This window comes from Sphingomonas sp. (assembly GCF_030145815.1).
Taxonomy (GTDB): domain Bacteria; phylum Pseudomonadota; class Alphaproteobacteria; order Sphingomonadales; family Sphingomonadaceae; genus Sphingomonas.
In genome coordinates this window covers 1-57,671 of sequence record NZ_JAIXHL010000023.1, presented here as the reverse complement: position 1 = coordinate 57,671, position 57,671 = coordinate 1, and the positions used below count along the sequence as shown (strand labels likewise).

Genomic DNA, 57,671 nt, shown 5'->3' with positions numbered 1-57,671 from the left:
GAAAGCGAAATGCGCGAGCGGCACATCAAGTGGCTGACCAACACCCGCGTGACCAGCGTCGAGGATGGCGTGCTGCACGCCGAAGAGGTCAATGAGGACGGGTCGCTCAAAAAGGCGCACGACCTCGATTTCGGCTGGGCGATGCTGTTGCCGGCGTTCCGTGGCGTTCCGGCGGTGCAGGGGATCGAGGGGCTGAGCAATCCGCGCGGCTTCATCCTGACCGACAAGCACCAGCGCAACCCGACCTATCGCAACATCTTTGCGCTGGGCGTGTGCATCGCGATCCCGCCGACCGGGCCGACGCCACTCCCCGTCGGCGTGCCCAAGACCGGCTTCATGATCGAGAGCATGGTCACTGCGATCGCGCAGAATCTGAAACAGATCCACGCTGGCGAGGAGCCGACGCATGAGGCGACGTGGAACGCCATCTGCCTTGCCGATTTCGGGGATGGCGGCGTTGCGTTCGTTGCCAAGCCGCAAATCCCGCCGCGCAACACCAACTGGTCGGCGGCGGGCAAATGGGTGCATCTCGCAAAGATTGGCTTCGAGAAATATTTCCTGCGCAAGGTCCGCAAGGGCGAGAGCGAGCCCTTCTACGAGAAGCTCGCGCTGCACGTGCTCGGCATCAAGAAACTCCGCTTCGACTAAGGAAAGGTCTGTCCCATGAACCTCGATCGCGCCGTGCTCGCCTTTGCCGGAACTGTGGTGTTGGTGAGCGCCATCCTGTCGCTGACCGTTCACCCCTGGTGGATCGGCCTGACGCTGTTCGCCGGGGGCAACATGCTCCAGGCGGCGTTCACGGGCTTCTGCCCGGCCGCGATGCTGTTCAAGCGTTTGGGCGTACAGCCGGGCAGGGTGTTCCGGTGAGGCGCCATGCTCTGAGCGCGCTGCTGGCGGCGTCGGCGGCGCTGGCATTCGGCGTGCCGGCACAGGCGCAGTCGCTCGATACCGTGGTCGAAGCGACGCTGGCGCGCTCGCCCGACCTTGCCGCAGCGCGCGCACGGACCGATGGCGCCTCGGCAAGAGTCGATCAGGCGCGTGCCGAGCGGATGCCGAGCGCCAGCGTGCAAGGGCAGATCGGTGTCGGACGGATCGATCCGCAGGGATTTTTCGGGCTCAGCGCCGATTCCGTCACGCCGCGTACGCTTCAGTTCGGTACTGAGCTGCCGCTCTACACTGGTGGCCGGGTCGGCGCGGCGATCAGTCAGGCACGCGCGGGCGAAACCGCCGCTCAAGCGACGACGACGATGGCGGCGCTATCGCTGCGGATCGACGTGGTGCGCACCTATGCCGAAGCCGTCGCCGCGCGAGACACCGCCGCCGCCTATGCCCGGATGGAAACCACGCTGACTGAAGCATTACGCCAGGCGCGGCTGAAATATGAGACCGGGGCCGGGACCAGCACCGATATGGCGCTGGCCGAGGCCCGCCTCGCCGAAGCGCAGGCCGCCCGCGCCATGGCAGAGGGTGAGCAGGCGGCGGCGCGCGCGGCGCTGCGGTCCCTGTCGGGAATGGACGTCGTGCTCGATGAACGCCTGCCGGTTCCGCCGCTGCCCGACCTGTCGATGCAGGCGGCAATCGATCGCGCGCGCGCGAACAATCCCGGCATCGCAGCGGCGCGGGCGATGGTGGGTGTGGCGCGCGGCGGCGTGTCCGGGGCGCGGGCCGAGCGGCTGCCTACGCTGGGTGCCTATGCCGAGGCGGCGAGCGTACGCGATCAGTTCTTCCCCGGCTATCGCGCCGATAGCGCGAGTGTCGGCGTGCGCGCGCGCTGGACCCTGTTCGATGGCGGGCGCACCGGGGCGAAGGTCCGTGCGGCCGAGGCTGACCTCGCCGAGCGCAGCGCACAACTCGCCGCTGCCGAGCAAGAGGTCGAGCGGCGGACGGCGGGCGCCTATGCCGCATTGATCGGCGCGGACCGTTCGCTGATCGCGGCACGTGCGCGGCGCGGAGCTTCGGACGCAGCGCTGCGCGGCGTCAGGCTCGAGGTGCAGGCCGGCGCGCTGCCAATGCTCGCCCTGCTCGATGCCGAACGCGACGCGGCGGCGGCAGCAGCGGAGGAAACCCGCGCGCTGGCGCGCAGGCTGGTCCAGTCAGAGGCGCTTGCCGCTCTGCTTGGCGGGAACTGAGGGCGTGTTCGCTTGGTGGATCAGCCGCCGGTCAGTCCGCCGCAATCTCGAGCCGAAAGGGGACCACTGGCAGCCCCGATCGCGCATAGAGGTTGATCGCCGGGCTGCCCTGCCACGCATAGCGAACCATGCTGGCCGGGCGGCCATCGTCGATTACCAGCACCCTTTGGTCACGCACAATCGCGCGCGCAAAGCGGCACGCGCCGTTCGCCTCGCACAGCTCGAACCCGACTGGCTCGACCGCGCCCATCACGGCCAGCCCTTCGGAGGACCGCAGGGTGATTTCGATCCCCTCGCGCGTGCGGGTCGCCCGCACCGGCTGCGGCGCTGGCGGGACGGCTTTGCCATAGGCGACACGCAGCGCTTCCTGCCCCATGCGTTCGCCGACCACGTCCTTGTGCGCGGGGTGGATATCGGTCGCGATGCCGAGGTCGATGGCGACCGCCAGCCCGGTAGTGGGGTCCTCATTGGCAACGACCCGCTGGGCTTCGCGCAATTGCGCCCATGGGGCGTCGATCGGGCGGGGGCTGCGCGGCCCATAGCCGGGCAGCTGGACGATCACGACCGGCAGCGCCGGGTCGGCGAAATGCGCGCGCCAGCTCGTCCGCCATGTGCGCAGCGCGGCGGCATAGCCTGACGCACGGCTGGTGTTCGATTCCCCCTGATACCAGGCAATGCCGCGCAGTCCGGTGCCCGCGAGCGGCCCGATCATGCCGTTCCACGCCATCGCCAGCCCGCGCGGCATGCTCCACGGGATCGCGGGCGGCGCTTCCTTCCACGCGCTGTCGGCGGTGCTGCGACGATAGCGCCACGAACCGGCCAGCGGCTTGCGTGCGCCACCCGGCAGCACCAGCGCGAGTGCATCGGCTGGACCGCTGAACCCGCCGCCGCCCATTTCGTCGATGACGCGGACGGCGATGCTGTTCTCCCCTGCGCGCAGCACGCCCGCCGGGATGCGGTAGCTGCGCTGCTCGGCAGCGACCAGCTGCGCGCCCACAGGCACGCCGTTGATCCACACGCGGTCACGCTCGTCGATCCGGCCGAGCTGGAGCACCACATCCTTGCCTTCGCCGAGTTCCGCAGCGGTGAGCGTGATGCCGGTGCGGAACCACATGATGCCGTCATAGCCGCCAAGCCCGTCGATCCCGGACCGCTCCCATTGACCCGGGACAGCGATCCGGTCCCAGCCGCTGTCGTCAAAGCCCGGCGCGGCCCATGCGGCACCCGCTGATCCGGGGTCGGCCTGCTCCGCCCAGCGGTCGGTCGCAGTCACCGCTGCCGTGAGCGCCCCCGCCGGATCAGCCGCGTAACGGTCAAGCCAGGCCAGCTGTTCGGGCGACGCGCCGGTCGAGCGGAGCGCTGCTGGCGACATCCAGTCCTCGATCGTCGACCCGCCCCAGGCGGCGTGGATCAGGCCGAGCGGCGTCTTGGGATCGTTGCGCAGAATCTCACGCGCCATGTGCCAGCAGGCGGCGGAGAAGCCCCCGAGATTGTCCGGCGCGGCGCGCGACCAGGTGAGTTCGGGCACGATATCGCGGGCCGGCTTTGCCTCGGCGGTGCGCTTCACCTTGAGCAGCCGGATCGGCAGCCCGGCACTCTCGCGCGCGGTGCGGTCGGGGTTGGCGCTGCCCGATACCGGCAGGTCCATGTTCGATTGGCCCGAGCACAGCCAGACATCGCCGGTGACGACATCGTCCAGCTGTAGCGAGCCGCCGCTTGCCGCGCGGATCGTGACCGCCCCACTCTGGCCACTCGGGAGGGCGGGCAGGGTGACCTGCCAGTTGCCCTGCGCGTCGGCGCGCGCGGTTGCGGTGGCGGTGCCAAAGCTGACGCTGACCGCTTCGCCTGGCTGCGCGCCACCGCCCCGGAACTGCGCGGGCTTGCCCTGCTGCAGGACCATATGGCTCGCCAGATGCGGCGCCACGGTGAGCGGTCCGGCGAGCGCCGGGCTGGCGGCGGTGAGCGCGAGTGCGATCAGGGCGGTTCGGATCATCGTCACTCTCATTCGATCAGCGCGGATTGGGGATCAGCCAGCCGGAATCGCTGGCAGGCACTTCGGGCGGCATCAGCCGCGCATCGCGGAAGCCCCAGGCGGCGAGGGTCAGCATCGTGTCGCTCTCGGTCATCGCGCGCGCGCGGCGGCCGGGGTCGGCAAGGTCGATATCCTTGAACGGCCAGCTGTCCAGCTTTGCGCGATAGCCAGCGAGGTAATCGACCCCACGCCGCAGCGGATTGGCCTTCGCATCGCCCTGCCACAGATCGACGCCGACACATTCGCCCAGCATTGCCATCTGGACCCCGGCGCGCAGTGTGAAGGCGGAATAATGCCAGCTACGCGTGCGTGCGGTTTCGGCGGGCAGGGTTCCAACAGCATCGACTTGAGGGCCGAGGCGACGGGCCAGGAAATCCTGCGCCAGCCGTTGGGTCACGCTGTCCATCCGCGCGAAGAGCGCGAACTGGCCGAGCAGCATGTCGTAGTAGACGCCGTGATTGTTCTTGGCCGCGCGCTGCCCCTTGCCATTGGGGCTGGTCGCCAGCCAGGTCGCGAAGTCCGCGAACCAGCCTTCGATCGCGCGCTGATCGGCCGCGCTTATCGCCTTGCTCGGGCCGAGTACGCCGACCGCCTCGATCACCGGGACCAGCCGTGTCGCTTCGATAATGCCCTCCGGACGTCCGGCTGACGCGCCGGGCACCGCCTGCGCATAATCGAGATTGGGGTTCATCCGCGTTTCGGCGGTGACGAACCATGCGCGCAGCAGCTTCGCCGCATGCTCAGCATAACGCGCATCACCGGTGACGTGCCATGCCAGCGCCAGCGTTTCGACATCGCGGCTGAACGCACCGAGCCGCTGCACATCGAACCGCTCACCATTGCGCTCCGGATTCACCTCGCCATCGCGGCGGCGATAGGGTTCGCCATTGGGTTTCGACGCGTCGGGCCACCAATAGGGGCCGATCGACAGATAGTCGCGCTTGTCGCCGCTGCCCGCCGCGCGTGGCTTGTCGGTCACACTGTACGGGCCACGCCGCAAAGCTGCATCCGCTCCGCGGATCAGCCGCTGGCGCAGCGCGGGGTCGCTGGCGGCGGCGGCACGCTGCGCCGCCAGCCATTCGGGCCGCCACAAAAAGGTGCGCTGACCGCTGGCCAGATAGCCGTCCGCCCCCTTGCACTGCGCCAGCACCGGGGCCGCTGCGGCGGGGGCTGCTGCGAGCAACAATCCCGCCAACAGTGCTGCCGCACGCATCAGAACTTCACCGTCACGCTGAGCGCACCCGTGCGCCCGTCATAATCGGCCACGCGGTTGAGGCGCGGGTCGCCTTCATATTCCTCACGCCGCGAATTGGTGATGTTGTAGATTTCCAGCCGCAGCTCGAGCCACTTGCTCGGCTTGAGCGCGCCCGAAAAGTCGAGCTGCCCGCGCGGCCGCACGCGGCTGGCGCTGCCGGTAAAGGTCGACCCGCCCGCCAGTTCGATGTCTGACGCGTGGTTGTACGCCATACGCAGCTGGACTAGGCTGTCCTCATAATAGCCGATGATGTTGTAGGTGTCGTTGGCGACATTGTAGAGCTTGGTGCCATTGGCCCCGCCCGAGCGGACGCGGGTGTAGTTGAACACACCGCCGGTGTTGCGCAGGAAGCCGGGCAGAAAGTCGAAGCGCTGCTGGATCTGGAATTCCAGCCCGTTGACGGTGATCGCGTCGGGATTGTTCACGATCTGATTGATGATGATGCGCTGGTTCGCGGTCTCGATCGGGTTGCCCTGATTGATCCGGCATCGGCCCGACCCGTCGATGAACAGCGGCCCGAAGGTCTGACCCTCGATCGTAAAGCTCTGTCCCGCAGGGCAGAAATTGTTGAGGGTGAGGATGTCGTTGGTCACCCGCTTGTTGAAATAGCCGATCGCGATCACGCTGCCCGGACGGTTATACCACGAGATGCCGAGGTCGAACGCGCGCGAGCTGCGCGGTTGCAGGCCGAACCGGTTGACGTCGATGCGCACCGAGCTGACCGTATCGCCCGCATCGGGATCGACGTCTTCAAGGATACGGGTCGGGGCGGGGCTGAATTCGACCAGATCGAATGCTTCGAAGGTTTCGTAATAGGCTGCGCGCGCCACCAGTTTCGGCGTGATCTCATAGATCAGGTTCGCCGAGGGCAACCACGCGCTATACTTGCCCGTCGCCGGTTCGGGCGGAAGGAAATAGCCCGGCCGGAAATCCGCTTCGGTAAAGCCGAGTGCCGTGTAGAAATCGAGCGCCTGATCGCGCGTGATGCCTGACAGGTTCGAGCGGACATAGCGCATCCCGATATTGCCGCGGACCGGCAGGCCCTTCCACTGCTCCAGATCGAACTTGGTCATCGCGAACAGTTCGAGATTGTCGCGCTCGGAATTGAAATTCTGACCCTGAACGCGATTGAGCGGGAAGCGCTGAACGAAACCGGTCAGCGAGTTGCGCGGGGCGAGCGCGAGGATGTTGGCATAGGTGATCCGGCTGCGCGCGGCGGGGGTCAGTTCGGGGAAGAATGCCGCCAGCTGGGCTGCGGTCGGCGCGAAGGTCACGCCCGGCGGCACCGTGCCGATCACCGGATAGATCGCGGCTTCGATATTGGCGATGTTGAGCGAGTAGAAATTGCCGAACTCCGCCCCCGGTGCGCCGCCGCCGAAGAAGGTGCCGCCGGAGGTGACGGCGTCGTTCAGGCGGAAAATGTTGTTGGTCAGGTTGTTGAGCTGGGTGCCGAGATTGGCGTTTTCCTGCAGCGTCTGGTCCGCCGTCTCACGCTGATAATAGGCGCCGACCTTGACGCTGGTGAACGGGCCGAACTCGACGAAGCGCTCGACCTTGAAGTCGGCGGCGAGCATGTCGCGCTTGACCCGCACGCCATTGCCGCTGGCGGTGAAGACGACGTTCTGCGGCCGGGTCGAGTTGCGCGCCTGAATCGCGTTCCCCGCGCTGACCGTGTAGGTGCCGTTACCGACATCGAGCAGCGCGCCCGGCACCGTCAGATCGAACAGGAAGTCGTTGTAATTGCCAAGCCCGGTGTTGATGATCGCATAGGCGCCATTGCCCGCGTCATCGATGCCATCGCCGTTGAAGTCGGCGCGGCCGGTATTGGGCTGGATGCGCTGTTCATAGAGGAACTCGCGCCGGTCGCCGACCGCCTTTGACCAGGTGCCGACGAAATCGACTGCCCAGTCGTCGTTGCGGAAATTGACCTGCGGGTAAATTGCCCAGCTCTGGTCGATCGAGGGGAAGTTGCGGTTGCCGATCGGGATCGCAAAGTCGCTCGCCGCGATATTGTTGACGACATAGACATTCTCGACCGAACCGTTGGAGCCGCGATCGAACGTGCCGAGCGGGACCGGGGCCGACAGCGGGGTGACGATGCCGGTTGCGTCCTGCGGGAAGGCGATCAGCAGGTCGAGATTGGCGTCGGACAGGTCGCGGCGGGTGTAGATGCCGTCGACTCGCACTTTGAGCGCGTCGGAAATCTCCCACTCCATGCCCGCGCCGCCGGACAGGCGATAGCCCTGGTTGGTCTGAGAAATCTGGCGCACTTCGGAGGGGAATACGACATCGTTGGGCACGCCGCCGGAGTCGGTCGCGGGGATGGCGAAGGCCGGGTTGGTCAGCGCCAGCTGATTGAGGCGCGCCTGCGTGAAGGAGGTGTAGGAATTGACCCGGATCGTGTCGCGGCGGAAGCTCTGCTTAGCGTAGGAGCCGGTGGCGTAGACCCCGAAGTTCGGCGTGATGCGCTTGACCGCCGAGAGGAAATAGCCGGGATTGGCGTCCTCGGTCGTCTCTTCATATTGCAGCTCGGCCCGGGCGACGAACCCTTGCTTGCGCGACAAGGCGGAGCGCAGCCGCAGGTCGACGTTGGAGGCAAGGCCACCTGCGGGGATTTCGGCGGTGAACGACTTGATGACGTCCGCGCCGCTGAAGATCGCTGCATCAAAAATGCCGAACGGGTTGCCGTTGCCGCGCGTGCCGAAGGTCGGCGTCGCGATGCTCTGCCCCATCACGGTCGTCTTGGTATACTGGCTGGGCAAGCCGCGCACGCTGATCGACGCATCACGCCGATCGGCGGAGCGGTTGATCTGGACGCCGGGAATCCGCTGCAGCGCCTCGCCGAGGTTAAGGTCGGGGGTGCTGCCGATATCGTCTGCGGAAATGCCGTCGAGGATGACGTCGGCCTTGCGACGAATATCTAGCGCGTTTTCGAGCGAGGCGCGGATGCCGGTAACGACGACCTCTTCTTCCGCCTCCGGTTCTGCGGCGGGTGTGGCTTCGGTCTGTGCGTAAGCCGATGGTGCCAATGCAATTGCGAGCCATGCGGTCGAACTGACGGCGGCAAGCCGGGCCGCTCGTGCGAAGTTGGTCATCTGGTCTCTCCCCAATTTTCTATCTGATACCGGTGTCATGCGCTGGCGCAGGAAAAGACCTGCGCCCACCGCCTATTCGTCGATATTTTTGCGGAACGTCTCTGGCAGGAACAGCAACCCGACCACCAGGGTGAGCCCGGCGACGACGATCGGATACCACAGGCCGTAATAGATATCGCCGGTCGCCGCGACCATCGCGAACGCCGTCGTCGGCAGGAACCCGCCGAACCAGCCATTGCCGATATGATAGGGCAGCGACATCGATGTATAGCGGATCTTGGTCGGGAACAGCTCCACCAGCATCGCCGCGATCGGGCCATAGACCATCGTCACCAGCAGCACGAGCCAGGTGAGGATCGCGACGACCAGCGGCTTGTTGATCGCCGCCGGATCGGCCTTCGACGGATAGCCGGCGGTCGTCAGCGCGGCCTTTAGTTCGCCCTGGAACGCTGTGATTGCGGCCTTGCGGTCGGCGCCGGTGACCTTAGCCGGATCGGGCGCGGTGAAGGTTGCGTCACCCACCTTGACCTGCGCAATCGCCCCGACCGGTGCCTCGACCGAGCTGTAGCTGATCGCATTCTTCGCAAGAAACGCCTTGGCGATGTCACAGCTCTTGCTGTCGAACTTGTTGCCCCCGACCGGATCGAACTGCAGCGAGCAATCCGCATCATTGGTTACCACCGTGACCGGCGCAGTCGCCGCAGCCCGCGCCAGCGCCGGGTTCGCCGCCGAAGACAGCGCCTGGAACGCCGGGAAATAGGTCAGCACCGCGAGCGCGCAGCCCGCCATGATGATCGGCTTGCGCCCGACCTTGTCCGACAGCCAGCCGAAGAAGATGAAGAATGGCGTGCCGATGGCGAGCGCGATGGCGATCAGGATGTTGGTGGTCGCGCCATCGACCATCAGCATCTTTTCGAGGAAGAACATCGCGTAGAACTGGCCGGTGTACCAGACCACCGCCTGCCCCGCGACCGCGCCGAGCAGCGCGATCAGCACCAATTTGAGGTTGCCCCATTTGGCGAACGCCTCGGTCAGCGGTGCCTTCGACGTCTTGCCCTCTTCCTTCATCTTCTTGAAGACAGGGCTCTCTTCGAGTTGCATCCGGATCCACAGCGACACGCCGAGCAGGATGATTGAGACCAGGAACGGCACGCGCCAGCCCCATTCCTTGAACGCCTCTTCGCCGACGATGGTGCGGGTGCCGATCACGACGAGCAGCGCCGCGAACAGGCCGAGCGTCGCGGTCGTCTGAATGAAGCTAGTGTACAGGCCGCGCTTGTTGTTCGGCGCATGCTCGGCGACATAGGTCGCCGCACCGCCATATTCGCCGCCGAGCGCAAGACCCTGAATCAACCGCATCAGGATCAGCAGGACCGGCGCCGCAACGCCGATCGTGGCATAGGAGGGCAGCAGGCCGACGACAAAGGTCGCAAAGCCCATCAGGCCCATGGTGACGAGGAAGGTATTCTTGCGCCCGACCAGATCGCCGATCCGCCCGAACACCAGCGCCCCGAACGGCCGCACCGCGAACCCCGCCGCAAAGGCGGCGAGCGCGAAGATAAATCCCGTCGTTTCGTTCACGCCGGAAAAGAATTGCGCCGAGATAATCGTCGCCAGCAGCCCATAGAGGTAGAAGTCATACCATTCGAACACCGTGCCCAACGAGGAGGCGGTGATGACCAGCTTCTCGCTCTGCGTCGCCTTGTGGTGCTTGGGCAGGTCCGGGGCTTGGGTAGCCATGCGCGCTCAACTCTCCTGATCGATCCGCCTTCTATCCCGCACGCGCGGTTCGAGGCGGGATGATCATGGCTGCGGCGCCGCTGAAAGTCATTACGACAATGGTCGTAGATGTATGACATCATGCGCCGACGAATCGTCCAGCGCAGAGGCGCGATCGGACGAGAAATGTGCCGGATTGCGTGACTTGTCGTCCGTTCGGGGTTAGTTGAAGGCGCAGTGGAGGGAAGCAGGCTTGGCGCAATCCGTTCTTATTGCCGACGACCATCCCCTGTTCCGTCAGGCCCTGCGTCTGGCCGTGCAAAATGTCCTGCCCGATGCGATCAACGTGGAGGCGGGTACGCTCGATGCAGCCGTCACCGCTGCCGGGACTGCCGATGCGCTGCGGCTCATTCTTCTCGATCTGAAAATGCCCGGCGCGGTCGGCTATTCTGGCATCGCGCTCCTCCATGCCGAGCGACCGGAGGTGCCGATCCTGGTCGTGTCGAGCTCCGGCCCCGAGGTCGCGGCACAAGCGCGCGCATTCGGCGCGATCGGCTATCTGCACAAGGGCAGCGACTTGGATGCGATCGAGGCGGCGATCGTCACTGCGCTCGACAGTCCGGTTCCTTCGCAGGTCGATGTTCAGGAACAGCCGGTCGATCAGGTGCGCGCGACCGTCGCGAGCTTTACCCCGATGCAGCTCAAGGTGTTGCTGGCGGTGCTCGACGGACAGCTCAACAAACAGATCGCCCACCGCCTCGCCATCAGCGAGGCGACGGTCAAGGTTCACATGACCGCGATCATGCGCAAACTCGACGTGCGGACGCGGACCCAGGCGGCGCTCGTCGCGCGCTCACTCGGGCTTGACCTGCGCGGCTGAGGCGCGTCGCAGAAAGGCTTCGATTGCCGCTGGATTCGCGGGTTTGGCGAGCACATCGACACCGAGCGCAGCCGCCTTGGTGCGGACCTCGGGCGCGGTTTCGGCGGTGAGAAGCAGCGCTGCCAACCCCGCGCGTCGCGTGCGCAGCTGCGCGATGAGGTCAAGCCCGGTCAGCGCGCAGCCCAGCTGATAATCGACCAGCGCAGCATCGATCGGATCGGTCACGGCCAGCGCTTCCGACCCGCTACGAACGCCGATCGCGCGATGCCCGAGCGCTTCGAGCAGAGCGGTGCTGGCGGCGACGATGCGCGGATCGTCGTCGACGACCAGGACGCGGAGCGGGCGCGGCGGCGCGTCAGCGACAGCGATTGGTGGCGGGGGGGCCGGAACATCTTCATGGACCGGCAGCGAGAGGCTGAAGCAACTGCCATGACCGGGGCGGGAGCGAACATCGAGCTGTCCGCCGATCAGCGGCACGATCCGGCGCACCAGCGCCAGCCCCAGCCCCAGACCTTCGGTTTCGATGGTGCCGAGCCGCCTGAACTCGGCAAAGATGTGCGACAGCTGCGACGGCGCGATCCCAACGCCGCTATCGACGATATCGATGCGCCAGAACGCGCCGCGCCGGCGCACGCCGATCAGCACGCCGCCGCTGACCGTGTAGCGCAGCGCGTTGCTCAGGATATTCTGCAGCACCGACCGCAACAGTCCCGCGTCGCACCGCACGGTGCCGCGCGGATTGACGAGGCGCAGCGCCAGCCCCTTGTCCGCCGCCATCGGGCGAAAGCTGTCGGCAAGCTCGGTCAGAAACGGGCCGAGCGCGATCGGCACCGGGTCAGGCGTCACGCCGCCCGCATCGAACTTGCTGATGTCGAGCAGCGACCGCAACAAATCCTCGGCGGCGAGCAGCGCCTGGTCGACCTGATTCAACAGACCGGCTTGTCCGGCCGCTGCGTCGCGCGACAAGGCGCTGGTGAACAGTCGGGCGGCGTGGAGCGGCTGCAGCAGATCGTGGCTTGCCGCGGCCAGAAACCGCGTCTTGTCGCGATCCGCCTCGGCCAGCCGAGCATTGGCATCGCGCAGCTCGCTGGTGCGCTGTTCGACCCGGCGTTCCAGCTCGTTCAGCGTGGTGCGCAGCGCGGCGCGCATCCGCGCCTCTTCGCTGATGTCGGTGAACGACATGACATAGCCGCCGCCGGGCATGGGCCCGCCGACGGTCTTGATCGTCTTGCCATCGTGGCGCAGCCGTTCGAACTGGTGCGGCTGCCCGTTGCGCAGATGCGCGAGCCGCTTGCGCACATGCATCTCGATGTCGCCATCGCCAAAATCGCCATGCCGCGCGTTGTGCCGGATCAGGTCCGCGACCGGCGCGCCGACATAGACCATGCCCGGCGGGTAATCGAACAGGTCGAGATAGCGGCTGTTCCACGCGACCAGGTTCAGCTCGGCATCGACGACGCTGATCCCCGCCTCGACATTTTCAAAGGTCGACGCCAGCAATTTACGCGAGAATTGCAGGCTCGCCCCGCCTTCGTCGAGCATGCGCGCGACATCGTGTGCGCTCAGCTTTCCGCCCGCCAGCGCCGAAGCGACCAGCGCGCGGGCCGATGACGACCCCACGACCTGCGCGATCAGGCCGCGTGCCCGCCGCGCCGAGCGGCGATCGACGGCAGCCGCCGGATCGACGTCGCTGAACGCCCGCTCGGCTTGTTCACGCCCGACGAAACTGCCGGCCAGCTGGATCAGGTCGCGCTGATTGCTGATCAGCCGCTCGCCGCCGAACATGCGCGGGAACTGCGGCCGATTGAGTCCGCGCGCCGCAATCACGCCGAAGACGAGCAGATTGGCGCCGACACTCCAGACCACCCCATGGGTCAGCGGCGTAGCGGAGCCGATGCCGAGCAGATTGGTCGGATCGGCCGGCCCGCCCCGCAACACCGCCATCACGCCGTCGGGCAGCACCGGGGGCAGTGCCAGCGTGTAGAGCCAGACGATCAGACCGGTCGTCAGGCTCGCCCGCGCCGCAAGCGCGTCGCGGCCCTTGCCGGTCGCGGCGAGGATGAAATGGGGCACGAACTGCGCCATCGCGGCAAAGGCGATCAGGCCGATCGACGCCAGCGAATCCTGCGACGACACCAGCAACGCCCATGCGAGGCCGAGCAGCATGATGCCGAGGATGGTGGCGCGCCGCAGCATCAGCATCCGCTGGCCCATCGCACCTGATGTGTTGGCGCTGGACAACATGCGCCGGCGCACCATTGTCGGGAACAGCAGGTCGTTCGACACCATCGTCGCCAGCGCCGTCGAATCGACGATCGCCATTGATGCTGCGGCGCTGACTCCGCCGAGCAGTGCCGCCGCCAGCACCAGGCTGTGTCCCTGCGCCGCGGGCAGCTCCAGCACATAGACATCGGGGGACACACTCGGGTCGAGCAGCATCGTGCCGGCCAGCGCGATCGGCAGGATGACGACCGCCATCACGCCGAGATATCCGGCAAGGCCAAAGCGTGCGCGCACCAGATCGTCGGGATGCCGTGCCTCGACCAGCCCCATATAGAATTGCCGGGGGAGCACGAGGATTGCGGGCATGGCGATCAGAAAGATAATCGCGACTTCCAGTGACATGCGGTCGGCGCGGAAACTCTGCTGAAACCGCTCGATCCCGGCCTGCATCGCGGTGGCATCGGCGTGGGCGATCACGATGATGGCGATGCCAGCGACGAGCAGCAGCGCCAGTAGCTTGATCGCGGATTCGAGCGCGATGGCATAGACCAGCCCTTCGCTGCGCCCGGCCAGCTCGAACCGACGCGCGCCGAACAAGGCTGCGAACACCGCGAGCAGGGGGGCGGCGACGAGCATCGCGGGCAGGCTGACATCCGCGCCGGATACGATCGACAGCGCCGCGCCGATCGAGCGGAGCTGCAGCGCGATATAGGGGATGGTGCCGAGCAGCGCGATCAGCGTCACCAGCCGCGCGACGACGATGTCATGGCCAAAGCGCGCGGCGATGAAGTCGGACACGGTGGTCGCGCGTTCCTCGGCCACGGCTTCGGCCAGCCGACGCAGGAAGCGCGGGGCGGCCAGCAACAGGATGATCGGCGCGGCATAGATGGGCAGATAGCTCCACCCGTCGCGCACCGCGCTGCCGACCGCGCCATAAAAGGTCCAGCTGGTGCAATAGACGCCCAGCGCCAGCGTATAGGCCCGGCGGCGCAGGCGCGCATCGGCATGCTCCGCCGCGTTACGCTCGACGATCGCGGCAACCGCGAACATCACCACGATCAGCGCCAGAGCGACCAGAGACGCGACATGGAGGCTCATGCGGTCCTGCATAGCATGATCCGCCCGGCGCTGGGCAAGCCCGTCACATGGCGTTGCAGATCAGGGTTGCGCGTTGCTCCGCAGCGCGTCGCCCAATGCGGCGAGCTTGCGGTTGAGGCCTTGCAACTCCTCCGGCTGCATTCCGGTCGCCTCCAGCATCGCCGCCGGAATGCAACCGATCGCGTCGTCGATCAGCGTGGAGCCGGCATCGGTCAGCGCGAGGCGGACGACTCGCTCATCCTGCTTGTCTCGCGTCCGGGTCACCAGCCCCGCCGCTTCGAGTCGCTTGATCAGCGGCGTCAGCGTGTTCGATTCCAGATGCAGCTGCGCCCCCAGCGCGCTCACCGTCTGCCCGCTGCGGCCACGCAACGCCACCAGGGCGAGATATTGCGGGTAGGTGATGCCGAAGCGATCGAGCAGCGGCTTGTACACGCGGTTGAACGCCAGCCCGGTCGCATAGACCGAAAAGCACAGGAACTGGTCGAGGGGGTCGCCGTCGCGGGCGGCAGGGGGCGTGTCAGTCATGCCGAGAATATAAATCGTGCACGATTTAATCGCAAGGGTTGACAGCGCGACGCGCTCAGCTATGTAGATCGCACACGATCTAATCGTGCCCGATATAGAAAGGACCATTGATCATGCGCACCATGCCTCGCCTCGCTGCTCTCGCTTCCACCGCACTGCTGGCCCTGTCGGCTGCCCCCGCTTCGGCGCAGACGCTCGAACCGTCGGCCAAGGCGTTCGCCGCTGCCGCCGCTGCCGGAAAGCCGATCTACGAACTTCCCTATGCCGACGCCCGCGCCGTCCTGGCGAGCGTGCAGGCCGACAAGGTTGCCGCCTCCGCCGCGACCAACACGCAGGATCTGGTGTGGAAGATTGGCCCGACCGGCCAGGTCCGCGTGCGCATCGTCCGCCCCGCCGATGCGAAGGGCGCGCTGCCCGCGGTTCTTTACTATCATGGCGGTGGTTGGGTGATGGGCGACCGCAATACCCACGATCACCTGATCCGCGAACTGGCGGTGCAGGCACGCGCCGCGGTGGTGTTCGTCGAGTATGACAATGCCCCGGAGGTTCGTTACCCGATCAACAACGAACAGGCCTATGCCGCGCTCGACCATGTCGCCACGCATGGCGCGTCGCTCGGGATCGATCCGTCGCGGCTGGCGGTGGCGGGGGACAGCGCCGGTGGCAACATGGCGATTGCGGTCACGATGATGGCAAAGGATCGCGCGGGGCCAAAGATCGCGCACCAGCTGCTCTTCTATCCGGTGACCGACGATGTGTCGGACAATGCCTCGTATCGCGCATTCGGCAACGGACCGTTCCTGACGCGTCGCGCGATGGATTACTTCCTGGAGGCAAACTACCCCGCCGACCGGCGCACGGATGTACTGGCCTTCCCGCTGCGCGCCTCGCTCGACCAGCTGAGGGGACTGCCCGTCGCCACGGTGATCGTCGCCGAAAACGACCTGCTGCGCGATGAGGGCGAGGCCTATGGCCGCCGTCTGATCGAAGCCGGCGTGCCGGTCGCGGTGACCCGGTACAACGGCACGATCCACGATTTCGTGATGCTCAATGCACTGGCGGGCAGCGAACCGGCGCGCGCCGCCATCGCCCAGGGCGCCGCCCGTCTGCGCAGCAGCTTTGGCAACTGATTTCCACCCCAACGAAAGGACGATGACAATGACGAAGATCCTCTACTCCACCCGCGCCACCGCAACCGGCGGCCGCGATGGCACGGCGCGCACCGACGACGGCACCTTTGAAGTGGCACTCGCCACACCGAAGGAGCTGGGCGGCAATGGCGCGGGCAATAACCCGGAGCAGCTGTTCGCCGCCGGCTATGCCGCCTGCTTCCTGAGCGCGATGAAGTTCGTGGGCACTCAGGGCAAGCACGTCCGCCTGCCCGCCGATGCCAGCGTCAGCGCAACAGTCGGCATCGGCCCGCGCGCGGACAAGGGCTTTGGTCTGACCGTCACCCTCGATATCGCGCTGCCCGGTTTGAACCGGGACGAGGCCGAAGCACTGGTGGCCGAAGCCGACACCGTCTGCCCCTATTCCCACGCAGTGCGCGGGAACATCGCGGTCAGCCTGGTGATCGCCCAGGGCGCCTGACCCCGCGACGGTGACCCGGACGGTATCGTTACCGTCCGGGTCGTTACGCTTTCGGCGCTATCCATTGCGCCGCGCGTACCGAAACGCCTTCCCGTCGCTTCTGAAGCTTTGTAGCGTAACGGCTTAGGGAGGCGCGCATGGGTATTTTCGATTTTCTGTCCAAGCAGTTCGTCGATGTCATCGACTGGGTGGACGAGCCAGGCGTTCTCGCCATCCGCTACCCGATGCAGGACCGCGAGATCCAGAATGGCGCGCAGCTGACTGTGCGCAGCGGGCAGACCGCGATGTTCTATAATGAAGGGGTGCTGGCCGACGCCTTTCTGCCTGGGCTGCACACGCTCGAAACCGCCAACCTCCCGGTCCTCACCTCGCTGCTGCACTGGGACAAGGGCTTTTCCGCGCCATTCAAGTCCGACGTCTATTTCTTTTCGCAGAAGGAGCAGACCGGCCTCAAATGGGGGACGCAGCAGCCGATCACGGTGCGCGACAAGGAATTCGGCCCGCTGCGTGTGCGCGCGTTCGGCAGCTACAGCTTCCGGGTCGAAGATGTCGCCGTGTTCGCGGTCAAGATGATGGGCTCGCTCGACAAGCTCACCACCACCGACCTGGAGCCACAGCTGCGCGCGGCGATCGCGACCGCGCTTGCGACCGGCCTTGGCGGGGGTGAAATCGCGTTTCTTGACCTTGCCGCCAATCAGGCTGCGCTGTCTGAACAATTGCGCGCAGCGGTCGAACCAGCGTTCGCGCAATGGGGTCTGACCTGCACCAGCTTCTTCGTCGAAAGCCTGTCGCTGCCCGAAGACGTCCAGGCAATGCTCGACAAGTCGAGTTCGATGCGCGTCGTCGGCGACCTTGACCGCTTCGTGCGGTTTCAGAGTGCGCAGGCGATCGAAACGGCGGCCGGCCAGTCGGGCGGCGTCGCCGGCGCCGGGGCGGGCGCAGCGGCCGGCTTTGCGATCGGGCAGCAGATGGCGGCGGGGATGACCGGCGCTCCAACTGCTGCCGCACCAGGCGGCGGTGAGGATGCGTTTGCGCAGATCGAGAAGCTGCACAAATTGCTGACCATCGGCGCGATCAGCCAGACCGAGTTCGACACCAAGAAGGCCGAACTGCTCGGACGCATCCGCTAAACGCGATGGGCTTGACGATCGCCTGTCCCAATTGCGGCGCCGACGCCGTGTTCCGCTCGGCGGCACTGCCGTGCCGCATCTGCGATTATTGCCAGACGATGCTGGTGCGCAGCGATGACGGCGTGCGCGCGGTGGGGGAGGCGGCGGTGCTGCCGTTCGACGTCAGTCCGGTGACGATCGGCATGCGCGGCCTGGCGGACGGCATCGGCTTTCAGGTGATCGGTCGCGTCCGCTGGGCATGGACCGATGGCGCGTGGAACGAATGGCTGATGCTGCTCGACGATGGTGGCCATGGCTGGCTGGGCGAGGCGATGGGGCAGTTCATGCTGCTGCGCGAGGCGCCGCTTAAGACTGCCCGCGCAAAGGTGCTGCGCGACGTAATCGGCGGAGGCGAGGCGGTGCCCGGAACCACCGCCGAGATTGGCGGGGTCAAGATGCACGTCGCCGATGCGCGCGACGTGCTTTGCATCGCGGCGGAGGGCGAGCTGCCCTTCACCGCGCCGCCTGGCTGGCGGGTGTACAGCGTCGACCTGAAAGGGCCGGGCGGCGAGTGCGTGTCATTGCAGCGTGATGGCGCGAGCGCGACCTTCTATACCGGACGCTATGTGACGCTGGCCGAGCTGGCCCCGCGCGGGCTGCGCCGGTTCGATGGATGGAGCCTGCCCGACTATGCCGGCTGAGCCCAACACCATCGCCCCGCCGCCTGCACCGGCGGTGCGCGCGCTGAGCTGCCCCGCATGTGGGTCGGCGGTGACGCTGCGCGCGGCGGGCTATTCGGTTACGGCGGGCTGTCCATCGTGCGGGAGCATCCTCGACGTCGCCGATCCGCTGGTGAAGCTGGTCACGCGCTATGCCGAAATGACGCGCGCGCTCGATATTCCGCTCGGCACGCGCGGCACGCTTGACGGCATCGAGTGGGAGGCGATCGGCTGGCTCGCGCGGTCTATGAACGGATCCTATCCGTGGGAAGAATATCTGCTGTTCAACCCGTATCACGGCTATCGCTGGCTGATCTTCGACGGCCAGAGCTGGAGCCTGGGCGAACAGCTCACCGCGACGCCGAATTTCGTGACCTATGACACGCTGAGCGCCGGGGGCCGCCATTTTCGCCGCTTCTTTAAGGAGCGTGAGGCGCGGGTCGATGGCGTGCTCGGCGAATTCTATTGGCGCGTCGCGATCGGGGAACAGGTGATCACCTCCGAATGGGCTGCGCCCGGCTGGACGCTGTCGCGCGAGGCGAACGCGAAGGAAGTGAGCTGGTCGGTCGCCCGGCTGCTCGCCCCGCGCGAGATCGAGGACGCCTTCGGAGTGGAGGCGGAGCGCCATCCCTGGCCGCCTCCGCCGCACATGGTGTCGCCGCATGCCGGCTGGCTGTCGACCTGCGTCAAGCTGGGGTTGGCCGCGATGGCGTTTCTGGTCGTCGTGTCGATCTTCATGGGCGGTGGGCGCTGGAGCGATATCGGCACGCTGCCCATCGCGCGCGACGGCAGCGCCCAGTCGGTGACGGTCGGATCGGTGACGTTCGACCAGCCCTGGCAGCGGGTAGAGCTGCGTGCACGCGTCCCCCGGCTCGAAAATGGCTGGGTCGATCTCGATTACGCGCTGGTCGATCGCACCACCCAACGCGTCTATGAAGCCTATGGCGTCGCCGAACGCTATTCGGGCCGGGATGATGAAGGCGACTGGAGCGAAGGATCGCGCGAATCCGAAATCTCGATCGCGAGCGTGCCGCGCGGCACCTATGATCTGGTGATCGACTATCGCGGCAATCGCTGGATTGCGAACAATCCCGGCGGCTGGGGCCAGGCTGACTGGCTTGCGACCAGTGACGCGCCCGAAGTGGTGGTCGAGGTACGGCGCGGCGGGGTGTTCTTCTCCAACCTCCTCCTCGCGCTGGCCCTGATCGCGATTCCCCTGCTCTGGGGCCTTGCCCGCCATGTCCGGTTCGAACAGGCACGGCAGGCAGAGAGCGATTACGACCCGATCGGGGTCGCCGCCCTGTTCAAGGAAAGCGAATGACCCGCGGCAGCTTCTTCTTCGGCCTGTGGTGCCTGTGCGTCGCGGCGCTGTTCATCGTCACCGCCATCTTCGGCTATTCGCCCTTCGCGCAGGGCGGGCGCAGCGCCGCGCGCGCCGGCGCTTATGGCCCCACCCATAAATAGGAGACGCTCATGGTCACCACCCTTCCCGCATTTCTCGCCACCATCCTCTATGCCGCCGTGGGCATCGTCGTCTTCGTCGTCGGTTTCGTGATCCTCGACGTGCTCACGCCGGGCAAGTTGTGGGACGAGATCGAGAAGAAGCAGAATGTCGCGGTCGCGATCTTTGCCGGCGCGGTCGCGATCGGGCTGGCGATTATCGTCGCCGCCGCCATTCATGGCTGAGGGCGATCCGTCACCCCAGTTGCGCAAGCCCACGGCGCCCGGCGCGGCGCTGCTCGCATCGGCTTTCGTGGTCGCGACCTGTGGCCTAGTCTACGAGCTGCTGGCGAGCACGCTGGCGAGCTATCTGCTCGGCGACAGCGTCACGCAATTTTCGACCGTCATCGGCAGCTATCTGTTTGCGATGGGGATCGGCAGCTGGTGCTCGCGCTATGTGAAGCGTGACGAACTGCGCCTGTTCGTGCGGGTCGAACTGCTGATCGCGATCCTCGGCGGCTTTTCCGCGGCGGCCTTGTTTCTGCTGTTCCCGCTGGTCGATCATTTCCGCGTTGCGCTGTACAGCATCGTGCTGGCGATCGGCTTTCTCGTCGGGCTCGAAATCCCGCTGCTGATCCGCATCCTGCGCGGCTATGATTTCCGGGAGGTCGTGTCGAACGTCCTGACCTTTGACTATGTCGGCGCGCTCGCGGCGTCTTTGCTGTTCCCGCTCGTGCTGATGCCGCATCTCGGCATGATCCGCACCGGCTTCCTGTTCGGATTTGCCAATGCCGCCGTCGCGCTGGCGCTGCTGCTGACGCTCCCGCGCGCGGCGCGGCTGGGGCTGGAAAAGGCGGTGGCAGTTGTGATCCTGATCGCGCTCGCCGCCGGGTTCGCGGGCGCGGAGCGGCTGCAGAAATGGGCCGAGGTTGCGAGCTATGCCGAGCCCGTCATCTACGCCGAATCGAGCCGGTTCCAGCGCATCGTCCTCACCCGCCGCGACGACGATCTGCGCCTCTATCTCAACGGCAATCTGCAATTCTCGTCGCGCGACGAATATCGCTATCACGAGGCGCTGGTGCATCCGGCGATGGGGCGGGTGGCCAGCCCGCGCAACGTGCTGATCCTGGGCGGCGGCGACGGGCTCGCGGCACGGGAGGTGCTGCGCTACCCCTCGGTCGAACGCGTGACCCTGGTCGATCTCGACCCGGCGATGACCAAGCTCTTCGCACGGAGCGGCTTTCTCACGCGGCTGAACGGCGGCGCGCTGACCGACAAGCGCCTGACCGTGGTCAATGCCGATGGCTTCCGCTGGGTGCGTGAGGCCACGGGGCGTTACGACGCGGTGATCGTCGACTTTCCCGACCCGGTCGATTTCTCGGTGGGCAAGCTCTACACCGAAACCTTCTACCGCAGCCTTGTCCGTCTGCTCGCCCCCGGCGCGATGGTCGCGGTGCAGAGCACATCGCCACTGGTCGCGCCACAAGCCTATTGGACGGTCGCCGCGACGATGGAGGCGGCGGGGCTGACCACGCGGCCCTACCATGCCTATGTGCCGAGTTTCGGTGAATGGGGCTTCATCCTCGCATCGGCGGGCACGATTCCTGCTGACGGCCGCTTTCCGCGCGGGCGGTTCCTGACCCCGGCGGTCGAGCGCCAGCTCTTCGCGTTTCCGCCCGACATGGCGCGGCGTCCGGCCGAGGTGAACCGGCTCGACAACCAAATCCTGGTGCGCGAGTTCGGCAAGGCTTGGGCACGCTATGAGAGCTGATCGCCGCACCCTGCTCGGTGCAGGCGCGGTGGCGGCCTGTGCAGCGGGTGGCGCGTTCGCCCTGACCCGCGCTGCGCCGCTGCCGCCGGGCGGCCTCGACGGCGCGGACATGGCGCGCGGCCACCGGTTGCGCGACGGCGGCTTTCCTTCGCCTGCGCGCGAGGAGCAGGTCGATCTGCTGATCGCGGGCGGCGGCGTTGCCGGGCTGGCCGCCGGATGGCGGCTGATGGATGCCGGCTTCGACCAGTTCATGCTCGTCGAGCTTGAGGATCAGGTCGGCGGCAACGCCCGCGCCGGTCGCAATGCGGTCTCCGCCTATCCGCTCGGCGCGCATTACCTGCCGGTCCCCAATCGTGAGGCGGGCGCGCTGCGCAGCATGTTGCGCGAGTTCGGCATGATCACCGGCGAGCGTGACGGCGTGCCGGTCTATGACCCCGCCCAACTCTGCGCCGACCTGCAGGAACGGATCTTCTGGCAGGGCCGCTGGCATGAAGGGCTGATCCCCCGCACCGGCCTGTCGCCGCAGGACGAAGCCGATGTGCGCGCGTTCGAGGATGCGATGGCGGCGTTCTCGCGCCAGATTGGCCGCGACGGCAAACCCGCCTTTGCGGTGCCGATGGCCTATAGCTCGACCGATCCCGATCTACGCGCGCTCGACACGCAGAGCTTCGCCGCGTGGCTCGACGCGCGCGGCTGGCGCTCGCCGGTGCTGCGCGGTCATGTCCGCTATGCGATGCGCGACGATTACGGGACCGAGCCAGGCGAAGTTTCCGCCTGGGCCGGCATCCATTATTTTGCGAGCCGCCGCGGTTGGGCCGCCGACGGCGCTGGTGGCAATGAACTGACCTGGCCCGAGGGCAATGCCCGGTTGACCCAGGCGATGGCACGGCGCTGTGGGAATCGCATCCGGCCCGGCATGATCGTCCACCGCGTCGCGCGGCGCGGGGAGGGGGTTGAGGCCGATTGTTTCGACGCGGCAGCGGGGGAGACGATCCGCTTTCACAGCCGCGCCGCGATCCTCGCCATGCCGCACTTCGTCGCGGCGCGCATCTGTCGCGATGTCGCGCCCGACCCTGACCTGAGCTACGCACCTTGGCTGGTCGCCAATGTCACGGTCGATCGGCTGCCCACGGGACGCGGAGTGCCGCTCGCCTGGGACAATGTTTCGGCGAGCAGCCAGTCGCTCGGCTATGTCGTGGCGACGCATCAGGGGCCGGCCGCAATTCCGGGCGCGACCGTCCTCACCTGGTATCTCCCGCTCTCGGACATGGCTCCGGCGGCGGCACGGCGGTTGCTGGTCGAGCGCCCGGCGGAGGATTGGAAGCGCATCGTGCGCGATGACCTGCTCGCCACCAACCCTGAGCTGGACGGCGCGATCCAGCGCATCGACCTGTGGCGCTGGGGACATGCGATGGCGCGACCGACGCCGGGCTTTCTGCGCCGTGCCGGGGGCAGCGACGCCGCGCCGATCTGGTCCGCGCATAGCGATCTCAGCGGCCTCTCGCTATTCGAAGAGGCGCATTATCACGGCGTGCGCGCGGCGGAGGCGGCGATGACGCACCTCGCGCACCGCCATGCGAGCCTGTTATGACTGGCATGCAACCCGGCGAGGGCTGGCACCTCATCGCGGACCTGACCGACGGCGCGCAGCTCGACGATGCCGACCGCATCGGAGGCATCCTGACCGACGCGGCGGCGGCCGCTGGGGCGACCCTGCTCGAACTGCGGCTGCACAAGTTCGGCGCAGGCTTTGGTGTCACGGGCGTCGCGCTGCTCGCCGAATCGCACATCTCGATCCACACCTGGCCCGAATATGGCACCGCCTGTGTCGACATCTTCATGTGCGGCCGCACCAACGACCTCGACGCCGCGCTCGCCGTGATCGTCGCCGGACTGACGGCACGGGTCGGGCATCAGGCGATCCATCGGCGCGTGTTCGGGGCGATGGCGGCTGCGGGCAGCAGGGACCGAGCTGGCGCGTAACGGCGCCGTGTTCGGTTCAGCGCGTCTTGAGGTTGATCAGTTGCCGCGTCGCGACCTCCACCGCGCGTTGATAGCCAAGATGCGACCCTTCACTCACTGCGCGCTCTAGAATTTTCCGCGCATTGCGACCGTCTCCGCGCAGCCGATAGACTTGGCCCGTCACCACCCGCAGCCAGATCCGGCGCAAAGTCATCCCATATTGGGCGGCCTTGGCGGCGGCTCGGGAAATGTCGCGCGAAGCTGCTTCGATGTCCCCGAACTTCAGATGGACCTGCCCTCGAGCGGCCAGCGCCTCGACGGTCACGCGATGCATTTCCAGCGACAAGCCATAGTCGATCGCTTCGCCGAGCGTTGCCAGCACCTCAGCGGCGTTGTTCGGGTCGGCAAAAAACTGATTATGCGCCTTGGCGATCCGCAGCCGGTAGAGGATGTCCGTATGCCGCCCGCCTGTGGCAGCGGCGATCCCGCGTTGTAGCGCCGCAGCAGCATCAATCTCGCGCCCCGGAATCTGCCGGAGCAAGGCGCCGCGATGATGCTCGAACATGGCGATCGCCCGTTGCTGACGCATTGCGCTAAACGCGGAAATCGCCTTTTCATAGAGGGACTCCGCCTCTTCCAGCATCCCGAACAGGTGACTGCAAAGACCGATATAGCCATCGCAAAGTGCCGCGATCAGCTGGCCTTCGTTGGTGTTTGTCCCGATGGCATCGGCGTCCCGGTCGAGATGCTGGCGAAGCATTTCAAGCTCCCTGCGGGCATCGGCGATCCGGCCACGCTCGATCCACAAAAAGGCGCGATTGATCGTCAGACGTGCCCGATTGGGGTGATACCGATCGCCCTCGATCTTCCGGTTGGCGTCGAACGCCAGCTCGAACGTCGTGGCGGCGGTGTAAAGGTCGCCCTGCGCCATTGCGAGCATGGCGCGTTCGTTGAGCAGCCAGACGATCTCGCCGTCGAAAAACGGGTGGACACGTTCGTCGGCCTTGTCGGATTGCGGCGCGGGTTCCTGGAAACCGAGCAGCGAGCGCAAACCGGTGACCCTGAGCGTATTGCCATCGGCGTGCGCAATCTTCTCCCGGAACCCCTTGATGGCGTCCGGCTCCCGGCGGCGCCATGGTTCTGGAATGCCGTCACCTGTGGACAGCAGAGCAATATTCCGATCAAGCTCCAGCTTTTGAAGCGCTCCGTCCCCTGCGTCATCCTCTACCGTCACGATCCCCGATACGTGATCGAGCGCATTCTTTAGTTGGTCAAACGGCGTCGAACCTTCCGCTTCCAATTTCTGCGCTTCGACGGTCAGATTGAGCAGCGTCCGGATCCGCTGCTTGTGTTCGCTGATTGCGCTGACCTCGCCAGGCGCGCGATTGCGATCTCCCAGATCAAGACCGAACAGGTTCACCGCGGAATAATAGCCGCGAATGACGCCTCCGGCCGCGCGGAGCCCCATAACGGGGAGGGGGCTGACGAAGCTGAGCCGCCGTCGCATGGTCCGGAGCGCCTCGAGATAGTGCAGCGAGAGGTCGTGCTTATAGTCCTCGGTCAGGTCCTTGCGGGCATCACGAAAGGCGGATCGCAAATTAAGGGTGCTGCCATCGTACATTTTGATGGAGAGATGGGTCTCCTTCCATGAATGCATCAGATAATCGATCAGGTCTTCGAGTTCGCCGGTAACCCGGGGTTCGGGCACCGAGGCATCGTCGGGCTGCACGGCGTACAGCGACAGACTGTAGCTGTCGGACAGGACGCCGGCATTGTTCGGCACGCCGAACCGGTCCTTGAGCACCTTCGCGGTCAATCGGTGTACGACGAGCCGATATCCGTGCTTGATCGCCCAATCGGCGAGGGCTTCGCATGATTGCCAATTCTTCGGCTTCGCATCCGTCCATTCGGGCGGGAGGCTAGCAAGAGAGGTCGGATCGATTGGGCCAAATGGCTCGACCAGGCTGACAAGGCCGAGCTGCATGGCGCGCGCCAGCGCATCGCGGATTGCTCCGGCCTCGTCCCGCGCGATTTCCTGTGCCGATCGATCTTCCGATGCATTCCGCTTGCGAAACATCTCGCGCAAGCGAGTCCGGATCGATGGCACTGACGGGAGAATATCGGCCTCGAAGGGGAGGCCGATGAACGCGCACACCTTCACAATCTCGATGGCCAGCTGGTCGTCGGCGTTGCAACCGGGAAGGCGCGCCCGGCCGGCTTCGAGGGTTGCGAGCCACTCACCGATCAAGCGATCTGCCTCGCGCGCGCCGTGCGCCATCTTGAGGCGAGTGTTGCGATCGGCTTCGTTGAAATGCGGTCGGTGCGCTTGGGCGGCGATCTCGTCCAGCTTCGCCCTTAATCCGAAGCCATTGCGTAAACCCTCCGCCTGGTCCGGCTTGATCAGCCAAAGCTTGGCCGGCCGTGTTTGCGGGCGTTGGCTTCCGGGCCGCAGTGCCTGCGGTTCCGGATGCAGCGCGTTAAGTCGACCGCTGAAAAAGTTCAGGCAGCGCAGCTCACCCGTGACCAGCAGGGAGATGTTTCGTTCGGGATCGAGCAACTGATCGAGCAGCCATTCGAACTCGACCGACATCGGCATGCCATCGGTTCCGAACAGGCGATCGACGCCGCCCAGAACGATGAGCGGAGGGGTTGTCTTCGGAACGGTTCGGTTCGCCAAAATCCGCTGGCGGCGCGATAGGGCATCGCCCGACTGGTCCGCCGATGGCGATCCCAGAAACTGGTCGATGATTGACACGATTGAGTCAATTTCCTGACCATAGCAGCAGTTGATGAACAGCCGCCGCGGCTCGTGTTCCGATACAGCGCCGCCGTCCGAGGCCGCGCCGAGTTGTTCTGTGACAAGCTGGGCGAGCAGCCTGCCTTTACCAATTCCGCGCGGACCAAGAATGATGGTTCGCTCGCAACTCGTACTTGGCGGAAGCAGGGCGCCCAAGCGATTGATAACGGTGAAATTGGGCGCATTGTCGCCGGCCAGATTCGGTGCTCGTTGGGCAATATAGCGCGACTGCTCGTTCTCGGATTTCAAAGCCTTCGGCAGCGCAAGCGTCGGAATCTGGCTGATATGGCGGGTAATGAGTTTGCTGTCGTGCGCTGCGGACGATTGGCGCGCGACGATCGCCGTTGCGCGCTCCCGATAATGTTCGACCGCTTCGTGACCGATCTGGCGCAATTCATGCCGGAGTGCAGCGGAAATCAGCTTTTGTGCCAGCATGTTCAGATAGTCGGCGATGAGCTTGTCGGCACCATTATATTCATGGCTCTGACGATTGACGGGGCCGAACTGGATTAGCCAAGATGCGATTTTACGATCATAATCCAGGTCATGTAAGAGGCGGAATCTGCGGCGAATTACTGAGTATATGTGTTCAATTCCCCGATGCGGATCCTGAGGATCACCGGAAAATGCGACTTTGCTGAAGTCCGTTTTGCTCGTCCTGAATTCATATGGCGGATCATCGATTTTCGTCCCGTCGGTCGCCTTCCGCTCCGCCAGGTCATATTTCCAGGCAATATAGTCCACCAGCATCAGGTGATCGCGCAATGTGTAGGCTGCACCACGCCGTGCATGCCCGGTATAGACGACGCGAACGCCCAATTTGGTCGCCAATTGCGTCTGGTCGAGCACAAGTTCGCGCTGCGGCTTGATCGCCTCGCGCAGCACGATTGACGGCGCGGCGCGCAGCAAATCGGGGTTGCTGACATTGGCGCGCAGCACGCGGTTCAGATCGGCCTCTGTCAGCCCGGATCCGACGAACAGGATCGGGTTACCGACGATCAGCGTGTCATAGGCATGATCGAATGCTGCCCGTGCCAAACCCTCTGATCGGTACAGCCGGTTATATTCGCTATCTGCCGCGATCATCGTTTCGGGGCGGTCGACGCGACCGTGCAGGTGGTAGATATGGACCGAGTTATCGACCCCGCCCAGTGCAAAGTCGAACAGCGGCGCCACGTGCAGCCCGTCGTTGACATCGCTACGGATCACCCGCCCGTCGCGATGCTGGCAGGTGACGGCGTGATCGTCGTCCGAAATTTCGATATTGTGCCGTTTGAGGCTTTCGGGGGTCAGCGGGGCTTCGTCGCGCGCGACCATATGCTGGTCCTCAAGGCCCAGATCATAATTGGTCGACAGATAGCGCCGGAGCCCAAGCCATTCGTCCAGTTCGCGAAGCGGATCGAGCAAAGGCCGCGATGGCAGCTTTGGGCTCGACACCCCAGCAGGGCCCGTATTGATTGCATCCGGGATGTCAGGAAACAGATCGAGCAAGGGGGCCGACAGTGGCCGGGATACCGATACCGGCGCGGGGCTGCTATTGATCGCCTCGGCAATCGTGCGGAACACCTCGTGCGGCGAACCCAGGCAATGCGCCAGAAATATGGCCAGCGAACTGCGGCGGTCGATCGGCAGCGCGCGGTCAGATCCCGAACTCGATCGATCTGCAAATCGGTTTGGCTCTTCAAGCAAAAGGTTCAGCAGCAGCTTCAGCTTTCCGCCGCCGCCGATTTCCGCAAGCTCGGCGAACAGCTTGGTATTATAGACGGATGCCAGATCGCGATTCTTCGCGAACTGGCTGATCAGTTGCTGTTGCTGATCGGTAACGCCCACCTCTTTCAGGCGCCTGGACAGTAGATTTTCCGCGATAGCATTGAAGGTGAAAAGGGACTTCAAATCCTCGCGATATTGATCCTTATCCGGCGTGGCGTTGGGGCCGTGTTGGATCTGTGCGTAAGCACGCCGGATCAGCTCGAGCGTGACAAGGGTGTCGCTGTCCCTGATCTCGGTTATCGTTGCCATCGCCCGCATGCGCCCGGCCTCGGCAAGCGACAGATTGCCCTTCTTCACGGCCGTGCCGATCGCAGCATCGAGCTTGGTACGCAGACTTTTGATGAACTCGCCCCAGGTCGGCTGGCCATAGACCAGCGAGAGCCCGGAACCGACAAATGCGACGAGCCGACCTGTGTTGACCGCCTCGTACAGGATTTCGCGACCGCTACGAACCAGCCGTTCGGGTGCCAGCAGCTCCTTGTCGCGAATCATGCACGAACTCCCCCCTCTGTATGGGAGAGTGTCCGGTGTCACTTTTGGGGCTGCAAGTAAAAATATGCGCCCGGCAGTATTCAGACCGTTCAATTTTCAGTCAGAATGTAGCTTCATTTTGATGGAGAAGGTGCTTCCGCATCGATTCTTGAAAACCCGGGGTCAATAGTCGTCGGCAATCGCGCCAATTCTTGCTCGCCTGACCGTGCCGCGTCGGTGGGCGTTTCGAACAGGTGCGCGTGCGCCCTCAACTGCTCCGGATCGGCGCAAACTGCTTGCTTCCCCAAGGGTTTTGCCTTCCAACTCCGCTGTCAGGGGCGCGGCAATGGTGGGCAACCACCCGGGGAACAGGGTAAGGAAAATGTCGGCCTTCAGGTGCTTACGATGACATGTGTCCGCCCGCGCGGTTGGCCCGGAGGGCCTATGTCCAGCGTTTGGGAACGTGCGGCCCATTGAGCGGCGATGGGTCAGAACGCACGCCGTGGCCAAGACAATGATTCAAACGATACGCCATTCAAAGGGTCAAATTCCGTGACACGCCCGTTATTCAACAAGTCGCTCGAAGATCTCACGGACATGGTCACCCGCAATTTTGGCAATGCGGCCGAGCTTGATCTGGTTCGCCGTGAACTTGCCCATCGCAACACCGACGGCGCGCGGCGCTTGCTCGGTGGCGTCGAGCAGCGGATCGCAACGCTCAGGGACGCGGAGCCGAAGCCGGCCAAGCCCAATTCCGCACCACCCGCCCCGCGCCATCCGCAGATGCGGCAATGGACCGACCAGGCAGTCGCCAAGCTGCGCGCCTGATTGATCGACCTGTCACGCAAATCGCCGCTGATTGCGTTCAAGCATACGTCGCGCAGTGCCAGCCAGTTAAGGTTCGTCGATGAGCGGCCCGATCTGCTGTTTGAACAGCTCAACACGGGCAGCGTAGGGTTCGAGCCGCTGCCTGGCGAGGAGCAGACTCCGGCGGACGAGCGAACGCCGACATTCGGACTCGCCTATGAACGCGCCCGTCTGACCGATGCGGAGTTTCTGGCGGCAACCGAACAGCTCGGCGATGCCGAGGGCGATGTGCGCGCCTGGCAGGATGCGGAACGGGGCCTGCGTGCCCGGGTTCGCCAGCAGCTGGGCTTGCCGAAGCTGGACTATGGCAAGGGGCTCGATGTCGTCGCGCTGGCACGCGCCCATGGCTTCGATCCCTCCTACGACCTGCGGATGAGCGACGAGGGCGATGTCGCCGCGCATCAGGAGGACGACCGGATCCGCGTGCTGCTGACGCGCAAGGAACTCGACCGGCGGCTGAAGTCGATCGATGACCGCGCGACCAGCCACTTGCGTGAAACCGGCCATCACACGCTCCATCTCGCCTTCGGCTTCGTCCAGTGGTTTGAGGACGACGCATCCGATGTTGCCTCACATGCGCCACTGCTGCTTCTGCCGGTAAAGCTGGCCAAGGACGAAGGCCGGGCAAAGCGGGACTATCGGCTCAGCCATTGGGAAGGCGGACTGGAGGTCAATGTCGCGCTGATCGAAAAGGCGCGTCAGCATTGGAATCTTGAGCTGCCCGCGTTGCGTGAGAACGAAACACCCGAATCCTATTTTATCCGGGTGAAGGCGGTGCTCGCACAGGGGCGGCGACTTACGCTGCGGCCCTTCGTCACGCTTTCGGTCCTGCCGCCCATGATCCTGTGGCGCGATCTCGATCCGGACAAATGGGACGATGGGGCATTTGCCGCCCACCGCCTCTTGCCCGGACTGCTTGGGGCAGCAGAGGTTGCCGGTGTCGACGGCGACGACACCGTCATCGACATCGACGATCCGGCGCACGCGGTGCGCGTGCCCGCGCTGATCACCGATGCCGATGCGTCGCAGCATAAGGCGATCATGGATATGGCCGCCGGTCGCGACATGGCGATTGAGGGGCCGCCGGGAACGGGCAAGTCCCAGACGATCACCAACATGATCGCCACCGCCCTTTCCCAGGGCAAGCGCGTGCTGTTCGTTGCAGAGAAACAGGCCGCGCTGCGCGTCGTGTCCGAACGCCTCAGGGCTGCGGGATTCGGTCCGCTGCTGCTTGAGTTGCACGGCGACAAGGCCAGCCGCGCCGAAGTCTATGCCGGTCTGCGCGAGCGCATCAATACTGTACCACGGCTCGACGTTCGAGCGCTGGAGGAAAAGCGGACCGAGCTTCGTCGGCATCGTGATGTGCTCCGCCGCTACCTCGCGCTCGTCCGCACATCGCTGGGAAAAACCGGCCTGACGGCACATGCCCTGGCCTGGCGAGACATCCGGCTGCGCACGCTGTTCGACCGCGATCAGATCCGGGCGGTTGAGGCGCACTGGCAATCCAACGGCGTCGCTGAGCTCGATCCGGCCACGCTGCAGGAGAATCGCGAGATCCTGGCGCAGTTCGGCAAGGCGCTTCTCGCGACGCAGACCGGCAATGGCGGTTCAGCTACGCGCTGGACCCTGGCCGGCAAGCTTAATCCGTTCGACCAAAGCAGCGCGCTTGCCGCCGCCACAACGGCAGGCGCGGCTGCGGCCGACGTTGCCGAGGTCGCCGCCCGGCTGGCAGAGCTGGGGGTCGTCGTGCCAGCGCCCGACGATGCAGCGATATCCGATGCGAGCGAGCAGTTATCCGCGCTCGCCTTGTTCACCTGTGCGGACGAACGGATTGTCGGGGCGGCGCTTCATCACCGTGAGGCGTGTCTGGAAATCCTTGCCGCGCAGGACGAGTGGCACAAGCAGCGCGCGGAAATTGCGAACGACCTCGATCGCCCGGAAATGGTGTCCGTGGCGACTGCGCAAGCGCTGGCCGACACGCTGCGCGTTGATCACTGCCCGCAGACACCAGACGACGCGCGAGCCGCGTTGGCGCGATATGAGCGGCTGGGCAGGTCGCTGGCTGGCGCCAGTCGTGATCTGGAGCGCCTCGCCGATAAGCTTTCGGCCGCGATGGGCACGGCGACCGGCAAAGCACAGATGGTCGCCCGCACCCTGGCTGAGCTCGGTCAGGCCAGCCCGGCGATCAGCGCGCTGCTGTCGAACAGCCTGATTGAGCCGGCTTCAGAGAGCGTAATCGCCGCTGGCACAGGCGAGGCTGCGGCACTGCTGGCGGAGCGCGAGGTTGTGGTCGCTGCGATGCAAGGTGATGCGCTGACCACTGAGCCGGCCGAACTCGACGCGCTGGCCGACACCATCGAATCCACGGGGGCGTTGGCGCGGCTGTTCAGCGGGAGCTATAAAGCCGCGTGGCGGCGCGCCGGTCGGCTGTGCAGGGATACGTCGGATCGTGCACGGGTGGCAGACGATTTGCGGCGAGCGGCCAGCCACCTTCGGGCGCGACGGCAGTTCAACGCGGAATGCAAGGCACGAGCCCTGTTCCCTGCGTTGCTGTGGAACGGACTTGATAGCGATTTCCGCTCGCTCTCTGCTGCGCGCGCGCTTGTCATGGAAGCGGCGGCCCAGCTTGCAACGCTGGACGAGACGGGCGCGCTGCGCAGCTGGTTGGCGGCGGATGAGACGGAGCGAAAGACGCTCTCCGCCGGCTGCGATCGGCTCGCCGGCTTGCTTGCCGAACTGGCCGACGCTGGCTTCGCCGATACGGCGCTCTGCGATCTGGGCGATCGCTGTTCCGACGCGGCAACGCACATGCGGACTATTGCCGACGCGAGCAGCGCGATGGGCGTGGGAGATACGGTCCAGTATCGCCGCAAGGCGGGCGGGATGATTGCCGACGCTGTGCTGAACCTTCATGAAGCGAAACAGCGCTTCGATGCGCTCCGCGAACAGCCCATGTTCCGCTGGGTGGGAGATGTGGCATGCCCGCTCGATACTCTGCGAACGAGCTTGACCGAGCTTGACACGCTGTATGCGGTCGGCGGCCCTGTGGACATTGCAGCGCTGGTCAACGGGACCGCCACGCCCGTCGCGCTGCTTACCGCAGTATGTGCGTGCGCGACCGACCTGCACCGGGCGGTCGCGCGCTGGGATGCGGCATCGGACCAGCTATGGGACGAAGCCGAGCTCGATACGGCCGATCTGTGCGATACGCTGGATTGGCCTGCTGCCTCGGCGGTGCTGCACGCGCTGGGCACCGACCGTGACGGCATCAGCCTGGCCGCAGACCTCCTCAAATATCGGGCGGCTGTCACCGCGCGCAACCTGGCGCCGTTTGCGGACGCGGCCGCAGTTAAAGACGTGCCGGCGCAACAGATCGACGACCTCTATGAACTGACTGCGATTTCCGCGCTCTTGCGTGCATATCTCGGGGGTGATGGGCAAGAGCTGGGGCGCCTCGGCAGTCTCTCGCTTGATGCCGCGCGACAGGCGTTCAAAAAGGTCGATAAGGAGCTTCATAAGCTCGAGGCTGCGGCAATCATTGCCCGCCGCCTTGCCGACCAGCCGCCAACCGGTGTGGGCTATGGCAGAAAGGCCGATTTCACCGAGCTACGCCTGCTGGAGAATGAGATTGGGCTCAGCCGTCCGAGAACACCGCTGAGAGACGTGGTGCATCGTGCCGGTCAGGCGCTCCAGGTGCTGAAGCCCGTATGGATGATGTCACCCACATCCATCGCCCAGTTCATTCGCCCCGGGTCGCTCAACTTTGACCTGTTGATCATTGATGAAGCGTCGCAGATGCGTCCGGAATTTTCGGTGAGCTGCATCATGCGCGCCGATCAGTTCGTCGTCGTGGGCGACGCCAACCAGCTACCGCCCAGCGACCATTTCCAGGTCGCAGGAGCCGATGATGGCGATGGCGACGGCGATGGGGTGGGCGTCGATGAGGGGACCGAATCCATCCTCGATCTGGCGAACCAGCGATTCCGGACCAAGCCGCGGCTCAAGTGGCATTATCGCTCCCAGCATGAGAGCCTCATCCAGTTTTCAAATCGCGAATTCTATCATCGCGATCTGGTCGTGTTTCCCAGCCCGATGGCAAATGATGACGCTCTGCTGGGCGTGAAATGCCTCTATGCCCCGGTATTCTATCCCGACACCGCCTATGAATCGTCGATCAACCAGCGTGAGGCGGAGCTGGTGATCGAGCAGGCATTCGGGCTGATGCAGACCCATCCCGAGCGGTCGATCGGGATCGTCGCGATGAATGCCAAACAGACCGAGCTGCTTCAGAACGAGTTCGACCGGCTGATCGTGGAAGAGGAGCGGGTTCGCAAATATGTCGAGGCCTTTGCCGGGACGATCGACGAGTTCTTCATCAAGAACCTCGAGAACGTCCAGGGTGACGAGCGCGACATCATCCTGATCTCGACTGTGTATGGCCCCGACAAAAACGGTGCCGTGCGGCAAAATTTCGGCCTGATGAACCGCGAAGTTGGCTGGCGACGGCTCAACGTGCTGGTGACCCGCGCCAAAATGTCCTGCCGCCTGATCACGTCGCTGCGTCCCGATGACGTCAAAGTGACCGAGAAATCGTCCAAGGGCGTCATCGCGTTCAAAAGCTATCTGACCTATGCCCATGGCGGCGCCCAGTATGAAGATGCGTCGGGCGGCGAGACGGATAGCGATTTCGAGATGTTCGTCGCCGATGCGTTGCGCGCGGCTGGCTATGACGTCGTATATCAGGTCGGCGTCGAGAAGTTCCGTATCGACCTGGGTGTGCGGCACGCCGCGTGTCCGGTCGGCTTCATCGCTGGTATCGAATGCGACGGCGCCCCCTATCATTCGGGCCTCAGCGTTCGCGACCGCGACCATATTCGCCAGACGATCCTCGAAAATCTGGGCTGGAACATCTATCGCGTGTGGTCGACCGACTGGTTCGCCGACCCCGCGCGCGAAACGGCGAAACTGCTGGCATGGCTTGACCAGCTCCGCGACCGAATGACGCGCGAGCTCGGTTCGCAGGGGCAGCCGGAACAGACAGTCAAGCCAAGACAGCGCGGCGCAACTGCACCAGTCTCGCCCATTGAGGACCAATCCGCAGTCGACGGCCCAGCGCGCGATCCCGCCCCCAACGTGGCGGCTGACAGCGGTTCGACCGGTCCGCGCGAACCGAGGGGGCCGGCGCTCCGACCGATCGGAGATCTTCAGCCCCATGAAGCGATCCGGGGCAAGCTGTACGAGATTTGGCGCGGCGAAACATATCTGGGTGAGGTGGAAGTGGTGCGCCGCGCGACCGAAGCGCCGCGGCTATATGGCGACCGTGCCGTCGCGGCTCAATCCGAGTATGAGGGGCGTGTCGAAGCGACGGGCGACGCCTTTCGGTCCTTTGACTTGTACGCAGCCATGCGCGAGGTGGCCGCACGCGCGGATCGCGAGCCCTAAACGAGTTGCGGCCTGCTTGTACCTCGGACATGGACCGCTTGCTTGCCGTTTCCGCTCCTCCCCTGCGCAGCCCTGTTGCCAGTGCCGGAGCCAGAAAGCAGGGCGCGGTATTACGAACCATCGCATCGGCGTCGACGGGCGTGGAAAATAGTCGGCGTCGCGCCCGGGCCGGCGTTTCTGAGTGATTTGAGCTCAGGTCCGACGACATCTGCTCCGCAAGCACCCCAGATAAGTCGTTGACCATCGCGCACTTCCCGGCGATGAAGTCACCCATGCTGCTTTCGATAGCCCGCAATGAACGTCTGGCCTGCGTGTCCATGCACGCGGCATCGAACCTGCGCGCCGTCAATCCCTACCCGCACGCCTGCGCTGCGCCATAGTCGGACCCACTTCCCATCACCCGACCATGACCGCAGCCCCGCCGAGCCTTCGACGGGGCTTTTTCATATCTGGATCATCCCATGCTTCTGACGATCACCACGACGCATCAGCCCGCGACCGATCTCGGCTTCTTGCTGATGAAGCACCCGGACAATGTGCATGAGGTCGAGCTGAGCTTCGGCAAGGCGACCCTGTTCTACCCCGAGGCGACCGAGGCGCGCTGCACCGCGGCGATCACGCTCGACGTGGACGCCGTCGAGCTGGTGCGCGGCAAGGGCAGCATCGAGGATCAATATGTCAACGATCGCCCCTATGCGGCGTCTTCGCTGCTGTCGGTCGCGCTGGGGCGGCTGCTCAACACCGCGATGGGCGGACGTTCGAAGCTGCGCCAGGAGCTGGCCGACCAGGCGATCCCGCTCGAGGCGATGATCACGCCATTGCCTGCGCGCGGTGGATTGGATCTGCTGGAGCGCATGTTCGCGCCGCTCGGCTATACGGTCGAGGTCGAGGCGATCCCGCTCGACCCCGCGCATCCCGACTGGGGCAACAGCCCCTATGTCACGCTGAAGCTGAGCGGGCAGGTGCGTCTGGCCGCGTTGCTGACGCATTTGTTCGTGCTGATCCCGGTGCTCGACAACAACAAGCATTACTATGTCGGTGAGGCCGAGGTCGAGAAGCTGCTGCGCAAGGGCGAGGGCTGGCTCGAGACGCATCCCGACCGTGAGCTGATCGTGCGGCGCTACCTGCGCGGCTTTGGCGGCCTGGTCCGCAAGGCGCGGCAGCAGCTCGACGAGCGCGTCGAGGCCGAGGAGCCGGAGGAACATGCCGCGCGGGATTCGGCCGAGGAGGCGATCGAGAAGCCGATCCGGCTCAATGACCAGCGCATGGAGCGCGTCGTCGCGCTGATCCGCGAGCTGGGTGCGGCGAGCGTCATCGACCTTGGTTGTGGCGAGGGGCGGTTGCTGCGCGAGCTGCTCAAGCTGCCGGGTCTCGCCAAGATCACCGGGGTCGAGGTCGCGCCGCGCGTGCTCGCCGGTGCCGGCGATCGCCTGAAGCTCGACCATATGCCCGACATGAAGCGCCAGCGGATCGAGCTGCTCCAGGGCTCGCTCGTCTATCGCGACGATCGGCTCAAGGGCTTCGACGTCGCCGCAGTGATCGAGGTGATCGAGCACATGGAGGCCGAGCGACTGCCGGCGTTCGAGGCAAATGTGTTCGGCCATGCCCGGCCCGGCGCGGTGATCGTGACAACGCCGAACCGCGAATATAACGCGCTGTTCGAGGGGATGAAGTCCGACGCGATGCGTCACCCCGACCATCGCTTCGAATGGACCCGCGCCGAGTTCCGGCACTGGGCGGAGAGCGTGGGCCTCGCCCATCGCTATGCCGTGCGGTTCGACGGGATCGGCAGCGAAGACCCGACCCATGGCCACCCGACCCAGGTCGCCATTTTTACCCGCATGGACGAAGCGAAGGCCGCGGCATGAAGATCGAGATTCCCCAATTTGCCCTGGTATTGCTGGTTGGTGCCTCGGGCACCGGCAAGTCGAGCTTTGCGGCGAAGCACTTCCTGCCGACTGAAGTCATCTCATCGGACCGGATGCGCGGATGGGTCGCCGATGACGAGACCGATCAGGGTGCGACCGGCGATGCATTCGATGTGCTGCATTATGTCGTGGAGAAGCGGCTCAAAGGTCGTCGCTTCACCGTGGTGGACGCGACCAACGTCCAGCCGGAGTCGCGCAAGACGCTGATCGCGCTCGCGCGCAAATGGCACGCGCTGGCGGTCGCAATCGTGTTCGACCTGCCCGTCGAGATCGCCGTAGCGCGCAACAAGGACCGGCCCGATCGTCAGTTCGGCGACGGCCCGGTGCGTCGCCATGCCCAGGCGCTGAAGCGCGGCATCGGCGGCATGAACCGTGAGGGCATCCGCTACGTCCACCGACTGCGTTCGGTCGAGGAGGTCGATGCGGTTGAGATCACACGCACGCGGCTGTGGACCGACCGCCGCGAGGAGACCGGGCCGTTCGACATTATCGGCGACATCCATGGCTGCGCGACCGAACTTGAGACCTTGCTCGGCGAGCTCGGCTATGCGGTCGTCTGGGACGGCAAGCAGGTCAGCGTCACCCCGCCTGAGGGTCGTCGCGCGATCTTCGTCGGCGACCTCGTCGATCGGGGGCCACGCTCGCCCGACGCGCTGCGCATTGCCAAGCACACGGTCGATAGCGGGACCGGCATGGTCGTGCTCGGCAACCATGATGATAAGCTGAAACGCCATCTCGACGGTCGCAACGTCAAGGTCAGCCACGGCCTTGGCGAGACGATTGAGCAGTTCGCGGGCGAGCCGCCCGAGTTCGCCGCCGAGATGCGCCAATGGCTCGACGGCCTGATCAGCCATTATGTCCTCGACGGCGGCAAGCTCGTCGTCGCGCATGCGGGACTCAAGGAGGAAATGCAGGGCCGCGCATCGGGGGCGGTGCGCAGCTTCTGTATGTATGGCGAAACCACTGGTGAGATCGACGAGTTCGGCCTGCCGGTGCGCTGGGACTGGGCGGCGGATTACAAGGGCAAGGCGAAGGTGGTGTATGGCCACACGCCGGTGCTCGACGCCAACTGGGTCAACGGCACTATTTGCATCGATACGGGCTGCGTGTTCGGCGGCAAGCTGACCGCGCTGCGCTATCCCGAGCTGGAGCTGGTGTCGGTCCCGGCTGAGCGGACCTATTACGAGCCGATCCGGCCGCTCGAGGCTCCGGCGGCGGACACCGGGCTTGGCCAGCATCAACTCGACATCGGCGATGTGCTGGGCAAGCAGGTGATCGAGACGCGGCTCTATGGCTTCGTCACGGTGCGTGAGGACAATGCCGCTGCGGCGCTCGAGGTGATGAGCCGTTATGCGGTCGATCCGCGCTGGCTGATCCATCTCCCGCCCACCATGTCACCGGCCGAGACCAGCGCCATGGACGGCTGGCTCGAGCGGCCGGAGGAGGCGTTCGCTTATTACGGGTCGAAGGGCGTGAAGACGCTGGTCGCCGAAGAGAAGCATATGGGATCGCGCGCGCTGATCGTGCTCGCGCGCACCCAGGGCGTCGCCGAGAAGCGCTTCGGCGTGCATGATGGTTCGCGTGGCGTGATCGTCACCCGCACCGGGCGCCGCTTCTTCAACGACGCGGCGATCGAGGCGGCGGCGATGCACCGGCTCGATACCGCAATGGAGGCGTCGGGCCTGTGGGATGAGCTCGGCACCGATTGGGTGCTGTGGGACGCCGAGATCATGCCGTGGAGCATGAAGGCCGGGTCGCTGGTGCGCGGCCAATATGCGGCGGTGGGATCGGCGGCGATCACCGGGCTGGATGCGGCGTCACAGGCGCTCGCGGCGGCGCGGGCGCGTGGTGTGGCGGTCGATGCGCTGGCCGACGCGACGGCAACGCGCCTGGATGACGCAGTGCGCTACCGCGCGGCTTACAACCGCTATGTCGCGCCGTTCGCCGGGATCGATGATCTGCGCATCGCGCCGTTCCATCTGCTCGCCAGCGAAAGCGCGGTGCATGATACGCGCGACCATCTCTGGCACATGACGATGGCGCACCGCCTGGCCTCCGCTGATCCGGCTATGCTGGTTGCGACCGACTACCGCCGGATCGACCTCGACGACGCAGTGCAGGTTGCCGACGCCGTCGCCTGGTGGGAAGCGATGACGGCCGCGGGCGGCGAGGGCATGGTAGTCAAGCCGCTCGACTTCATCGCGCGCGGGCAGAAGGGTTTGCTCCAGCCGGCGATCAAATGCCGCGGCCGCGAATATCTGCGGATCATCTACGGCCCCGACTATGATCGGCCCGACAACCTGTCACGCCTCAAGAAGCGCGGTCTCGGCCACAAGCGCTCCATGGCGATGCGCGAGTTCGCGCTGGGGCTGGAGGCGCTTCACCGGTTCGTCGAGCACGCCCCGCTGACGCGCGTGCATCAGGCGGTATTCGGGGTGCTGGCGATGGAAACCGAGCCGGTCGATCCGCGGCTGTGAACGAAACCCCGGCGCGCCCGTCGCGCGCCGGGTGCTGGCGCGCGCGGTTCGAGCAGCCGCGCCCCGACCGCCCGGGGCGTGAGGCACAGAAGTGGCCAATGCTTTAGGAAAATGGTGCCAGAAGAGGACTCACGTCTACCCCATTTTCCTGTGTTAAATCAGTATTTTAGGCGATGTGGTTTTTGGAAAGGCCCACAATTTCGCCCGCACTAGGCAACTAACGTATTGGTTCGATGCCTTTTTAGGGACTCTGGCAATTTCAAAGTCTCGGAATTCCGCCATTCCTGCACAGGAACAAATGCAGAAACTGGGCCTTTTGATTCGGGCTTCAGGACGGCCCCTTACCCCGTCATGCATCCCGCGCCCTCCCCTCTACGGAACGCGCCTCGAGCAAGTGCATTTCGGCTAGCGTAGAAAGGTAGATGCTCACGCCAGTGGCCACGCCTCGGTAGAGTTCATCGCAATCCACCTGGACGTGGGTAATCGCCTTAGACGCGATGATCCCTGGTAATGCCCAAATCGCGTCCGGGGGCAAATAAGCCATCATCGAACGAAGGTTCTTGCGAAGAATTAGAGAAAGCTGCGCTCGCTGAGCCGATTGGGAGACGTCGGGCAGAAATCGCTCGCAGGCGAGCCGTATTTCAATTTCCTCTCCCCTGTGCTGCTCAAGCATTGCACTGGTCTCGACGATCACACACTTCAGCCGGACGAATGTCTCGTCTAAGCGGCGCTCCGGCCCGTCGACGACATAATAGGTGGGCCAGGCCACCTGAATCTCCGCCCTGAGAGAATAAACCGGCTTAGGCGTAGCCTTCCTTTTGCGTCTGGTCTTCGTCATCGCAACTCTCTCAAACAATGCGACGGTGGCGATCGCCGCTTTCGAGAAGGCTACATGCCGATGGGCACGAAACCAATCAGTTGAAGATCAGCGAGTGGACGCGGTTGACCAAGATGCCTTTAGACATCCCGATCAAGCTCTCCCGTCAGCAGAGTAGGCGCTCGCACCGATAGCAAGGGGATTTCTTACCGATCGGTAAGAATCGGCGCGAAGACGTCGGTCAACGCGAGCAATCTTACCGATCGGTAAGTTAGGGGGCTCGCTAGCATATCCGTATCACGGAGCGCCGTTCGGCCCATGCCGACTGCAAGCGTTTATTACGACAGACAACGCGACGGTGAAGATCGTCGCTTTTGAGCAGGTACCGTGCCGATGAGCACGAAACCAATCAGTTGAACATGGCTGACGTTTAAGAGATTTCTAAGAGCGGACTGCCAGATTGAAGACTTGACCTGCTGCGCTGTGAAAGCACTTGCGGCGAGCAGGACCACAGATGTTGCCAGGAGCCTATGAACCCCGCTCATAATTCCGCATTGGCGCAGCGCTACCTGGTCGATGACCTCCCTGGTGCACACCAGCCCGGAGCTCGATTGCACGGCATTCTCCAGAGGATCGACGTAGGAGCTCAGATTACGCCGCTTGCACGGCAATTCCTTGCATCGACGGGTCTGCTCGCTCTTGATGCATTGGCAAGTGGAAAGCTGCTACTGGCTGAGTTTCAAGCTCAAGCCGCCACGGAGCGTAATTCACGAATCCAGCAAGCATCGATCAAGGCCGCCGAGGCAGAAGTTGAAGCCGCGCGAATTGCTGCCGCTAAGGCGGACGCAGTGAGGGCCACTTTTGCCGCCATGGCGAACGATCCGGTCCTTCGCCGAAAGCGTGAGGCAAAAGATCTCCGCCGACGCTTTGGATTGGGCTACGTCGATGACGAGCATTACGGGCGCGTCATCGGTGTTTTGAAGCAAGTCGAGAAAGGGCAGCGCGTCCGCACCGAGGACGTGGCTTGGCTCAGAGCCGAGGCCGAATACTGCTGGACCGATGAACTGCAGAAGGCGTGGCATCGCTTAGAGGCCCAAGCGCTAACCGAAGCGTGGGAGCGCACCGGTGACGCCTGGAACGCAGTCAACGCCAGTGGCCATTGGCGCAAGGCGGGTGATGCCGAGCGGGCCCTGTCTTTGACCGAAAAAGCGCTGGCGCGAACCTCCCTCCCGTCAAAGCTTCAATCTGCCCTTGCCACAACTCGCGGCGGGGCGATGCGCGATTTGCACCGGCTTGAAGAAGCTGAAGCGTTTGGACGACAAGCCCATAGCCTTACGCCCGGAGATTACCGACCCTGCACGCTGCTGGGGGCTTTGCTACTTGAGCGCGGTGACCTTGCGGGAGGGCATGATTGGTACGCCAGGGCCGAGCAACTGGGCGCGTCACAGGAGGCCATTGACCAGGATCTGCGATCACTGCTGGTACGGTTACCCTTCCAGGAACGTCGACGCATTGGTGACTATCTGCTTGCACAGGATCCAGCGAGGTTTGCCTGGTTGACTAGGCGGCCAGATGCGAACTCGGATACTGAGAGTGCTAGATTTTGACACAAAGCGCAGAAGCTCAAGCGCAACGAAGGAAAGCGATTTGCACAAAGAGGAGATGATAGCGGCGCTTGAGTCGAGCGGGGACTTTAAGGTCTCGCGGCGACTAAAGCCAAAAATACATCTCGGCCCCGCACCGGATGGTGCGCGTCGCGCAATTTTTCTTGATGTCGAGACTACTGGCCTTAACCCCGACCATGACGAGATCATCGAACTTGCAATGGTCCCGTTCTACTATTCCGACCAAGACGAAGTCGTCTGTGTTGGGGAGGCCTTCACTGGTCTGCGGCAGCCGAGCTCCACCATTCCGGCCGAGGTCACAAAGATAACTGGTATCACCGACGACATGGTGGCCGGACAAGCGATCGATCCGAATGCCGTCGCCGAATTTGCGGGTCGCAACCTCATTATCGCCCACAATGCAGCCTTCGATCGACCTTTCATCGAGCGATTTTGCCCAATGGTGCAGCAGAATCCTTGGGCTTGTTCGATGAGCGAAATTGGCTGGAGCGACGAGGGCTATGAAAGCAGCAAGCTCGCGTTCTTGGCGCTCAGCAGTGGATTTTTTTACGACCGTCATCGTGCCGAGAGCGACTGCCGTGCGGCAATCGAGCTTCTCGCCCGGGAATTGCCGGTCAGCGGCCAAGGGGCACTTTCGCAACTCCTCGCTTCGGCTCGATGCACTTCCTTTCGCTGCTGGGCAGAGGATGCCCCATTCGAAACGAAGGATGTGCTTAAAGAGCGCGGGTATCGCTGGAATGGCGAGGCAAACGGGCTACCGCGGGCTTGGTGGAAAGATATTGGAGAGGCCGAACTGGAGGGCGAAAAGTCGTTTCTGCGGTCCGAAGTTTACAGATCCGACAAGGCTATCAGAACCGCAAAAATCACGGCGCAGAACCGCTATTCGCGGCGCATCACCCCATGCGACTAATAGAGGTTGCCGCATGGCCTAGCGCTGCCCCTGGCTTTTGCGCTTTCAATTCAGCATTTTTTGATCGAACTCGTGGACGATAGCCGGGAGGCAATGCCTCTTTTCGTTCGCTTGGCCAGCAGGGGAATTTTGTGATTGAGTTAAATGCGGAGCAGGCTTCCGCGCTTCAAGCGATCAAATCCTTTCTGCGCGACGATGACCTCGATGCTTTCATTCTGCGTGGCAGCGCGGGAACGGGCAAAACAACGCTCATAGCAAGGCTGATTGAAGCATTGGATGAGATGAACTTGTCCTGCGCGCTGATGGCACCGACCGGCCGAGCGGCCCGCATTATCGGTAACAAAATCGGTCAGATCGCTGGCGACAGTGCCTACGGTAGTTCGACGATTCACAAGGAAATCTACAGCTCACCGAAAGTCAGCGTCAACGAAAACGCTGAAGCGGAGAACGATCCCGGTGTCCGATTGGTTTTCCCGCTCAAGACCGACGAGCCAACCGCTTCGCTCTTCGTGATCGATGAGTCCTCGATGGTGGGGGACAAGGAGCAGTCCGGCGACTTCATGCAGTTCGGCTCTGGACGGCTGTTGAGCGATGTCGTGCAGTTCGTGAGAGCGAAGCGGCCGGGGCGGACCGAACCGCCTTTGACGAAGTTGTTGTTCGTAGGCGATCCAGCTCAGCTCCCGCCGGTGGGAGATAACATTTCACCTGCCCTCTCGGACGAATATCTCGCGCGCGAGTTTGGCCTGCGAGTCGCATCGTTCGAACTGCGGACCGTGATGAGGCAGGCACAGGGAAGCGCCATCTTGGCTCGTGCCCGCGAAATTCGAGACGCCATCGAAGCGAGGAGGTTCAACAGGTTTTCGTTGACCTCCAAACTCGAAGATATCCAGCGCGCCGATGTCCGACAGGCCGTCGATCTCGTCGAGAAGGGTATACGCGACCGGGACTCAAGTGTGGTTGTCGTGCACTCGAACTCCATTGCACTGGAATACAATCGAACCATCAGGGAACGCCGGTGGGGCCATGCCGGCATGCCGATCCAGATCGGTGAAACGCTTCTCGTCAACAAGAACAAGCCACCCTTCAGTAACGGTGATCTGGTCCGCGTGATGAAAGTTGGCGCCGAACCGAAGACAATTGTGGTGCCTTTGCGGGGAGGGCATCGTGTTGATCTTTCGTTCCGCGAGGTCAGTCTGGCGTTTCGTGACACCGACGGAACCATCGTCAAGCACGACACGCTCGTCCTGGAAAATCTTCTCGATGCACCCGGTCGCCAATTATCCGCGCTTGAACAGCGTGCGTTACTAGTCGACTTCCGGATGCGGCATCCGCATCTTCGGCCAGCTTCCGAGGAATTTCAGCGGACCATTCGCGACGATGCGTATTTTAACGCGCTCCAGGTGAAGTACGGCTACGCCTTGACCTGCCACAAGGCCCAGGGAGGTGAATGGAAAACCGTTGTCGTGGACTTCGATGGCTTTGGCGATCCTCGCAACGAGCATTTCTATCGATGGGCCTACACGGCGATTACCCGAGCAGCAGAAAGGTTGGTGCTCATAAATCCTCCGGAGTTTGAGCCGTATAATGACCAGATCTGGCGGGGAAAAGATCAGGAAAGCGCAATCGCCGAAGGCGCCAGTCGGGACCCGTCTGGCGATCCCGACTGGGATCGCTTCTCCTTCTCTTCCTCAGTCGCCCCGCTGATGGAAGTTCACCAGAAGCTTCGTTCCGCGTGGTATGCGCGAGGTATCACGATCGATCAACTACGGCATCTCGACTATTGCGAGCGCTACACGCTGACCCGCGAAGGTAAGCGTGCTTCTGTGCAGTACCATTACAACGGACAGTTTAAGATCAGTCGATCCGGTGAAGTGCCTGGCTCTGTGTCTGACCGCCTGCTTGCCGATGATGCACTCGCCATTCTCGGTGAGGTTGCCGGGAAGAAGGATGCCATCCAGCTCGACGCATTCATTCAAGAGTTCCTCGATTTGATGGACCGCGCGCTGGCTGGGTCACCCATCGCACGCACCGGAGTTGAATTGTCGCCATACCGCCTGCGCGTAAGTGTCGCTGATGCTTCACGACGCGGGGATATCGACTTTTCGTTCAACGGCAAGTCGACCTGGACGACTGCGCAAGAGGTGGGCGGACCAGGGCGCACCAACGGACTCTACGAAGATGTGAAGAGGCTCATGTCAGCGGATACGGTTGGCAATCAATGACATCCGATGTCATATTCAAACTACGGAAGCAGGGGCGTTCATCCGAAGCGTTGGATGTGGCTAGGCAAAATCTCGGAGCGAACGCTTCGGATATCTGGTTTTTGCGTGCATATGCTTGGGTTCTCTATGACCAGATAAAGGCTGTGGTGGACCGGTACGAGGCAGGTCAATTGTCTGCCACTGAACTGAACAACCAATTTACGCCTTGTATGCGGGAGTTTGTCAGGTTCGCAGACCTGCTGAGACGCGATACTGCCTTTTCCCAGATGTTGCGTCTGTCCGGCAAGGTTTCGAAAGACTGGCGCGAATTTCTTGGCTTTGCGCGGTGGGCCGGGATCGATGCTTTTTCCGATGAGGATCGGCAGCCGTTCGTCAATGACAAAGGTAAGACCATCGATAGTCTGGAACAGCGTTTCCGACGAGCAATCTGCAGGGAGGCAGTCGCCCGTCTTGCCGATGGTCAATCGTCTTCCGAGTTGATTGACTGGGGTTTGGGCATTCTCGACAAGTCGCTGGCCGAACACCCCAACGATCAGTGGTTAAATTACTACCAAAGCAAAGCTCACCTCGCTCGTGGCGAGGATGAGCTTGCGATCCAGCGTTTGGCGCTGGTTTTACGGCGCCAGGCACGCGCAGCCTGGACTTGGGCCTTGCTGGGCGAGATACTCGAAAAGTCGCAGCCCGACGACGCTCTGGTATGTCTTGCCTATGCCACACAGCTCGCAAGAGAAGAGCAAGAGGTGGCGAAAATCCGCATTCATCTCGCCAACAGACTTGCGCTTGCAGAGCGCTATGGCGAGTCTGCGCGTCAGATATCGCTTGCACTGAAATACCGCGAACAGGCTGGGTACAAGATCCCCCAAGAACTGCAACAACTAGCCAGCAGCGAGTGGTATGCGCGCATTAATGCCAACGGCGGGATGCAGGATATGCCCGATGCGGGCCCAGCAGCCATGGCCCTTCTTCGCAACTTGGACCGTAAGAGTCTTACCTACGTTCAAGGCGTGGTGGATCACGTGAACAATGATAGGGCGCTCAGCTATGTCGCCACCGGCGTGAATACCGGGATCGCCCTGAAGCACGCCAGCTTCCCCCAGATCGCCGACCTCGTTGCCGGCACGATTGTGGAAGTGGGGCGTGCAGAACCCGAGGGTCCGCCGTTAGATTGGCGGTTGTCGGATGCGGCGGAATTGCCGGGGCTCTGCGAAACGCTCTCGGGTCGTTTAGAACGCCATGAAGGTAAAGCCTTTGCCTTCATCCGCGCCTCCCGCGATGACATCTTTGTTCCGCCTGATTTGGCGAAAGGTTTCGATACGGGGCAGACATACGACGTTTCCTGTCTTGCTGTCAGGCGTAAGGAAAAAACAGGCAAGATTGGTTGGCGTGCCGTGCAGGTCTTTTCAAGCCAGAATGACCTCCCCGTGTTCTGACTTCGGTGTTTGGGCAAAGCAGATCCTGCTCAGCGAATTAGGGCTGTGTGAATGCTGCAACTTGAGCTTGAAGGTCCGCCTTTGCCCTCGAAAGCGCGGCTGTGTTGGTCTTTGTTGAACAGCGCTCTGCTGCTTTGTCGCCCAGGAAAAACGCGATCCGCTCAGCATTGGCCCCGCTGGGATGGGGTAGCCCATCCAATATCCGGCGACCATCTACCAGACCCTCGGCCGCAAGAGCTTGCATAGCCGCAGCGACCTTCGGCCCAAGAGGGACAATCACCGCATCGGACAGCGCAGGAAGCTCTTGGCCCGTATAGGCCTCGAGCCAACCTCGCAACGCGGGCGTCTTGACCATATCGGGCTGCCCTGACCAGTTCTGTCCATCGACGAACACGGGATACCGCAGCGCCGATGTGAAATGCACGAGGTCGCCGTTTTCGGACCAAAGCGAAGCCGTTGACGCCAAGCCCAGCCATTGTCCGACACCGATGAGATCGAGCATGCGGACAAGATTCGTCCGCATGGGTTCACCGGAAAAGCTGGCGAAGGTCTTCGCTGCAGAGGCGGCCTCCGCAACGGATCGCCCTTCTAGCAATGCCCTCCGCGCGGCTCGCAGCGCATTGGCTGCTTGGAACCGGCCAGGGGTCATGCCGACAACGACGACGCGCGCTGATGTGTTGATGTGATCGAACGGGGCGTAGATCATCTCCACATGTCGCGCGCCGATGTGTTCGCTGGCCATTTTCAATCTTTGAGCCGACTGCGGATCGTCGATTTCTGCATCGCTCAGGCTGGTGAGGACGGTGGCAAATTCTTCAAACAACGTCAGGGACATGGGGCGCCTTGTAATCAGTTGGTGCCCTTATTGCAGATCCATGCGTCGATGTCCTCCTGCGCCCAAGCAACTGCGTATCCGCCGAGTTGGACCGGCTTGGGAAACTTCCCTTCGGCCATCCAGCGATAGATCGTCGACCGGCCCAGCCCGACACGGTGCTGAACTTCCTTGAAGCGGATGAGCCGCGTCACGCGTTTCGGCTCTGCTGGCGGCGGCATAGCACTTTCAGTCATGACGACCTCCAACGGTCGCCGCAAAGATATCCCCCAGCAGGGCATCCTTGCGCTCGAGTTCGTCGATATGATCAGCGAGGAGCCGGGCCACCCGGTGCGCAGTTCCCTTGGCCCAACGCGGCTTGACGTCGTGTACCTGGTTGCCAAGGACGCGCTCGAGAGCGGCGGGCAATTCACAGATAAGCTCCTCGAAGAACCTGGCGATGTCGGTCTGAAGCCAGCGCGTTGCCTGGTCCCCGCCAGCGCCGAGGAACAACAGCAAGTGAGCGTGCGGTGGCATCCCGGATGAGGCCAGAATCCGCAAGGCTTCTCCTACACTGGGGCTGCGCTCCCCGATCAGTGTCCGGCGCAGCGCATCCTTATGAATGTCGGCCTCGCGCGCAATTTCGCAGCGGTTGCGTCCGCTCCGTTCAACGGCGGTGTGCAGCAGGTGCGCGAGCTCCTGCCGGGTTTGGGTTTCACCAAGTACGCCCATGTCGATCATAGCTGTTTCTCCTCTGGCTGAAATGATCGACTCGTCGGCTAAGCCAAGAGGAAGGGTGTAGGAAAATGAAAAGAACATAAAAGGAACATAGAGGAAGGGCCGAATCACTCCGCTTTGGCGATTCGCGCAGAAAGCCGACGCCGATGCGCAAATTCCGGCGAGCGCCGCGCGGGATCCGGCCCAATTGGCGCTCTGACCGTTCGACATTGCGCAAAGGTCGGCACGACGGGTCTTTCACGTCGCTTTTTGCTTGGTCGCGCTGCCGCAAGAGCAGGTCTCGATTTCCTACAGGGCCATCGAGGGATCACGAAGAACAGACAGCGAACGGCGAGGCCGCTTGCTGTTTGACCAACCTTCGAAAGGTCCTGCCCATGAATACCCCTGTTCCGCTTGCCCGCCATTCCCGGCTCAAGGACTATATCCTGCCCGCTCTCGTGGCGCTCGCCGGTGCCGGTGCGGCTTATGCCGGCGCTGACACCACGTTCGATCCGGCCCTCACCAAATTCACCGATTTCCTCGAAGGCTCGGGCGGCAAGATCATCACCGTTCTCAGCCTTGCGGGCGGCCTCATCGGCCTTGCCTCCGGGCGCTTCTCGCTCGGCCAGGTCGCCGTTCCGGTGGGTGTCGGCATCGGCGTCGGCACCGGTGTGCCGATCGTCACCTCGGTCGTGACCGCGGTCATCTGAACAGCGGATCCGGTCACGGCGGGAGGGCGGCATAATGGCTGACAAGTACCTCGTACCCCAACGGCTCGACGATCCGGAGCTCATCGGCTTCTGGACCATCGACGAGTTCGCGGGGCTGCTGATCCCCTTTGCCTGGGGGATCCTGGCGCAGCACATCTTCATCGGGATCGCTCTCGCCTTTGCGGCCTGGTTCGTCTTGCGGAAGGCGAAATCCGGAAACGCGGGCTCGGCGCTGGTGCATGCTGCCTATTGGTACCTGCCCGGGGGTTTCCTCGGGCTCAAGGCCACGCCGCCCTCCCACTGTCGTCTCCTGGCCGGCTGAGGGAGGAACGCCATGCGCGCTGAATTCGCCTACGAAGAGGCCCAGAAATACCTGCGCCAGCGCAATCGCCTGGCGGTGGTAGCCGGGGTGCTCGGGCTTGCGAGCCTGCTGGGGCTTGGGGCTGCTGCCACACGGGACCGCGAGGTCGTCCTCGTGCCCGTGACGAGCGAGCGGTTGTCGCTCACCAGTGCGGGGCCGGACGCCCATTATCTCGAGCTCGTGACCCGCGACACCGCGCTGATGCTGCTCAACCGCAGCCCACAGGGCCTTGATTACTGGATGGGCGAGATCCTGAAGCTCGCCGATCCGGCGGCTCACGGGCAACTCAAGGGCGAGCTCGTCAAGATCGTCGAGGAACAGCGCGGCTCCGACATCTCCCAGGCCTTCGTCATCCGCCGAATGGATGTTGACCCAGGCAGCCTCACTTCGACCGTCACCGGCACGCTCAAGACCTTCGTCGGCGCGCAGGTGATCGCCAGCAACGATCGCAGCTTCCGGCTGAGCTGGAGCAAGCGGGGCCTCTCCCTCGCGCTCACCGGCTTCGAGCAGCTGCCCGACCCCAGCCAGAAGGATTGAAGACAGCCATGAGCGCTCTCACACCTTATGCTTCAACGGCGCTTGGCGCCGGTGTCGCCTGCCTCAGCCTTGGCGCGACGAGGCGCATCGATACGGGCTGGAAAGCCTTCGGGCTCGCCCTTTGCGCTCTCGCGTTTAGCGCAGCCCCTGCTCGTGCTGACCAGTTTGTCGAGGCAGCCGACAATGCCAAGATCGACTGCACGCTCTCGCGCGGCGAGCTGACCCGCATTGCGCTGATCGACGATGGCTTTGCCAACGTTTCGAAGATCGCGAGCGCCTATCCCTACAACGATTTCACGATCACTCATGAGCCGGTTCGCGGCGACATCTACATCTCGGTGCCGCCGCAATTTGCCTCGGACCGGGTGAGCTTCTTTGCCACGAGCAAGGCCGGGTTCGTCTACAAGTTCGCCTGCCGGACTGTTGCCCAGGAGGCGAGCCAGGTCTTCGTCACCAATCCGGCGCTCAAGGTCCGTGATGCCGAAGAATGGGAACGGGAAACCGGTCCGGACGATGCAGCCATCCGGCTGATCGAGGCCATGGCGGGCGACGCGGTACTGCCAGGCTTTGTGGGGCGAACCGAGCTCGGCCTGCCGCGCAAGACCGGCACCATCGAAGTCCAGCTGGTCGCCGAATACACCGGCGCTGAACTGACTGGTCAGCGCTTCCGCCTGCGCAATCTCGGCAAGGCGCCGCTCGAGCTCGGCAAGGATCGCGAAGGCCCCGCTGGCGCCATTGCCTTTGCTTATGGCCGTGATGTTCTCGCGCCCAATGAAGTGACCAGCGCCTTCCTCGTCTTCCGCAAGGGAGGGCTGGAATAATGGCAAACGCAGACAAGCCGGCCACCGATCCGGTTCCCCAGACCCCTGAAACAGCTGATGCCAGCGCCACCCAGGAAAGCCGGCGTGAGGTTGGCAGGCGCAACCTCAACCACCAGATCGCGCAGCGGCAGAAGGCCTTGCTCGCAGGCGTCGGCGCTATCGCGCTGATCGGCGGGGCAGCCTTCCTATTCAGCGGCGACGACGACAGACACGCGGACGCTTCTGGCGATACCGTGAGCATCGACACGGGCGGGCTGGTCAATCGCAACCTATCCGAACGCGAGTTCGTCGCGACCTACGGCAACCGGGCCGATGCCCAGGACCGGGAGATCAAAGCGCTCAAGGAAGGCCAGGTCTCGCGGCCGGAGCTCGAGCAGCAGCTCGCAAGCCTCAAGGCCGAGAACAGCCAGATGCGGACCGACGGCCAGACCGCGATCGACGCCATCTCGGCCGAGAATGCCGCCTTGAAGGCGCAGCTCGACCAGGCCGCGCGTGCCTCGGCAGCGGCGGCGGCGCCGCCCCCGGCCTACGGTCCCGGCGTGCCTCCTGGCGCAGCGCCTGTCCCTGGCCGGACGGCAGCGAGCGGTCCGCTGCCCGAGGAGGGCAAGGTCAGCCTGATGAGCTTCGAGACCGGCGCTGCCGGTCCCAAGAAGCCCGCCCCCGACAATGCAGCCCCGCCGCTCGTTTTGCAGGATAGCCGCGATTACCTGCCGCCCAACAGCTATGCGCCGGCGCGCGTGATCGTGGGCGTCGACGCCTCGACCGGCGTTGCCAGCCAGACCGATCCATTGCCCGTGGTGCTCCGGATTACCGGGCCAGCGCGTTCGGTCATGCGGGGCGGCAAGGTGCTGACGACCGATCTCACCGGCTGTCTCGTCAATGGCGCAGCGCGCGGCGACCTCAGCAGCGAGAAGGTCTACGTAAAGCTTGCCCGCATGACCTGCGCGCAGCCCGGCGGGCGCTATGCGGTGAGCGAGGTCAAGGGCTTCATCAGCTTTGCCGGCAAGTCGGGCGTGCGCGGCCGCGTCGTCAGCCGCGAGGGCAGCCTCGTGGGCCAGGCCCTGCTTGCCGGGATCGTCGGCGGCTTTGGTCGCGGTTTTTCCGCCAACGCCAATGGCGTCTTCACGGGCCAGATCGGCGCTGACGGCAAGCGCCAGGCGCTCTCGCCCACCGACATTGTCGCGGGCGGCTTTGGCCAGGGCGCGGGCGAAGCTGCCGACACGGTGAGCAAGTACCTCATCGAACGTGCCGAACAATACCAACCCGTCGTCGAGATGCCGACCGGCATCGAGGTCGAGATCGTCTTCCTCGACGGCGTTCATGTCAGGAGCAATACGAAATGAAGTATTCGGAATTTCAGCCGGGCCTGAAGGCGCGCGCTGCGACTGCGGCCCTCGCTGTCACCACAGCCTTCACCGTGATCAGCCTCGGCCTCGCCGCGGTCACCGCTGAGCCGGCACGGGCCCAGGGCCTGGCCAGCACCGTGCGCGCAGCGCTCTTGGCCCGCTTGCCCAAGACGCCGATCACCGGCCTGTCCTGTGAAGGCTTTGGCGGGCTGTGCGAAGTGGTCTCGGGCAACACGCTGTTCTACGTCGATGAGACCGCCCGATATCTCATGGTCGGCCGCCTCTATGACATGGAGACGCGCCGCGATGTCACGGCAGCGCGGCTGCTCGAGCTCAACCCGGATCTCCTGGCGGCAGGGGCGGCACGGGCGGACGCAGACAATGCTCGGCAACAAACCGGGCAGGATGCCGGGCCGCCGGCGCCGACAGCAACCAAGGTGGACCTGACCCGTCTGCCGGCGGACGGCGCGATCCAGTGGGGACCGGCGAATGCTCCCAAGGTAGTCGTCTTCTCTGATTTCCAGTGCGGTTATTGCCAGCGCTTGACCGGCGAACTGGTCAAGGCAGGCGTCCGGGTCGAGGAGCGGCCGATTTCGATCTTCGGGGCCAAGAGCCGCGAGATTTCTGAAGCAGTGCTGTGCGCTGCCGATCCGGTCAAGGCACTGCACCAGGCTTACGCCGGCGAGGCCGTGCCGCAGCGTAAGGGCTGCAAGGTCCAGGGCCTCGATGCGAATGAGGCGTTTGCCCGGGCGCAGGGCTTCTCGGGCACGCCGGTCCTGGTGCGCGCCAGCGATGGCGCCGTGCTGCAGGGTTATCGCCCGGCTGCTGAAATCCGCAAATTCCTCGGCCTCGCCTCTAACAAGGGAGGCCGCTGATGCACAACTTCAGCCATGTGCCTCGCTGCGCGGCACTGCTCGGCCTCCTGCTGGCAACCAGCGGCTGCGCGGTGCTCGGCGGCAACGTCAAGGGCAACTTCTCCTGCCGGGCACCGGAGGGAGACTGCGCGCCGACCTCGGTGATCGATGGCCGGGCGACCGAGACTGTCGGTGAAAAGGCCGACGTTCTCTCCGTGCAGCATCCGGCGACCGCCGCTTCGACTTCGGTCACCCTCAAGGTTGTGCTGGCCGCCTATCGGGACGCGCAGGGCCGCAACCACGAGGCGCGCATTGTCGAAGTGCCGCTGCCGGAACCGGCCGACACGCACTTCCAGGATCCGGCAAGCCGCCGCGAGGTTGCGCGGGCGCTTGCCCGGGCCGTCGCCACGGCACGCGAGCCGCAGGGCGAAGCGCCGCCGACCGCCACAGACACCACCGACCACACCAACTCCGCCTTGCCGGACGTGCTGACTGCCCCCTTGCAGCACGCGCCGGCCGGGGGACCCGGGACAGCCCCCCTCCCGCCCCGGGTCCCCCACCTCAGTGCAGGACAAGGGGAGCCTGCTCCCCAGGAAGGAAACACACCGTGAGCCTCTCCCTTGCCAAAGCCCGCGATGCCCTGATGGGTGCGCTGTTTGCCGATACGGCGTCAGCCGAGAAGCCGCGGGCCCGCTTCGGTCTCGACATGTTGTCCGATTGGCTGCCTTACCGGGTCTTCGACGAAAGCGCCGGGCTCTACCGCAACGCCCGCTCCAAGGGTTTCATCCTCGAGGTGACGCCGTTGATCGGTGCCGACGAGCGCACCGGCGAAATCCTGGGACAGTTCTTCTCTGAAGGACTGCCCCAGGGGGCCTGCCTGCAGGTGCTCAATTTCGCGAGCCCGCGGATCGGGCAGATCGTCTCCCCGTGGTTTGCGCCGCGCTATGAACAGGGCGGGATCTACGAGGCGATCGCCCGGGAGCGGCTTGCCCGGTTCTATGATCTGGTCTGGGAAAGCGGCTCGGCCTTCGCCCCTTTTCATTTGCGGAGCAGCCGCCTGATCGTCTCGCTCGGTGTCCCGGAAAACACGAATGTCACCGATGCCGAGCTTGCCGAATGCCGCGAGGCTCTACTGGGTCTCATCCATTCGCTGGGGCTCGATGCGCATCCGCTGCGCCCTTCGGCGCTGATCGGCCTCGTTGATGAGCTGACCTCGCCGACCACGGCGCGCGAGCCCGAGCGCCAGACCTGGAATCCGCTCGAGCAGATCGATGTCCAGGCGATCCGCTCCGATATCGAGCTTGAAGTCGAGGACGACCGCATGGTGCTGAGGACCGAGCGATTTCGCGAGATGGGCCGCGACAGCGCCGGGAACCCCGAGGTTGGGGTGTGCCTCCCCGATACGTTCGACGTTCGCCACTTTGCCGTGCGCTCGTTTCCTGAGCGCTGGGCACCGTGGGAGTGCGCGCGGCTGATCGGTGACATGTTCGCCGACAAGCTGCGCTTTCCCTGTCCGACGGCGACGATGCTGTGTCTCGTCTATCCGGACCAGGAGGCAGCTTCGGCCCGCGCTGGCTACAAGTTCATGCGCACGACGAGCCTCAGCCAGACCAAGAGCGCGCGCTTCCTCCCCAAGCTTGCCGACCAGTCGGCCGAGTGGCGCCACGTCCAGAACGAGCTCCAGGCCGGAAAGAAGCTGGTGAAGCTATTCTACGGGCTGACCAGCTATTCCCCGCTGGGCTCGGGCGATGCCCATGAGCGCGTGATCAAGGCGATCTTCAAGGCGGCAGGCTGGGACCTCACCGATGAGCGCTTCCTCCAGCTCCAGGGTCTGGTCGCCGCGTTCCCCTTGAGTCTCGCCGATGGGTTGGCGGACGACATGCTGCGTCTGAAGCGCATGCGCACGATGCTGTCGACGACCGCCGCCAATATCGCGCCGATGCAGGGCGAGTACCTGGGCCGCACGGTTCCCCACCTCCTGCTGGTCGGCCGGCGGGGGCAGCCGTTCTGGTGGTCACCGTTCGAGAACGGGGCTGGCAACCACAACATCGCGATTTGCGGCAAGTCCGGGTCGGGCAAGTCGGTCCTGCTCCAGGAGCTGTGTGCGGCCCTGCGCGGTGCGGGTGCCAAAGTCGTGGTTATCGACGATGGCCGCTCGTTCGAGCACTCGGTCAAGCTTCAGGGCGGGCGCTTCGTCGAGTTCACGCTCGCTGCGGGCTTTTCGCTCAATCCCTTCTCGATGGTCGATGATGCCCGGGCTGAGGCCGACGAGGATTACCGCCTCGACTGCTTTGCCATGATCAAGGCGATCATCGGGCAGATGGCGCGTCATGACGACAAGCCCAGCGATACCGAGCGGGGCCTGATCGACCGGGCCGTCACCACGGTCTGGAACACGCTCGGGAGCGGCGGCTGCATCGATGACATCGCGGCAGCGCTCGAAGTTGGCGGCGGCGAGCTAGGGGCAAACCTGGCGACCGCGATTGCGCCCTATTGCCGGGGCGGCAGCTATGGCGGGTTCTTCTCAGGGAAGGCCAGCTTCGCGCTCGATGACGATTTCACGGTCTTCGAGATGAGTGACCTTGCGAGCCGTGAGGAACTCAGAAGCGTCGTTCTTTCGGCGATCATGTTCATGACCGGCCAGGCCATGACGCGGACCTCGCGAGCGACCCGCAAGCTGCTGCTGATCGACGAGGCCTGGTCGATGCTGAAGGGCGGCTCGATGGGCGATTTCGTCGAGACCTATGCCCGTACCGCCCGCAAGTACGGCGGCGCGCTCGCAACCGCGACCCAGTCCCTGAATGACTATTACAAGTCGGACGGCGCGCGCGCCGCGCTTGAGAACAGCGACTGGATGCTGATCTTGCAGCAGAAGGCCGAGACAATCTCGGACTTCCGGCAGAGCGCGCGGCTCGACATGGACGACCGGACCGAGACGTTGATCCGTTCGCTGAAGCGCTCAGGTGCGGAATACTCCGAGATCTTCATCAAGGGTCCGGAGACCGAAGCGATCGGGCGCCTCGTGCTCGATCCGCTCTCGGCGACGATCTTCTCGTCCGATCCGGGCACCTATGCCGCGATCCAGGCGCTCGAAGCGAAGGGCATGCCGCTCGCTGACGCGATCCGAACGGTCGCAGGCCTGGCTCCGGGAGAGCGCTGATGGCCTTCCATCAAACCCCGTTCGACCACATCGGTGTGTGGTCGCCGTCGATGCGGCTCATCCCTTTCCTGCAGGGCACCTGCTTTATCCTCATCGAGGCATCGCGCTTTGCGGCCTCAAGCCTGCTCATCGTCCTGGGCTTGCCGCTGTTTGCGTTCCTGTTCCTCGCGGGCTGGGACATGGGGCTCTTGTTCGCGCAGCTCGGCAATCTTGCCGACCATTACCGCGAGGCGGACGCAATCCGCCGGATTGCCTTTTCCCAGGACCTGCAGGGTGCCTTCATCGCCGCCCTGCTCGGCGTGGTGCTGGTGCGGATCCCTCGCTTCCTGAAGCGCTTCGAAACAGCCCTCGCTCCGGCCGCACCCAAGGAGACTGTCAATGGCTGACGTTCGCCGATTACAATCTTTTAATCCCACGCTTGCGCTCCGGCTTGGCGGGGTTCTCCTCACGGTCTGCGCTCTGCTGTGGGGGGCCTGGGTCAGCCGCGAAGTGGCCCGTCCCCGTGAACAGATCGTCACGGTGCGCTTGGCTGAGACCATTGCGCGGTTCGTCGATGCTGAAGCCCGCGCGGCCCGAGACCCTGAAGTCGGCCAGGCCCGCACGCTCGCCTATCTCAAGGCAGCTGAGGTTGCGGTCCAGGACATGGGCAAGAATGGCCGCGTGGTGCTGGTGGCCGAGGCGGTCCTTGCGGGGGAAGTGCCCGACGCGACCGCCGAACTGGAGCAGCGCATTGCCGCTCGGCTCGGCCGGGAGCCGAAGCCATGATCCGAATCGCCCACCTGCTGCGCGGAGCCCGGCGTCCGCTGCTCCTGACCGGGATCGTTGGCTTGCCATTCGCTTGGGCGCCGCTTGCGGCCTTCAGCGAGGACCATGCCTTCCTGATCAATTCGAGCCCGAGCCTGCCAAACTGGGCCTTCTGGCTCGACAAGTCGGCGCCGATTGCGCGTGGCAGCCTGATCTTCTTCGAGCCGCCAGCCTCGGCAATGCTGGACCGGCATTTCGGGAAGGGACCGCATCTTTTCGGAAAGCGCGTGCTTGGCCTGCCGGGCGACGTGGTGAGCCATGATGGCGCCGAGGTCCTGGTCAACGGCCGCAAGGTCGGCGCGCGCCTCGCGCGCACCCGTCTCGGGCTGACGCTCAGCCCCGGACCCGAAGGCGTCATCCCGCGGAACTGCTACTATGTTGGAAGCGACCACCCGCGCGGCTTCGACAGCCGCTATGCCGAAGTGGGTTTTGCCTGCCGCGGGCAGATTCTCGGCAGCGGGAGGGCGATCCTGTGAAGCGCGCCCTGCTTGTAACCTTTGCGCTTGTCCTCGCCGTTCCGGCCAATGCGCGGGACTATGGCCAGCAAGGTGCCGTGTTCCCGGTGATCGAACGCGATCTCCTGGAACAGATCCACACGCGGCTCACTGCCATGGAAAAATCAGGTGAGACCCAGCGGCTCAATCAGGAGCTGAAGCGGCGCACGGCGGCGCGCGTCAACCGGCCAGAGCCGGTGGCAGGCCTCGTCCGGGCGAGCGCGGCTCGCCGCTGGAGCTTTGATCCGACGATCACGCTCGAGACCGATATCCGGGGCGCCAAGGGCGAGCTCATCCATGCCAGCGGGACCCGGGTGAACCCGCTCGACAGCGTTCCGCTGCGCGCGGAGCTCCTGTTCTTCGATGGCGACGATCCTGACCAGCTCGCCTGGGCGCTCAAGGCATCGCCGGGCGCCAAGCTCATCCTGACCAAGGGTGCACCATTGGAGCTGATGAAGGCCCGGCAGCGGCGCTTTTACTTCGACCAGGGCGGCAAGCTGATCGCGCATTTCGGGATCAGGGCGCTGCCTGCCCGCGTGCGCCAGAATGGCCGGGTGCTCGAGGTCAGCGAGGTCGTCCTGCCTTCCCGACAAGGAGTCCGCCCATGAAATCGCTTCGTCGCCTCGTTATGTCGAGCGCGGCGGCAGGAGGCGCAGGTTTCCTTCGGTTTTCCATGATTTCACTCCAGATAATTACGGTTCCCTCGACCTGAACAAGTCGAAGGAACCACCATGAGAACAAGATCATCAGAGC

The 57,671-nt window shown here is 64.3% G+C and carries 45 protein-coding genes (1 of these 45 running past the window's edge); 34 read left to right on the top strand and 11 right to left on the bottom strand.

Annotated features, from left to right (window positions below; translation table 11 throughout):
* The 3 genes in view from KYX69_RS18070 to KYX69_RS18060 are tightly spaced (at most 15 nt apart) and all read left to right on the top strand, a layout consistent with a single transcriptional unit that may run on beyond the window.
* Positions 1–648: the 3' portion of an FAD/NAD(P)-binding oxidoreductase gene (locus tag KYX69_RS18070; protein WP_300499789.1), read on the top strand. It extends 633 nt beyond the left edge of the window; the window shows 648 of its 1,281 coding nt (coding positions 634–1,281); its start codon lies off the left edge, out of view; it ends in the stop codon at positions 646–648.
* Positions 649–663: 15 nt separating this feature from the next.
* Positions 664–867 (top strand): DUF2892 domain-containing protein, encoded by a 204-nt coding sequence (locus KYX69_RS18065; protein WP_300499788.1) that lies wholly within the window; start codon positions 664–666, stop codon positions 865–867.
* Entirely contained in the window at positions 864–2,129 is a 1,266-nt protein-coding gene (locus tag KYX69_RS18060; protein WP_300499786.1) for a TolC family protein, read from the top strand. Before KYX69_RS18065 ends, KYX69_RS18060 begins: the two co-directional genes overlap by 4 nt.
* A gap of 31 nt (positions 2,130–2,160) precedes the next feature.
* On the opposite strand, the gene KYX69_RS18055 is transcribed toward KYX69_RS18060, so the two are convergent.
* The 4 genes from KYX69_RS18055 to KYX69_RS18040 form a co-directional block, all read right to left on the bottom strand.
* Positions 2,161–4,122, bottom strand: coding sequence for a sialate O-acetylesterase (locus KYX69_RS18055; RefSeq protein WP_300499784.1), 1,962 nt, complete (start codon positions 4,120–4,122; stop codon positions 2,161–2,163).
* A gap of 16 nt (positions 4,123–4,138) precedes the next feature.
* On the bottom strand, positions 4,139–5,374 hold the full coding sequence (locus tag KYX69_RS18050) for an alginate lyase family protein (RefSeq protein ID WP_300499782.1): 1,236 nt from the start codon (positions 5,372–5,374) through the stop codon (positions 4,139–4,141).
* The gene (locus KYX69_RS18045) at positions 5,374–8,511 is read right to left on the bottom strand and encodes a TonB-dependent receptor (protein WP_300499780.1); all 3,138 of its coding nucleotides are present in this window, start codon (positions 8,509–8,511) and stop codon (positions 5,374–5,376) included. Before KYX69_RS18045 ends, KYX69_RS18050 begins: the two co-directional genes overlap by 1 nt.
* Before the next feature lie 72 nt (positions 8,512–8,583).
* The gene (locus KYX69_RS18040) at positions 8,584–10,251 is read right to left on the bottom strand and encodes an MFS transporter (RefSeq protein ID WP_300499769.1); all 1,668 of its coding nucleotides are present in this window, start codon (positions 10,249–10,251) and stop codon (positions 8,584–8,586) included.
* 232 nt (positions 10,252–10,483) lie between these two features.
* On the opposite strand from KYX69_RS18040, the gene KYX69_RS18035 reads away from it, so the two are divergent.
* Positions 10,484–11,110 (top strand): response regulator transcription factor, encoded by a 627-nt coding sequence (locus KYX69_RS18035; RefSeq protein ID WP_300499767.1) that lies wholly within the window; start codon positions 10,484–10,486, stop codon positions 11,108–11,110.
* Here KYX69_RS18035 and KYX69_RS18030 read toward each other — a convergent pair.
* Together KYX69_RS18030 and KYX69_RS18025 are read right to left on the bottom strand one after the other, a co-directional pair.
* Positions 11,084–14,443 (bottom strand): PAS-domain containing protein, encoded by a 3,360-nt coding sequence (locus KYX69_RS18030; RefSeq protein WP_367280214.1) that lies wholly within the window; start codon positions 14,441–14,443, stop codon positions 11,084–11,086. The two genes, KYX69_RS18035 and KYX69_RS18030, sit on opposite strands and share 27 nt — an antisense overlap.
* Before the next feature lie 48 nt (positions 14,444–14,491).
* On the bottom strand, positions 14,492–14,956 hold the full coding sequence (locus tag KYX69_RS18025) for a MarR family winged helix-turn-helix transcriptional regulator (RefSeq protein WP_300499765.1): 465 nt from the start codon (positions 14,954–14,956) through the stop codon (positions 14,492–14,494).
* Between the two features lie 113 nt (positions 14,957–15,069).
* On the opposite strand from KYX69_RS18025, the gene KYX69_RS18020 reads away from it, so the two are divergent.
* The 10 genes from KYX69_RS18020 (at position 15,070) to speD (ending at position 23,568) form a co-directional block, all read left to right on the top strand.
* Entirely contained in the window at positions 15,070–16,086 is a 1,017-nt protein-coding gene (locus KYX69_RS18020) for an alpha/beta hydrolase (protein ID WP_300499763.1), read from the top strand.
* Positions 16,087–16,108: 22 nt separating this feature from the next.
* Positions 16,109–16,546, top strand: coding sequence for an organic hydroperoxide resistance protein (locus KYX69_RS18015; RefSeq protein ID WP_300499761.1), 438 nt, complete (start codon positions 16,109–16,111; stop codon positions 16,544–16,546).
* A gap of 137 nt (positions 16,547–16,683) precedes the next feature.
* Positions 16,684–17,676, top strand: a complete 993-nt coding sequence (locus tag KYX69_RS18010) for an SPFH domain-containing protein (protein WP_300499758.1) — start codon at positions 16,684–16,686, stop codon at positions 17,674–17,676.
* Positions 17,677–17,723: 47 nt separating this feature from the next.
* Complete coding sequence (locus KYX69_RS18005; RefSeq protein WP_300499756.1) at positions 17,724–18,356, top strand: DUF4178 domain-containing protein; 633 nt, start codon at positions 17,724–17,726, stop codon at positions 18,354–18,356.
* Entirely contained in the window at positions 18,346–19,695 is a 1,350-nt protein-coding gene (locus tag KYX69_RS18000) for a DUF4178 domain-containing protein (protein WP_300499753.1), read from the top strand. The genes KYX69_RS18005 and KYX69_RS18000 overlap by 11 nt, the downstream gene beginning before the upstream one ends.
* On the top strand, positions 19,692–19,838 hold the full coding sequence (locus tag KYX69_RS17995) for a hypothetical protein (protein WP_300499752.1): 147 nt from the start codon (positions 19,692–19,694) through the stop codon (positions 19,836–19,838). Before KYX69_RS18000 ends, KYX69_RS17995 begins: the two co-directional genes overlap by 4 nt.
* A gap of 9 nt (positions 19,839–19,847) precedes the next feature.
* Entirely contained in the window at positions 19,848–20,060 is a 213-nt protein-coding gene (locus KYX69_RS17990; protein WP_300499750.1) for a DUF350 domain-containing protein, read from the top strand.
* On the top strand, positions 20,053–21,585 hold the full coding sequence (locus tag KYX69_RS17985) for a polyamine aminopropyltransferase (protein WP_300499747.1): 1,533 nt from the start codon (positions 20,053–20,055) through the stop codon (positions 21,583–21,585). Before KYX69_RS17990 ends, KYX69_RS17985 begins: the two co-directional genes overlap by 8 nt.
* Entirely contained in the window at positions 21,575–23,176 is a 1,602-nt protein-coding gene (locus KYX69_RS17980; RefSeq protein WP_300499745.1) for an FAD-dependent oxidoreductase, read from the top strand. Before KYX69_RS17985 ends, KYX69_RS17980 begins: the two co-directional genes overlap by 11 nt.
* Positions 23,173–23,568: an adenosylmethionine decarboxylase gene (speD, locus tag KYX69_RS17975; protein ID WP_300499742.1), complete on the top strand. Its 396-nt coding sequence runs from the start codon at positions 23,173–23,175 to the stop codon at positions 23,566–23,568. Before KYX69_RS17980 ends, speD begins: the two co-directional genes overlap by 4 nt.
* A 16-nt stretch (positions 23,569–23,584) precedes the next feature.
* Here the strand turns inward: speD and KYX69_RS17970 are convergent, their stop codons facing one another.
* Positions 23,585–28,606, bottom strand: a complete 5,022-nt coding sequence (locus KYX69_RS17970; RefSeq protein WP_300499740.1) for an SIR2 family protein — start codon at positions 28,604–28,606, stop codon at positions 23,585–23,587.
* 531 nt (positions 28,607–29,137) lie between these two features.
* Between KYX69_RS17970 and KYX69_RS17965 the strand changes: the two genes are divergently transcribed.
* The 4 genes from KYX69_RS17965 to KYX69_RS17950 all read left to right on the top strand — a co-directional run bounded on the left by KYX69_RS17965 (position 29,138) and on the right by KYX69_RS17950 (position 39,299).
* Positions 29,138–29,413, top strand: coding sequence for a hypothetical protein (locus KYX69_RS17965; protein WP_300499737.1), 276 nt, complete (start codon positions 29,138–29,140; stop codon positions 29,411–29,413).
* Complete coding sequence (locus tag KYX69_RS17960; protein ID WP_300499734.1) at positions 29,414–34,894, top strand: DUF4011 domain-containing protein; 5,481 nt, start codon at positions 29,414–29,416, stop codon at positions 34,892–34,894.
* A 461-nt stretch (positions 34,895–35,355) separates the two neighbouring features.
* On the top strand, positions 35,356–36,762 hold the full coding sequence (locus KYX69_RS17955; RefSeq protein ID WP_300499732.1) for a 3' terminal RNA ribose 2'-O-methyltransferase Hen1: 1,407 nt from the start codon (positions 35,356–35,358) through the stop codon (positions 36,760–36,762).
* On the top strand, positions 36,759–39,299 hold the full coding sequence (locus tag KYX69_RS17950) for a polynucleotide kinase-phosphatase (protein WP_300499731.1): 2,541 nt from the start codon (positions 36,759–36,761) through the stop codon (positions 39,297–39,299). The genes KYX69_RS17955 and KYX69_RS17950 overlap by 4 nt, the downstream gene beginning before the upstream one ends.
* Before the next feature lie 349 nt (positions 39,300–39,648).
* On the opposite strand, the gene KYX69_RS17945 is transcribed toward KYX69_RS17950, so the two are convergent.
* A complete protein-coding gene (locus tag KYX69_RS17945) occupies positions 39,649–40,137 on the bottom strand; it encodes a hypothetical protein (protein ID WP_300499728.1) in 489 nt (162 codons plus the stop codon).
* Positions 40,138–40,646: 509 nt separating this feature from the next.
* On the opposite strand from KYX69_RS17945, the gene KYX69_RS17940 reads away from it, so the two are divergent.
* The 4 genes from KYX69_RS17940 to KYX69_RS17925 all read left to right on the top strand — a co-directional run bounded on the left by KYX69_RS17940 (position 40,647) and on the right by KYX69_RS17925 (position 46,303).
* Entirely contained in the window at positions 40,647–41,723 is a 1,077-nt protein-coding gene (locus KYX69_RS17940; RefSeq protein WP_300499726.1) for a hypothetical protein, read from the top strand.
* Positions 41,689–42,651, top strand: coding sequence for a 3'-5' exonuclease (locus KYX69_RS17935; RefSeq protein WP_300499723.1), 963 nt, complete (start codon positions 41,689–41,691; stop codon positions 42,649–42,651). Before KYX69_RS17940 ends, KYX69_RS17935 begins: the two co-directional genes overlap by 35 nt.
* A 131-nt stretch (positions 42,652–42,782) precedes the next feature.
* Positions 42,783–44,873 carry an ATP-dependent RecD-like DNA helicase gene (locus KYX69_RS17930; protein WP_300499721.1) on the top strand — a complete coding sequence of 697 codons (2,091 nt, stop codon included), beginning with the start codon at positions 42,783–42,785 and terminating at the stop codon, positions 44,871–44,873.
* Positions 44,870–46,303, top strand: a complete 1,434-nt coding sequence (locus KYX69_RS17925) for a hypothetical protein (protein ID WP_300499719.1) — start codon at positions 44,870–44,872, stop codon at positions 46,301–46,303. Before KYX69_RS17930 ends, KYX69_RS17925 begins: the two co-directional genes overlap by 4 nt.
* A gap of 37 nt (positions 46,304–46,340) precedes the next feature.
* Here the strand turns inward: KYX69_RS17925 and KYX69_RS17920 are convergent, their stop codons facing one another.
* The 3 genes from KYX69_RS17920 to KYX69_RS17910 are packed head-to-tail and all read right to left on the bottom strand — an operon-like array spanning position 46,341 to position 47,855.
* Positions 46,341–47,138, bottom strand: a complete 798-nt coding sequence (locus KYX69_RS17920) for a hypothetical protein (protein WP_300499716.1) — start codon at positions 47,136–47,138, stop codon at positions 46,341–46,343.
* Between the two features lie 14 nt (positions 47,139–47,152).
* Entirely contained in the window at positions 47,153–47,371 is a 219-nt protein-coding gene (locus tag KYX69_RS17915) for an AlpA family transcriptional regulator (protein WP_283405542.1), read from the bottom strand.
* Entirely contained in the window at positions 47,364–47,855 is a 492-nt protein-coding gene (locus tag KYX69_RS17910; protein WP_300499712.1) for a hypothetical protein, read from the bottom strand. The genes KYX69_RS17915 and KYX69_RS17910 overlap by 8 nt, the downstream gene beginning before the upstream one ends.
* A gap of 371 nt (positions 47,856–48,226) precedes the next feature.
* Here KYX69_RS17910 and KYX69_RS17905 point away from each other — a divergent pair, with 371 nt between their 5' ends.
* From KYX69_RS17905 to traW, 12 genes are read left to right on the top strand one after another with little or no spacing between them, the layout of a single operon-like run.
* On the top strand, positions 48,227–48,541 hold the full coding sequence (locus KYX69_RS17905; protein WP_300499710.1) for a hypothetical protein: 315 nt from the start codon (positions 48,227–48,229) through the stop codon (positions 48,539–48,541).
* Positions 48,542–48,575: 34 nt separating this feature from the next.
* Positions 48,576–48,863, top strand: a complete 288-nt coding sequence (gene traL, locus KYX69_RS17900) for a type IV conjugative transfer system protein TraL (RefSeq protein WP_019053870.1) — start codon at positions 48,576–48,578, stop codon at positions 48,861–48,863.
* Between the two features lie 12 nt (positions 48,864–48,875).
* On the top strand, positions 48,876–49,439 hold the full coding sequence (locus KYX69_RS17895) for a type IV conjugative transfer system protein TraE (RefSeq protein WP_300499706.1): 564 nt from the start codon (positions 48,876–48,878) through the stop codon (positions 49,437–49,439).
* 8 nt (positions 49,440–49,447) lie between these two features.
* A complete protein-coding gene (locus KYX69_RS17890) occupies positions 49,448–50,260 on the top strand; it encodes a type-F conjugative transfer system secretin TraK (RefSeq protein WP_300499704.1) in 813 nt (270 codons plus the stop codon).
* Complete coding sequence (locus tag KYX69_RS17885) at positions 50,260–51,603, top strand: TraB/VirB10 family protein (RefSeq protein WP_300499702.1); 1,344 nt, start codon at positions 50,260–50,262, stop codon at positions 51,601–51,603. The genes KYX69_RS17890 and KYX69_RS17885 overlap by 1 nt, the downstream gene beginning before the upstream one ends.
* Positions 51,600–52,481, top strand: a complete 882-nt coding sequence (locus KYX69_RS17880) for a DsbC family protein (protein ID WP_300499701.1) — start codon at positions 51,600–51,602, stop codon at positions 52,479–52,481. Before KYX69_RS17885 ends, KYX69_RS17880 begins: the two co-directional genes overlap by 4 nt.
* On the top strand, positions 52,481–53,071 hold the full coding sequence (locus KYX69_RS17875) for a hypothetical protein (protein ID WP_300499699.1): 591 nt from the start codon (positions 52,481–52,483) through the stop codon (positions 53,069–53,071). Before KYX69_RS17880 ends, KYX69_RS17875 begins: the two co-directional genes overlap by 1 nt.
* On the top strand, positions 53,068–55,620 hold the full coding sequence (gene traC / locus KYX69_RS17870; RefSeq protein ID WP_300499696.1) for a type IV secretion system protein TraC: 2,553 nt from the start codon (positions 53,068–53,070) through the stop codon (positions 55,618–55,620). Before KYX69_RS17875 ends, traC begins: the two co-directional genes overlap by 4 nt.
* Positions 55,620–56,006: a hypothetical protein gene (locus tag KYX69_RS17865; protein WP_300499692.1), complete on the top strand. Its 387-nt coding sequence runs from the start codon at positions 55,620–55,622 to the stop codon at positions 56,004–56,006. Before traC ends, KYX69_RS17865 begins: the two co-directional genes overlap by 1 nt.
* The gene (locus KYX69_RS17860) at positions 55,999–56,385 is read left to right on the top strand and encodes a TrbI F-type domain-containing protein (RefSeq protein WP_300499689.1); all 387 of its coding nucleotides are present in this window, start codon (positions 55,999–56,001) and stop codon (positions 56,383–56,385) included. Before KYX69_RS17865 ends, KYX69_RS17860 begins: the two co-directional genes overlap by 8 nt.
* A complete protein-coding gene (locus tag KYX69_RS17855) occupies positions 56,382–56,900 on the top strand; it encodes a S26 family signal peptidase (protein WP_300499688.1) in 519 nt (172 codons plus the stop codon). Before KYX69_RS17860 ends, KYX69_RS17855 begins: the two co-directional genes overlap by 4 nt.
* Positions 56,897–57,526, top strand: a complete 630-nt coding sequence (traW, locus tag KYX69_RS17850) for a type-F conjugative transfer system protein TraW (RefSeq protein WP_300499685.1) — start codon at positions 56,897–56,899, stop codon at positions 57,524–57,526. Before KYX69_RS17855 ends, traW begins: the two co-directional genes overlap by 4 nt.
* Positions 57,527–57,671 lie beyond the last annotated feature (145 nt).

Bases quoted from the DNA above. Each gene is read 5' to 3' on its own strand.
- KYX69_RS17895 (WP_300499706.1), top strand. From the start codon at position 48,876: ATGCGCGCTGAATTCGCCTACGAAGAGGCCCAGAAATACCTGCGCCAG.
- KYX69_RS17935 (WP_300499723.1), top strand. From the start codon at position 41,689: ATGCGAACTCGGATACTGAGAGTGCTAGATTTTGACACAAAGCGCAGA.
- KYX69_RS18025 (WP_300499765.1), bottom strand. From the start codon at position 14,956: ATGACTGACACGCCCCCTGCCGCCCGCGACGGCGACCCCCTCGACCAG.
- KYX69_RS17955 (WP_300499732.1), top strand. From the start codon at position 35,356: ATGCTTCTGACGATCACCACGACGCATCAGCCCGCGACCGATCTCGGC.
- KYX69_RS17865 (WP_300499692.1), top strand. From the start codon at position 55,620: ATGGCCTTCCATCAAACCCCGTTCGACCACATCGGTGTGTGGTCGCCG.
- KYX69_RS17950 (WP_300499731.1), top strand. From the start codon at position 36,759: ATGAAGATCGAGATTCCCCAATTTGCCCTGGTATTGCTGGTTGGTGCC.
- KYX69_RS18020 (WP_300499763.1), top strand. From the start codon at position 15,070: ATGCGCACCATGCCTCGCCTCGCTGCTCTCGCTTCCACCGCACTGCTG.
- KYX69_RS17990 (WP_300499750.1), top strand. From the start codon at position 19,848: ATGGTCACCACCCTTCCCGCATTTCTCGCCACCATCCTCTATGCCGCC.
- KYX69_RS18055 (WP_300499784.1), bottom strand. From the start codon at position 4,122: ATGATCCGAACCGCCCTGATCGCACTCGCGCTCACCGCCGCCAGCCCG.
- KYX69_RS17910 (WP_300499712.1), bottom strand. From the start codon at position 47,855: ATGATCGACATGGGCGTACTTGGTGAAACCCAAACCCGGCAGGAGCTC.
- KYX69_RS18050 (WP_300499782.1), bottom strand. From the start codon at position 5,374: ATGCGTGCGGCAGCACTGTTGGCGGGATTGTTGCTCGCAGCAGCCCCC.
- KYX69_RS17885 (WP_300499702.1), top strand. From the start codon at position 50,260: ATGGCAAACGCAGACAAGCCGGCCACCGATCCGGTTCCCCAGACCCCT.
- KYX69_RS17905 (WP_300499710.1), top strand. From the start codon at position 48,227: ATGAATACCCCTGTTCCGCTTGCCCGCCATTCCCGGCTCAAGGACTAT.
- KYX69_RS17985 (WP_300499747.1), top strand. From the start codon at position 20,053: ATGGCTGAGGGCGATCCGTCACCCCAGTTGCGCAAGCCCACGGCGCCC.
- KYX69_RS18015 (WP_300499761.1), top strand. From the start codon at position 16,109: ATGACAATGACGAAGATCCTCTACTCCACCCGCGCCACCGCAACCGGC.
- KYX69_RS18040 (WP_300499769.1), bottom strand. From the start codon at position 10,251: ATGGCTACCCAAGCCCCGGACCTGCCCAAGCACCACAAGGCGACGCAG.
- KYX69_RS17980 (WP_300499745.1), top strand. From the start codon at position 21,575: ATGAGAGCTGATCGCCGCACCCTGCTCGGTGCAGGCGCGGTGGCGGCC.
- KYX69_RS17995 (WP_300499752.1), top strand. From the start codon at position 19,692: ATGACCCGCGGCAGCTTCTTCTTCGGCCTGTGGTGCCTGTGCGTCGCG.
- KYX69_RS17940 (WP_300499726.1), top strand. From the start codon at position 40,647: ATGAACCCCGCTCATAATTCCGCATTGGCGCAGCGCTACCTGGTCGAT.
- KYX69_RS17925 (WP_300499719.1), top strand. From the start codon at position 44,870: ATGACATCCGATGTCATATTCAAACTACGGAAGCAGGGGCGTTCATCC.
- KYX69_RS18000 (WP_300499753.1), top strand. From the start codon at position 18,346: ATGCCGGCTGAGCCCAACACCATCGCCCCGCCGCCTGCACCGGCGGTG.
- KYX69_RS17875 (WP_300499699.1), top strand. From the start codon at position 52,481: ATGCACAACTTCAGCCATGTGCCTCGCTGCGCGGCACTGCTCGGCCTC.
- KYX69_RS17860 (WP_300499689.1), top strand. From the start codon at position 55,999: ATGGCTGACGTTCGCCGATTACAATCTTTTAATCCCACGCTTGCGCTC.
- KYX69_RS17880 (WP_300499701.1), top strand. From the start codon at position 51,600: ATGAAGTATTCGGAATTTCAGCCGGGCCTGAAGGCGCGCGCTGCGACT.
- speD (WP_300499742.1), top strand. From the start codon at position 23,173: ATGACTGGCATGCAACCCGGCGAGGGCTGGCACCTCATCGCGGACCTG.
- KYX69_RS17970 (WP_300499740.1), bottom strand. From the start codon at position 28,606: ATGATTCGCGACAAGGAGCTGCTGGCACCCGAACGGCTGGTTCGTAGC.
- KYX69_RS17920 (WP_300499716.1), bottom strand. From the start codon at position 47,138: ATGTCCCTGACGTTGTTTGAAGAATTTGCCACCGTCCTCACCAGCCTG.
- KYX69_RS18010 (WP_300499758.1), top strand. From the start codon at position 16,684: ATGGGTATTTTCGATTTTCTGTCCAAGCAGTTCGTCGATGTCATCGAC.
- KYX69_RS17945 (WP_300499728.1), bottom strand. From the start codon at position 40,137: ATGACGAAGACCAGACGCAAAAGGAAGGCTACGCCTAAGCCGGTTTAT.
- KYX69_RS18030 (WP_367280214.1), bottom strand. From the start codon at position 14,443: ATGCAGGACCGCATGAGCCTCCATGTCGCGTCTCTGGTCGCTCTGGCG.
- traL (WP_019053870.1), top strand. From the start codon at position 48,576: ATGGCTGACAAGTACCTCGTACCCCAACGGCTCGACGATCCGGAGCTC.
- KYX69_RS17855 (WP_300499688.1), top strand. From the start codon at position 56,382: ATGATCCGAATCGCCCACCTGCTGCGCGGAGCCCGGCGTCCGCTGCTC.
- KYX69_RS18065 (WP_300499788.1), top strand. From the start codon at position 664: ATGAACCTCGATCGCGCCGTGCTCGCCTTTGCCGGAACTGTGGTGTTG.
- KYX69_RS18045 (WP_300499780.1), bottom strand. From the start codon at position 8,511: ATGACCAACTTCGCACGAGCGGCCCGGCTTGCCGCCGTCAGTTCGACC.
- KYX69_RS17915 (WP_283405542.1), bottom strand. From the start codon at position 47,371: ATGACTGAAAGTGCTATGCCGCCGCCAGCAGAGCCGAAACGCGTGACG.
- KYX69_RS17890 (WP_300499704.1), top strand. From the start codon at position 49,448: ATGAGCGCTCTCACACCTTATGCTTCAACGGCGCTTGGCGCCGGTGTC.